The sequence below is a fragment of the Bradyrhizobium sp. USDA 10063 genome (genome assembly GCF_054063735.1).
On record NZ_JBSSGP010000001.1, the window covers coordinates 344306 to 401976 of the forward strand.

General features: G+C 60.5%; 40 protein-coding genes and 14 pseudogenes (1 of these 54 cut by a window edge). 22 read left to right on the forward strand and 32 right to left on the reverse strand.

Annotation, left to right across the window (positions count from 1 at the left end; genetic code table 11):
• Positions 1-452: 452 nt before the first annotated feature.
• The 6 genes from ACVJGD_RS01660 to ACVJGD_RS01685 all read right to left on the reverse strand — a co-directional run bounded on the left by ACVJGD_RS01660 (position 453) and on the right by ACVJGD_RS01685 (position 7462).
• A complete protein-coding gene (locus tag ACVJGD_RS01660) occupies positions 453-2198 on the reverse strand; it encodes an oleate hydratase (RefSeq protein ID WP_456632724.1) in 1746 nt (581 codons plus the stop codon).
• 40 nt (positions 2199-2238) lie between these two features.
• On the reverse strand, positions 2239-2997 hold the full coding sequence (locus tag ACVJGD_RS01665; protein ID WP_456632725.1) for a glucose 1-dehydrogenase: 759 nt from the start codon (positions 2995-2997) through the stop codon (positions 2239-2241).
• Between the two features lie 22 nt (positions 2998-3019).
• Entirely contained in the window at positions 3020-4786 is a 1767-nt protein-coding gene (locus ACVJGD_RS01670) for an oleate hydratase (protein ID WP_456632726.1), read from the reverse strand.
• A gap of 390 nt (positions 4787-5176) precedes the next feature.
• Positions 5177-5932, reverse strand: a complete 756-nt coding sequence (locus ACVJGD_RS01675) for a hypothetical protein (protein WP_456632727.1) — start codon at positions 5930-5932, stop codon at positions 5177-5179.
• Positions 5895-6740 (reverse strand): nodulate formation efficiency C protein, encoded by an 846-nt coding sequence (locus ACVJGD_RS01680; protein ID WP_456632728.1) that lies wholly within the window; start codon positions 6738-6740, stop codon positions 5895-5897. Before ACVJGD_RS01680 ends, ACVJGD_RS01675 begins: the two co-directional genes overlap by 38 nt.
• Before the next feature lie 494 nt (positions 6741-7234).
• Positions 7235-7462, reverse strand: a complete 228-nt coding sequence (locus tag ACVJGD_RS01685; protein ID WP_456632729.1) for a hypothetical protein — start codon at positions 7460-7462, stop codon at positions 7235-7237.
• A gap of 446 nt (positions 7463-7908) precedes the next feature.
• Here ACVJGD_RS01685 and ACVJGD_RS01690 point away from each other — a divergent pair.
• The 7 genes and pseudogenes from ACVJGD_RS01690 to ACVJGD_RS01720 all read left to right on the forward strand — a co-directional run bounded on the left by ACVJGD_RS01690 (position 7909) and on the right by ACVJGD_RS01720 (position 12977).
• Positions 7909-8682 (forward strand): annotated as a pseudogene (locus ACVJGD_RS01690) (outer membrane protein).
• Positions 8683-9181: 499 nt separating this feature from the next.
• Positions 9182-10552: pseudogene (locus tag ACVJGD_RS01695) on the forward strand (IS110 family RNA-guided transposase).
• Between the two features lie 163 nt (positions 10553-10715).
• A pseudogene (locus ACVJGD_RS01700) lies at positions 10716-10862 on the forward strand (IS3 family transposase); the annotation flags it as partial.
• A gap of 54 nt (positions 10863-10916) precedes the next feature.
• Positions 10917-11428: pseudogene (locus tag ACVJGD_RS01705) on the forward strand (IS30 family transposase); the annotation flags it as partial.
• Positions 11429-11468: 40 nt separating this feature from the next.
• Positions 11469-11738 (forward strand): annotated as a pseudogene (locus ACVJGD_RS01710) (IS3 family transposase); the annotation flags it as partial.
• Between the two features lie 24 nt (positions 11739-11762).
• Positions 11763-11879, forward strand: a complete 117-nt coding sequence (locus tag ACVJGD_RS01715; protein ID WP_129964750.1) for a hypothetical protein — start codon at positions 11763-11765, stop codon at positions 11877-11879.
• Positions 11880-12632: 753 nt separating this feature from the next.
• Positions 12633-12977, forward strand: coding sequence for a hypothetical protein (locus ACVJGD_RS01720; protein WP_456632730.1), 345 nt, complete (start codon positions 12633-12635; stop codon positions 12975-12977).
• Between the two features lie 414 nt (positions 12978-13391).
• On the opposite strand, the gene ACVJGD_RS01725 is transcribed toward ACVJGD_RS01720, so the two are convergent.
• From ACVJGD_RS01725 to ACVJGD_RS01740, 4 genes are all read right to left on the reverse strand, one after another.
• Positions 13392-13967: a transposase gene (locus tag ACVJGD_RS01725; RefSeq protein WP_456632731.1), complete on the reverse strand. Its 576-nt coding sequence runs from the start codon at positions 13965-13967 to the stop codon at positions 13392-13394.
• Positions 13968-14097: 130 nt separating this feature from the next.
• Entirely contained in the window at positions 14098-14445 is a 348-nt protein-coding gene (locus ACVJGD_RS01730) for a hypothetical protein (protein WP_456632732.1), read from the reverse strand.
• Complete coding sequence (locus tag ACVJGD_RS01735; RefSeq protein ID WP_456632733.1) at positions 14393-14710, reverse strand: class I tRNA ligase family protein; 318 nt, start codon at positions 14708-14710, stop codon at positions 14393-14395. The genes ACVJGD_RS01730 and ACVJGD_RS01735 overlap by 53 nt, the downstream gene beginning before the upstream one ends.
• Before the next feature lie 240 nt (positions 14711-14950).
• Complete coding sequence (locus ACVJGD_RS01740) at positions 14951-15514, reverse strand: class I tRNA ligase family protein (RefSeq protein WP_456632734.1); 564 nt, start codon at positions 15512-15514, stop codon at positions 14951-14953.
• A gap of 798 nt (positions 15515-16312) precedes the next feature.
• Here ACVJGD_RS01740 and ACVJGD_RS01745 point away from each other — a divergent pair.
• Positions 16313-16579, forward strand: a complete 267-nt coding sequence (locus ACVJGD_RS01745; protein WP_456632735.1) for a hypothetical protein — start codon at positions 16313-16315, stop codon at positions 16577-16579.
• A gap of 869 nt (positions 16580-17448) precedes the next feature.
• Entirely contained in the window at positions 17449-17826 is a 378-nt protein-coding gene (locus ACVJGD_RS01750; RefSeq protein WP_143279146.1) for a hypothetical protein, read from the forward strand.
• A gap of 184 nt (positions 17827-18010) precedes the next feature.
• On the opposite strand, the pseudogene ACVJGD_RS01755 reads toward ACVJGD_RS01750, so the two are convergent.
• The 5 genes and pseudogenes from ACVJGD_RS01755 to ACVJGD_RS01775 all read right to left on the reverse strand — a co-directional run.
• Positions 18011-18250, reverse strand: a pseudogene (locus tag ACVJGD_RS01755) (IS5/IS1182 family transposase); the annotation flags it as partial.
• 109 nt (positions 18251-18359) lie between these two features.
• Entirely contained in the window at positions 18360-19136 is a 777-nt protein-coding gene (gene istB, locus ACVJGD_RS01760) for an IS21-like element helper ATPase IstB (RefSeq protein ID WP_069279867.1), read from the reverse strand.
• Between the two features lie 17 nt (positions 19137-19153).
• A pseudogene (gene istA / locus ACVJGD_RS01765) lies at positions 19154-20346 on the reverse strand (IS21 family transposase); the annotation flags it as partial.
• Positions 20347-20713: 367 nt separating this feature from the next.
• Positions 20714-21919, reverse strand: a complete 1206-nt coding sequence (locus ACVJGD_RS01770; RefSeq protein WP_456632736.1) for an IS91 family transposase — start codon at positions 21917-21919, stop codon at positions 20714-20716.
• Positions 21920-21930: 11 nt separating this feature from the next.
• Positions 21931-22815: a tyrosine-type recombinase/integrase gene (locus ACVJGD_RS01775; protein ID WP_456632779.1), complete on the reverse strand. Its 885-nt coding sequence runs from the start codon at positions 22813-22815 to the stop codon at positions 21931-21933.
• Between the two features lie 321 nt (positions 22816-23136).
• Here ACVJGD_RS01775 and ACVJGD_RS01780 point away from each other — a divergent pair, with 321 nt between their 5' ends.
• Genes ACVJGD_RS01780 through ACVJGD_RS01790 form a run of 3 tightly spaced genes read left to right on the forward strand, consistent with a single transcriptional unit; the run spans position 23137 to position 26286 of the window.
• Complete coding sequence (locus ACVJGD_RS01780; protein WP_456632546.1) at positions 23137-24360, forward strand: tyrosine-type recombinase/integrase; 1224 nt, start codon at positions 23137-23139, stop codon at positions 24358-24360.
• Positions 24357-25301 (forward strand): tyrosine-type recombinase/integrase, encoded by a 945-nt coding sequence (locus ACVJGD_RS01785; protein WP_456632545.1) that lies wholly within the window; start codon positions 24357-24359, stop codon positions 25299-25301. The genes ACVJGD_RS01780 and ACVJGD_RS01785 overlap by 4 nt, the downstream gene beginning before the upstream one ends.
• On the forward strand, positions 25291-26286 hold the full coding sequence (locus tag ACVJGD_RS01790) for a tyrosine-type recombinase/integrase (RefSeq protein ID WP_456632544.1): 996 nt from the start codon (positions 25291-25293) through the stop codon (positions 26284-26286). The genes ACVJGD_RS01785 and ACVJGD_RS01790 overlap by 11 nt, the downstream gene beginning before the upstream one ends.
• Before the next feature lie 96 nt (positions 26287-26382).
• On the opposite strand, the pseudogene ACVJGD_RS01795 reads toward ACVJGD_RS01790, so the two are convergent.
• Both ACVJGD_RS01795 and ACVJGD_RS01800 read right to left on the reverse strand, forming a co-directional pair.
• Positions 26383-26721, reverse strand: a pseudogene (locus ACVJGD_RS01795) (helix-turn-helix domain-containing protein); the annotation flags it as partial.
• 142 nt (positions 26722-26863) lie between these two features.
• Positions 26864-27202: a JmjC domain-containing protein gene (locus tag ACVJGD_RS01800; protein WP_456632780.1), complete on the reverse strand. Its 339-nt coding sequence runs from the start codon at positions 27200-27202 to the stop codon at positions 26864-26866.
• 297 nt (positions 27203-27499) lie between these two features.
• Here ACVJGD_RS01800 and ACVJGD_RS01805 point away from each other — a divergent pair.
• Positions 27500-27715 (forward strand): annotated as a pseudogene (locus ACVJGD_RS01805) (transposase); the annotation flags it as partial.
• A gap of 71 nt (positions 27716-27786) precedes the next feature.
• On the opposite strand, the gene ACVJGD_RS01810 reads toward ACVJGD_RS01805, so the two are convergent.
• The 9 genes and pseudogenes from ACVJGD_RS01810 to ACVJGD_RS01850 all read right to left on the reverse strand — a co-directional run.
• On the reverse strand, positions 27787-29580 hold the full coding sequence (locus ACVJGD_RS01810) for a hypothetical protein (RefSeq protein ID WP_456632737.1): 1794 nt from the start codon (positions 29578-29580) through the stop codon (positions 27787-27789).
• Between the two features lie 813 nt (positions 29581-30393).
• On the reverse strand, positions 30394-31461 hold the full coding sequence (locus ACVJGD_RS01815) for an EscU/YscU/HrcU family type III secretion system export apparatus switch protein (protein WP_456632738.1): 1068 nt from the start codon (positions 31459-31461) through the stop codon (positions 30394-30396).
• Positions 31458-32246 (reverse strand): type III secretion system export apparatus subunit SctT, encoded by a 789-nt coding sequence (sctT, locus tag ACVJGD_RS01820; RefSeq protein WP_456632739.1) that lies wholly within the window; start codon positions 32244-32246, stop codon positions 31458-31460. The genes ACVJGD_RS01815 and sctT overlap by 4 nt, the downstream gene beginning before the upstream one ends.
• Positions 32247-32350: 104 nt before the next feature.
• Positions 32351-32611 carry a type III secretion system export apparatus subunit SctS gene (gene sctS, locus ACVJGD_RS01825; RefSeq protein WP_456632740.1) on the reverse strand — a complete coding sequence of 87 codons (261 nt, stop codon included), beginning with the start codon at positions 32609-32611 and terminating at the stop codon, positions 32351-32353.
• Positions 32608-33270 (reverse strand): type III secretion system export apparatus subunit SctR, encoded by a 663-nt coding sequence (sctR, locus tag ACVJGD_RS01830; RefSeq protein ID WP_456632741.1) that lies wholly within the window; start codon positions 33268-33270, stop codon positions 32608-32610. Before sctR ends, sctS begins: the two co-directional genes overlap by 4 nt.
• Complete coding sequence (locus ACVJGD_RS01835; protein WP_456632742.1) at positions 33267-34253, reverse strand: FliM/FliN family flagellar motor switch protein; 987 nt, start codon at positions 34251-34253, stop codon at positions 33267-33269. Before ACVJGD_RS01835 ends, sctR begins: the two co-directional genes overlap by 4 nt.
• A complete protein-coding gene (locus ACVJGD_RS01840; protein WP_456632743.1) occupies positions 34250-34888 on the reverse strand; it encodes a hypothetical protein in 639 nt (212 codons plus the stop codon). The genes ACVJGD_RS01835 and ACVJGD_RS01840 overlap by 4 nt, the downstream gene beginning before the upstream one ends.
• 715 nt (positions 34889-35603) lie before the next feature.
• Complete coding sequence (locus ACVJGD_RS01845; RefSeq protein WP_456632784.1) at positions 35604-36518, reverse strand: hypothetical protein; 915 nt, start codon at positions 36516-36518, stop codon at positions 35604-35606.
• Between the two features lie 138 nt (positions 36519-36656).
• Positions 36657-36815, reverse strand: a pseudogene (locus ACVJGD_RS01850) (F-box-like domain-containing protein); the annotation flags it as partial.
• Between the two features lie 970 nt (positions 36816-37785).
• Here ACVJGD_RS01850 and ACVJGD_RS01855 point away from each other — a divergent pair.
• Positions 37786-38028: pseudogene (locus tag ACVJGD_RS01855) on the forward strand (IS66 family transposase); the annotation flags it as partial.
• Positions 38029-38170: 142 nt separating this feature from the next.
• Here ACVJGD_RS01855 and ACVJGD_RS01860 read toward each other — a convergent pair.
• From ACVJGD_RS01860 to ACVJGD_RS01885, 6 genes are all read right to left on the reverse strand, one after another.
• A complete protein-coding gene (locus tag ACVJGD_RS01860) occupies positions 38171-40267 on the reverse strand; it encodes a secretin N-terminal domain-containing protein (RefSeq protein ID WP_456632744.1) in 2097 nt (698 codons plus the stop codon).
• A gap of 62 nt (positions 40268-40329) precedes the next feature.
• Positions 40330-40956, reverse strand: coding sequence for a hypothetical protein (locus ACVJGD_RS01865; RefSeq protein WP_456632745.1), 627 nt, complete (start codon positions 40954-40956; stop codon positions 40330-40332).
• A gap of 44 nt (positions 40957-41000) precedes the next feature.
• A complete protein-coding gene (locus ACVJGD_RS01870; protein ID WP_456632746.1) occupies positions 41001-42101 on the reverse strand; it encodes a hypothetical protein in 1101 nt (366 codons plus the stop codon).
• 42 nt (positions 42102-42143) lie between these two features.
• Complete coding sequence (locus ACVJGD_RS01875) at positions 42144-43124, reverse strand: hypothetical protein (protein ID WP_456632747.1); 981 nt, start codon at positions 43122-43124, stop codon at positions 42144-42146.
• 7 nt (positions 43125-43131) lie between these two features.
• Positions 43132-43653: a SycD/LcrH family type III secretion system chaperone gene (locus tag ACVJGD_RS01880; protein ID WP_456632748.1), complete on the reverse strand. Its 522-nt coding sequence runs from the start codon at positions 43651-43653 to the stop codon at positions 43132-43134.
• Complete coding sequence (locus ACVJGD_RS01885) at positions 43650-43928, reverse strand: hypothetical protein (RefSeq protein WP_456632749.1); 279 nt, start codon at positions 43926-43928, stop codon at positions 43650-43652. Before ACVJGD_RS01885 ends, ACVJGD_RS01880 begins: the two co-directional genes overlap by 4 nt.
• Before the next feature lie 2800 nt (positions 43929-46728).
• On the opposite strand from ACVJGD_RS01885, the pseudogene ACVJGD_RS01890 reads away from it, so the two are divergent.
• The 8 genes and pseudogenes from ACVJGD_RS01890 to tnpC form a co-directional block, all read left to right on the forward strand.
• Positions 46729-53425, forward strand: a pseudogene (locus ACVJGD_RS01890) (shikimate kinase); the annotation flags it as partial.
• A 388-nt stretch (positions 53426-53813) separates the two neighbouring features.
• Positions 53814-54260: an IS66-like element accessory protein TnpA gene (tnpA, locus tag ACVJGD_RS01895; protein ID WP_456632542.1), complete on the forward strand. Its 447-nt coding sequence runs from the start codon at positions 53814-53816 to the stop codon at positions 54258-54260.
• Positions 54241-54594, forward strand: a complete 354-nt coding sequence (gene tnpB, locus ACVJGD_RS01900) for an IS66 family insertion sequence element accessory protein TnpB (protein ID WP_259192484.1) — start codon at positions 54241-54243, stop codon at positions 54592-54594. Before tnpA (ACVJGD_RS01895) ends, tnpB (ACVJGD_RS01900) begins: the two co-directional genes overlap by 20 nt.
• 100 nt (positions 54595-54694) lie before the next feature.
• Positions 54695-55462 (forward strand): annotated as a pseudogene (locus ACVJGD_RS01905) (IS66 family transposase); the annotation flags it as partial.
• A gap of 58 nt (positions 55463-55520) precedes the next feature.
• Positions 55521-55856, forward strand: a pseudogene (gene tnpA / locus ACVJGD_RS01910) (IS66-like element accessory protein TnpA); the annotation flags it as partial.
• Positions 55857-55951: 95 nt separating this feature from the next.
• The gene (gene tnpA / locus ACVJGD_RS01915) at positions 55952-56548 is read left to right on the forward strand and encodes an IS66-like element accessory protein TnpA (RefSeq protein ID WP_456632750.1); all 597 of its coding nucleotides are present in this window, start codon (positions 55952-55954) and stop codon (positions 56546-56548) included.
• Positions 56545-56892, forward strand: coding sequence for an IS66 family insertion sequence element accessory protein TnpB (tnpB, locus tag ACVJGD_RS01920; protein ID WP_456632751.1), 348 nt, complete (start codon positions 56545-56547; stop codon positions 56890-56892). The genes tnpA (ACVJGD_RS01915) and tnpB (ACVJGD_RS01920) overlap by 4 nt, the downstream gene beginning before the upstream one ends.
• Positions 56893-56936: 44 nt before the next feature.
• Positions 56937-57671, forward strand: partial view of an IS66 family transposase gene (gene tnpC, locus ACVJGD_RS01925; protein WP_456632752.1) — the beginning only. It continues 1008 nt past the right edge of the window; 735 of the gene's 1743 nt are visible here — the first part of the coding sequence; the start codon lies at positions 56937-56939; the stop codon falls past the right edge of the window.

Here is a 57671-nt window from a genome sequence, read left to right on the forward strand (position 1 = left end):
CACATCACGTCATGCATCGCGGCCCGAAGGAGGACGATTCCGCCCTCCCGATCTCATCGGCCGGCGCCTGAAAAAACTTAACCTTCTCAGAAATCAAAGCTCCCTGCGCTCCCGCTCAGAACCGAGCGTCATGCCGAATTCGGTCACTACCATGCAGCGGCACCTTAAGAGCGTGTTGGCTGGACGTCTGGTAGATGCCCGAGTTGCGCAATCCGAATCGAGACCCATGCGTCCGATCTGTGACGCCTCTAGAACCGGTTCTCATGTCTGATTTGACAGGATGGCAGCTTCGCGTGCGCCGTCATGTGCAATGTCACGAGTGTGCCGCTTTCGACTCTCGAAGGAGTCGCCCCTTGCAATTCACGCTCGTGCGAGCAGTGGAGAACAGAGCTCTCCAGCTGCACCAGACAGACGACCGCAGAAGGCCCCGCTCACTCGGAGATCGATGATGTTCATTGAGCAGTTTTGCCGGGATTTGTAGCGCCGATATTCTTTAGAATTAGCTCACGCAAGAACGCCGGTCCGGGGATTCGGCCTTCCTTGCCGTCGCGCAATCTGCCGATTGCCGCAAGCAGCTTGCGGATATCATAGGTCGAATTGAACACCTCCGGAACAGCGCGTTCGACGTTCAGGAGCGTGTAGACGGCCTCCATCGCCGTGCGAACTGAGTATTCAGTCGTGAAGATGCAATCGCGCTCCGCCGACTCGGCAAACTGGCCGATGAAGGCAAAATTGACAGCGCCTTTGGGCACAACATTTGGTCGATCACCCGCCTGCCGCGGCATGAAGAAGGAGGTGACGTAGGGCATCATCACCGGCACTGTCCTTGCGGCCGTCGCGGCGAGTCCCCGTATGTCATCGACCGGCACGCCGAGGTGATACAGCCATTCCTGCGTGATTTCCTCACCCGTACAATCTTGCATCGGTTTGTTCACGTAATCGCCAGGTCTGTCGACGAAAAGTGAATAGACCCAGACGACGATCTGGTCACTGGGCTGGTGCTTGAAATGCGGCTGGCGGTTTACGGTCCAACTGAGCAGCCAGCTGGAGTCCTTCGCCGTGACGATCCCTCCCGTGACAACCTTTCCGCTGAACGGATCGCGTTTCGCGATCTTGCGGATGTATGCCGGAATGCGCGCGTCTAGAGTCGTGATCGTCGCCGATTCCCATTTGGTTGCAGGGATATTGCCGCCGAAGACGTCCGGGCGGCCGAAAGCCGCGTCCTTGGCCGCAATACGCCGCCACAGATCCCAAGCAGGTGCCGGGCCTTCGTCGAGCCTGGAGGGCGTGTGATGGTCTCCCTTGTCCGAGTTTTCGGTGAGCGACCCGATCGTTATGAATACAAGATCGTCGACGCCAAGGCCGATACCGCCGGCGACGCCATCCTCCAGCCAGTGGATGGCCGTGGCCTGCTTGCATCCGGCCTTTGAGTCGAAATCGACATCGGTGACTTCGACGTCGTAGCGGAAGTTGACGCCCTGCTCCAACAGCCATTTGCACAACGGTAGAACCAGCGATTCATACTGATTGTACCTGGTAAACTTCAGCGCGCTGAAATCCGGCAGGCCCCCGATATGGTGGATGAACCGATGCAGATAAAGCTTCATTTCCAGGGCGGAATGCCATTCCTCAAAGGCGAACATCGTCCGCCAATAGAGCCAAAAATTGCTGCAGAAAAACTCCTTCCCGAACACTTCGTCGATGCGCTTGTTCTCCATCTCCTCACGGGCGGCAAGAAAGACGGCAATCAATTCCTTCTGCGCCTCTTCGCTCAGAGTAAAGAGGCCGTCGGTGCGCGCATCCTGTCCCTGGTTCACTGTCGCCCGCTGTAGCGAGTAGTTCGGATCATCCTTGTTCAACCAGTAGAACTCGTCGAGCACGCTGGCACCTTCGATTTCCAGCGAGGGGATCGACCGGAATAGGTCCCAAAGGCACTCGAAATGATCCTCCATCTCGCGGCCGCCCCGAATCACGAAGCCCCTTCCCAGGTCCTGGTTACCGTCGAGCGCCCCACCGGGGATCTTCAGCCGTTCGAGGATGGTGATGCGGTCGCCACGCATATGGCCATCGCGGATCAGGAAGGCCGCGCCGGAAAGCGCTGCCAGGCCCGCACCGACGAACCACGCCGTCTTGTTGTCCACACCTTCGGGTTTGCGGGGGCGGGCAAAGGCTTCGTAGTTTCCGCTACCGTAATACATGGAACATTCCGTCCGATTGGATCGACAATCCTTGGGCCCATTAAAAGGTGTTCTCGGGCGCCAGGCATTTGCGTGGGACGCCGACCGTCAGACCGCCATCGATCACGATCTCGGAACCGGTAAGGTAGCTGGACTCGTCGCTGAGTAGAAACAAAACTACCTGCGACACTTCCTGAGGCTCGGCTGCCCGCCCGAGTGGAACGGGGAAAAGGGAGGACTGGAAGCTCTCGGTCATCGGGGTGGCAATGAAGCCGGGATGGATCGAGTTGATGCGAACTCCCGAGGCCGCCGCTTCCAGCGCAGCGGACTTCGTTATGCCCCGCACGCCGAACTTGGAAGCGACATAGGCGTGGAGTCCGGCGCTGCCCCGCAGCCCCTCGACGGACGAGACGTTGACGATCGAACCTCCGCCCGCGCGCCTGATGGCCGGCAGGGCCGCCTGCATTCCGAGGAATACACCGGTCAGATTGACGGCGAGGGTCTTGTTCCACTGATCGAGCGGAAACTGCTCGATAGAGGCCATGTTGGCGATCCCCGCATTGTTGACCAGCCCGTGGAGCGCGCCGAAGCGTAGCTCGGCGTTTGCGACTGCCTCGGCCCACTCCTTCGGCTGGGTAACGTCCTGAGGGACATAGACGGCCGATCCGCCAAGTTGAGCCGCGAGAGCCTCTCCTTCTATATGAAGAATATCAGTGACGACGACCCTGGCCCCCTCGGCCACCAGCAGGCGCGCATGAGCCGCACCCATCCCGCGAGCCCCGCCGGTTACCAGGATGACCTTGTCTTTCACACGTCCCATGATCCTTGCCTCGTGCCGTTGTTCAATGGCGGTGCAGCGTCTTCCAGGCGTCGAAGAGGACGCGGGGATCATGCTGGCCCTTATAAAAGGGTGAGACCGGACGCTGCACGTCGAGTAGGCCAAAAACGGCGGTTTGTGCCGCGCGCACGGAATATTCGACGGTAAAGACAACGTCGTCGGGAATCTCGCAGAACTGGCCGATGAAGGCGAGGTTTCGCGAGCCCTTCGGGATGACCTTCGGCCGGTCGGTCTCGACGCGCGGCATGAACTGGGCGGTAATGTAAGGCATCATCGCCGTTACGATGCGCGAAGTCTCGAGAACGTGCGGAATGCTCTTTGTGAACCGCAGGTGCGAAAGCAATTCAATGAGAATTTCACGCCCTGTGCACTCCGACATGGGCTTATGCACGAAGTTGCCCGGCCGGTCCGGAAAGAGCCCATAGCCCCACCACACCCAGACATTCTCTGGCTGTTCGTAAAAATGCGGTTGACGATTAAGGACAACGGTTATGAGCCAATTGGAATCTTTGATCGTTACCAGCCCCCCCTTGCCGGCTCGACTGCCCGAGAAGGTTTCAAGGCGGTCGAAGAAGCTCGAGTCGTCCGCGGTGACTGTGAACGACTCCCATTTGGATTGATCAATCTTGGAAGTGAAGGCGGCGGGGCGACCGAAATCTGGACTCTTGGCAGCCAAGCGCTCCCAAAGTTTCCAAGAGCCTCCGTTTCGCTCGGTATTTAGCCCCGGAACCGTGTCCATCGAACCGTAGCTGGTATCGGATGTCATTGATCCGTTGGTCACGAACACAAGATCCCGGTCAGCCAGACTGATGACGCGATCTTCGCCGTCCTGGCGATAGCGCAAACGCGTCGCCGTCGTCTGTGGGCCTTCGATCGCAACGTCAATATCGGTCACCTCCGCCCCCATCTCGAGCCGCACGCCCCGGGCCTTCAACCAGGCAACGATCGGACGGACCATGGCGTCGAACTGGTTGAACTGGGTACGGTAGATTCCCGCCATGGTGTCGATCGTCGAGAACAGGTGGAGGAAGCGCAGACAGTAGCGCTTGAACTCGACCGCACTGTGCCAAGGCGCAAACGCAAAGGTCGTGGACCAAATGAGCCAGAAATTGCTGCGGAAGAAATGGGGTTTGAACCAGTCCTGGATCGTCCTGACGGCGAGCACCGATTCTGGAGCCGCGCAAAGCGCGATCAGGTCGAGCCGATCTCTCTCACTGAAACCCAGGTCGGACACGTCGACGATCTGACCAGCCGAAACCAAGCGCGCCTTGTCGTTCCAGAAGAACTCCTGATGGAACTCCATCAGTTCGTCCTTCGCCGATATGCGCGGGTCGGCAATCGAGGGAATGAAGGACAACAAGTCGTAGGTGCAGTTGAACTTCTCCTCGAACATGCGCCCGCCGCGCATGACATATCCATCCTTCGGATTGCCATGTGCGTCGAGGCTTCCGCCAAACTGCTCCATCTGCTCAAATAGGACGATATTCGGGCCCGATAGCCCACCCTCCTTGACAAGGTAGGCCGCTGCGGCCAAGGCGGCGATGCCTGTTCCGACCAAATAGGCGTTGCGATGAGCCGCCGGCTTCGGTGGATCTAGGCGGGAAACGAGAGAAGCAGAACACATAAAATTCTCCGGCATGTAGCGGTTGGAAATACTGATTCTATGCAATCGGCGCGCCGATGGCGGCGCGTGCGAAAATACGATCGCGAACCACAGCTCCCGGGACTGCATAATTGGCAAGCGCCGAAGCCCTTCGAAATGCGCCGCCACATGCAGTCGCCGTCGGGCGCCTGACCAGAAGCAGCAATAGCGCCGCGTTGATCGGGATCGATCAAGTCATACCAGCAGCGGCCGCGCAAAGAACTGATTGCGGGCCCTTCCTGAAGACGGAATGCGAGCGGCGTCGTGTCAGGTTTCCAACCATCACCGTCTTCAACCAGACAAGACAGAAAGCAATTGGACAACACGGAACTTGAGATGCTGCCGGTCGTCGCTTTTTCCGAACTCGACCATACGGCAGCACGCAGATGCCAGGGCGACCTTACAAGGTGCTTGGTCACCGACCGCGTCGAGTTCGAGCGCAAGCACGTCCCTTTCCCCGCCGCCTCGCTAAAGTCTTTCGGGATGGCGCGGCAGTCTTCGAATGGAGCCCGTGGGCCTTCATTTCGTTTGCAAGGCGCTCCAAACTCTGAGACTCCGGGCTGTGAGGCTGGCACTGGCCAGCTCTCTCCAAGACTTCCGCACCTCCATCCAACGGCCCTTTCGAGCGGGCAGGGTATCGAGCATTTTCTCGGCAATCGGTGCAAGGCGCGCGGCTTCCGAGTTCGGGACGTCCTTGGCATCTTCGAGAATTTCAAGAGCGGTCGTTTCGGACCGCCTCCACCCCGACTCGGTGAACCTGCTCTCCGCGAAATACTCAAAACAGGTCCGGAACGTCAAAGCGCGGCCGATGATCGTATGGGCTGGCAATCCCGCCTCACTCAGCCACCTCCGAAGACAGTCACACCACTCTCGGCTGCTGAGGTCGAGAAGGTCCGCACCTTCGAAGACCAAAAGCGCCGCCATGCCAGCGATCTCGCATTGCACCTCGTCGTCCTGTTTTTCGAACCAGTCCCGGATTGCATGCAATGGCGTCACCGGCCGATTCACAACCGATACCTGTGCCATGCCGGCGCGATGGAACAGAACCACGTTTTCCAGCGGTGGCATGCGCGGCCACGGCCTCCCCTCCGCGTCCCACAAGACCCAGCGCTCGGCGATCTTCTTTGCCTCTTCGGGCGACCTGCTTCGCCAAAGCTCCTTGAGCGCCTCATTGACATAATATGAGACGTCAGCTTTCAGACCGCATGTACGTGCTATCGCCGCGAGACGACCGGCGTCAATGAGCCGCGCCGCGAAATTGTTCTCCGCGTTCATTTGCCGAGGCCTTTCGCGCCCTTTCTAGCGCGTCCCGTTCATCCGGCTCAATGTGATCAAACCAAGAGCCCGGGGGAAATGTCGCAATACGCTTGGCAAGGAAGGATTGCGGCTCCCACTCTTGTCCCTCGCGCTTCTCGAAGGTGATGCCCCCCTTGCGGGTAAAATAACGGGGTCCCGGAATATTGCAGTTCACCAAAAGCAGCACGCGCCACAGATCACCTTTCGTGGCCTGATTCTCGTCCACCTTCGGCAAGTAATCCACGCTAACAGGTTCAACGATCGTGCAACGGCCGTGCCCGAGGAGATTACCCAGCTTGCCTTGCGCGGTCGTGACGAAGTTGAAATTGGTCGGATCATACAGAAAGCGAAGGTTCACGTTCTTTTCGCCGTCAGCGACTTCACCGGCAATCAATGAGAGCGCGAAGGCCCGCCAGCTCAATTCCATCGGCTTCGCATACGTCGACGCAATCTTAATCGCTCCGTCCGGCCTGACCTTCCAGGTGATAACGTATTCTTCGAGTGATCTGTGGTGGCGGTGCCTAGTCCACGAAAGAAAGACATACTCAGATTGATCAATTGCTCCCGCAACTCCCCACGTTCGTGGGACGAAGTGCGCCACCTTCGCGACCCTGGAAATAATTTGTTCTACTGTCTCGCCGTCTTGTGCTCGCCACATCGACTTGACCTTGTCGACAAGTGGATTGTCGTCGGCGCGAACACTGTTGCTCGTGGCGGCCTCAGCCAGGCAGATCAGCAGCAGGCCGAGACAGAACCAAAGCACGCGTCTTCCAACCATTTTGTTCATAAGTCTGCCCATCCGCTCTTGTCGACACGACAATTCTAAAGCGGACCAACCGCCGAATGCGCTATTCGCGAAAAATAGAAGTTAGCGGCGACGTGACGCAGGTGCCCGCCAGTGTCGCGCACGAGCAGGCGCCGTCCCCCGTCTATGTCACGCGCCGCTAACCTCGGGGGCCAGCCACAGCCTCAACTTGCGATGGTGGCCATGCCCAAGGGAGGGCACCCCGGGCATATCGAGGGTCTGCATTCTTCGTGCCAGGCAATGGCCGGCAGTTCGCACCATGTTTGTGTTGGCCTTGTCTGCTTTCCGACTTGTGCACGTCTTAATGTTTGCACCTAGGGCCTATCCAGAACCGACTTCATGTCGATCGTTGTCGGCCTCGCAATCATCGACAGCGCAAGCGAACGTCTTGCTGCCAGTTCCGACACGGATGAAACGCCCCTAGCTTACCGTCATCGCCGTTGTTTGAGTCGGCGCTGTTGCAGTAAGGTTGATGCTCAAGCCCGGCCGCGCTTTTGCACGCATGCGACCAAGGCTTCCAAGGCGGCGACTTGGCGCTCCTGGAGCCTGAGGGCGGCATCGGCCAGCTGTGCTTGGCACTCTACAGCCGCGACGATGCGGCGCCGCTCTTCAGGGCGAAGCGCTTCGACGTCGCGCGTTCGGACCTCTGCACGCGCAATGGCGCGTATCAGCCTGCCGTCCATCTCCTCGCCTTCGCTATTCATGATTGGAGGCCTGCGCTTCCACGCCATCGCGTCGGTTCTCGAGCGGAGGATGGGCCTCGAGTCGCTCAGCGCCGATCCGTGCTGCTCAACAATTTCGTGAGCATCTGCCTGATGGACTGACTCACAAACGGCCTTACCAGCCACCCGAAGACACCTACCGAAAAGACACGAACCGCAACACGCCGAGCACACCCCAAACAGCCATTTTGATTGTGGGCCTCTCTGCGTTGAGCTGGTTCAGTATGCCTACGTTGGTCCAGTATCGGTAAAAAAGGACCGCGAGGCTCCTACCAGAAATGGCGGGCATCTCAAATCAACGCGCTCGCTCAGCATGCTGCTGGCCCCACAAATGTCTTGCGCCTTAGTCAAATACTTAGCTTGGTTATTGATGGAGAGGACCGACACATGGCAGTCGTCCCCTATGAACCATCGGGGAGTCAATTCGTATGAAGAACGTCCTGCTGGGTGCAGTAGCCCTGATCGCACTGACCGCTCCTGCCTCTTCCGCAGATCTGCCCGCGCGGCCTTACGCGAAAGCCCCTCCAATAGTCATTCCGATCTTTGATTGGACCGGCTTCTACATCGGCATCAATGGCGGCGGCGGCTCCGCGCATCAGTGCTGGGAGGTGATCAACGCCGCCGGCTTGGTCTTCGCTCCACCCCGTAGCATGGGTTGCCACAATGCGACCGGAGGCACGTTCGGCGGCCAAATCGGCTACCGCTGGCAAATAACCAACTCAGTGTTTGGCCTGGAGGCGCAGGGCAACTGGGCCAATTTCAAGGGCTCCAACGCCAATCTCGCCTTCGTCGACGTCCAGGATGAAACCAAGGTCGATGCCTTCGGCCTGTTCACGGGCCAGGTTGGCTACGCCTGGAATAACGTGTTGCTCTACGTGAAAGGTGGCGCTGCGGTCGTCCGCGACAAATACCAGGTCTTCGATTTCGCGACGGGATTGAACATCGATAACGGCAGCGAGACCCGGTGAAGCGGCGCCGTAGGCACGGGCCTTGAATTTGACTTCGCTCCGAATTGGTCAATTGGCTTTGAGTACGATCACTTGTTCATGGGTCATCGGGATGTTGACTTCTTCTTTTCAACCGGATTCGTGGGCGGTCCGCCTGGCGCTCTTGCAGGGACCGCGCGTATTGGTCAGGACGTTGATATCGGTTTGGTCCGCGTGAACTACCGCTGGGGTGGCGCGCCGGCTGCGAGATATTGAGTCGCCAGGACGAACGAATTTTTGAAGTCGTGACCGGCTGAACTGCCGTGTTTTTCGAAGGTAATGACTCAGCGAACTCCCTCCACGCGCAGGTGGATGAGCGCGTCATGCGCATGCTGCCGCACGACCTACCTCCGGGGAGCCGTTGAGGCTAGTCAGAGGCATGTTTCCTGATCGCGTGCGGCCGCGCTGGGTTGACGGCATGCATGTCCGATGGCTTCGAATTTGCGCATGGAGCGCGATATTCTAAAGAACTGTCCAGCACAGCACGCCTGTGCGGCGTAGAAACAGCCTTGTGCTACCCTCGGCGGCTGGGAGGGTAGCGGCCGTTCGATTATTGGAGGCACAATCCCCGTTAAAAAACATGGTCCATGGGTGCATGCGAACTTGAGAGCGGTGACGTCGCCCTGGCGACGATCCCGATTAGGAAGATGACGATAGGAAGATGACGATTGGCATAGCCCAAACCCTCCTGCTCATCATTGAATGGAGGATTGCCATGCTCAAGAAGAGGACGGCCGGCGACCGCCCAGAACTTAGGCGAGTCAACGTCGCGGCCGCCGCCATCGACATCGGATCAAAGATGCACATGGCTGCGGTGAACCCCGCTTGCACTGACGTGCCTGTGCGCTCTTTCGGCACATTCACGCGAGACTTGCATGAGCTGGCGGACTGGTTCAAAACGTGCGGCGTGACGGGTGTCGCAATGGAATCCACCGGGGTCTATTGGATCCCGGTCTACGAGATCCTGCAGCAGCGCGGGTTTGAGGTGATTCTGGTCAATGCGCGGTACGCCAAGAACGTGCTCGGGCGCAAGACCGATGTCAGCGATGCCGCGTGGTTGCGCCAGCTTCACTCCTATGGCCTGTTACGCGGCAGCTTCCGACCTGATGCCGAGATCGCAACCCTGCGCGCGTATCTGCGCCAACGGGAGCGGCTGGTGGAATATGCCGCCGCCCATATCCAGCATATGCAGAAGGCCCTGATGGAGATGAATCTGCAGCTCCATCGTGTGGTCACCGATATCACGGGCGCAACCGGCATGCGGATTATCCGAGCGATTGTTGCAGGCGAGCGGAATCCTGACGTCTTGGCAACCTATCGGGACGTGCGATGCCATTCATCCATCGCGACGATCCGTGCGGCACTGGTGGGCAACGGCCGGCACGAACATGTCTTCGCGCTGACCCAGTCGCTGGAACTCCACGACGTCTACCAGGCGAAGATGCTGGACTGCGACCGCAAGCTCGAGTCCTGACCCTGGCACTGAACAATAAGGGCGCGAAGCCGACCGGAAAGCTATCCAAGCCACGTATCAAGACCAAACAGGTCAACGCGCCTACCTTCGATGTCAGGACCGCGCTGTACGGCGTGCTCGGCGTCGATCTGACTGAGATCCATGGGCTGGGTCCATCACTGGCATTGAAGCTCGTCGGTGAGTGTGGCACCGATCTGCGAGCATGGCCGAGCGCCAAGCACTTTATCTCCTGGCTGTGCCTTGCACCAGGCAACAAAATCTCTGGCGGCAAGGTGTTGTCCTCGCGCACACGTGAGATCGTCCAGTCGGGCAGCCGCACTGTTGCGGTTGGCAGCAACAACCGTCGGGCGGAGCGATACGGCGCTCGGTGCATTCTATCGCCGACTATCCTCGCGTGCGGGTAAGTCAAAGGCGGTGACAGCGACCGCCCGCAAGATCGCCGTTTTATTCTACAACACCCTCCGGCACGGTATACACTACAGAGACCCCGGCGCGGATCACTATGAGCAGCAATATCGCGGCCGTGTCCTCGCTAACCTTCAGCGCCGAGCCAGATCTCTGGGCTTCGTGTTACAGTCCAATCCAGGCGACCCCGATCCGGCTGTTTCTTAGGAAGTCGATCGCGATCTTTGCCGGAACCCGGACATGAGCTTCCGCTTCATTGAAGACCACCGCGATGCCTTTCCGGTACGGCTGATGTGCGCCGTGCTCGAGGTCTCGCCGGCTGGCTACTACGCCTGGCGCGATCGCCCCGTGAGCGAGCGGACAAAATCCAATGCCACGCGCCTGGCTGCGATCCAGCAAGTCCATCAAGCCAGCAGCGGCCCGCTACGGCAGTCCCCGCGTCCACGCCGTCCTGCACAGGCAGGGCCGTGGCGCCAGCCGCGGCCGGATCGAGCGGATGATGCGTCGGCACGGCATCCGCGCCATCATGGCACCGCCGTGCCGTGTGCGCACCACCGACAGCCGTCACGACCTGCCGGGACATTGGGAGGGAGACCTCATCCTCGGTCTTGGCAGCTCGGCGATCGGCACGTTGGTCGAACGCACCACGGGCTTCACAATGCTATTGCACCTTCCCCGGTTAGCGGGGCATGGCGGAAGCTCCGCGCAAGAAGAACGGAGCTGCGCTTGCGGGACACGGGGCGGAAGCCGTGCGTGACGCGATCTCGCGCACCATCATCACTTTGCCCGAAGAACTACGTCGCACGCTGACTTGGGATCAAGGAGCCGAAATGGGCTCAGCACGACCGCCTCAAGATCGATGCGCGCATCCAAGTCTACTTCTGCGACCCGCAAAGCCCTTGGCAGCGCGGCACTAACGAAAACACCAACGGGTTGCTACGGCAGTACTTTCCGCAAGGCACAGACCTGAGCATCCACAGCGCCGACGAGATATCCGCTGTAGCAGCGGCCCTCGACGCCCGACCGAGAAAGACACTGGGCTGGAAAACGCCGGCAGAAGCGCTTGACGAATTACTGTCGTGAGTGAAAACAATTGGTGTTGCGACGACCGTTTGAATCCGCCCAGTATGCCTCACACGCCTATCGCAACGCTCTCACCGGCGCCGGCATCACCACATCGATGAGCCGCAAGGCCGATTGCTACGACAATGCCCCGATGGAGAGCTTCTTCCATACCTTGAAGACCGAGCTCGTTCATCATCGCAACTACAAGAGCCGCGCCGAAGCCCAACGCGATATCTTCGCCTTCATCGAGGGCTTCTACAACCGAACAAGGCTCCATTTCGCCGCGGGATACATCGCCCCGATCGAGATGGAGCTAAAGGCCGCCTAAACCAGTCCACTTTTTCGGGGGAAGATCACTCGAGCCCCCGAACAAGTCGTTGAGGATACGCGCGAGCGTCTCGCTGAAACCGAAGGCGCCAAAAACAAGCTTGAGGCCGCGCTCGCCCGCCTGCTGGACGTCATCCGGTGATCGTGGGCAAGTCATCCCGCGCGCAGGGAACGACGATGCCGAGAGAGCTGCAACGGACCGCTAGACAGAGCAAGCGATCCCGCAACGCCTCCGGCGCGTGCAGGTGTGGTGCCGAGTGCAAATGATTGCGCGCCATTTGCCGAAATCGGCCAGCACAAACGTTCGATGTCGCTCGTCGCGGAAGCCGCCATCGCCAAGCGCTCGACCAAATCGACCGCCGGATCGCCCGCCTTGCGCCGGATGTCGGGATTTCGGTCGAGACCATCGCTCTCTTCATCCGCTTCTGGCTCACGACGACACCGCCACTTCCCGAACCGGTCGCCAAGACCGCGAGGGCACGAGCCGGAGCGTGTTACGATAACTTCGTCGCCGCTCCGGGCCGCTGGCAGGAAATCCCGGAGGATTTTCAGCAGTTTGGCTCGATTCAGGGTGACTAGCCGCGCATCCTGACCGAAGTCTGCAGGAAACTTGCGTGGTACCGCGCAAAAGATCCATCAATACGTAGTAAAGAGCGAATATGAAGTGGTTCGTGTTCACGGCTAAAAGAATCTGCTCGGGATTCTCCTTAAGGAAGGGTATTCGCCGAAGAGTGCCGTGATCCGCAGACCCACGCATGACCGGACACCGGAAAAATCGCAAACCGGACAAGGCTCATCTGGAGTCACTTCTCATGACGCTCGAGGGCGATATTTCCTTCAGGGTCGCTCGCCGCGAAGACGGTTTTCAACATCACGAAGGCGTCGATCCACAGCCTTGCACGCGCATCCTATCCCGCGTGAAGACGACGCCATTGCGGTGCTCTTCATCGGCACCGACGGGCTGCCCGGCAATCCGCACAACCTCGTGTCGAGATGGGGGCCGGGCGAACCCGTCTGGCGGGGCACGATCGATGGCAACTTCATCGCCGAGCAGGTGAGGGCGATCAACAACGGCTTCCGCCTGGCGCATCATGGTTTTGCGATACCGGTCTATGTTTTCACCGAAAGCGAGGCGACGTCAGCGCGGCTGATGCCGGTGACCTCGGGCGCCGACACAGGCAAGAAGCTGCTGTGCCCGATGCCCGGTCTCGCCTGCGTTATCGTTCTGGCGGTAGCCTAGGTGTCGGCTTGCTTGCCTCAAGCTTTGTAAGCGCGATGCTGGTTGCGATCTTCTCTTGAGACTATTTCTTAAGCGCCTCTATGGCATAGTCCAAAGCCTTTTCACGCATGATGGAATAATCTCCGCGGACCGGCGACGAAAAAGCGCGCGGGCGGCTGGAGGGCCACCCGCGCGAGTTTGCGCATGAAGAGGCTTTGCTGTCTCATGGGGGGGGTGCGTGAACATATGAGCAGCCGAGCCATACATGTCTCAGCAACCAGCGTGTCAAACGATCGCACCGCCTCTCCGCTTAAACAGATGCAGAACGCTGCGCCTTAAGCGCGACCTCGAATAGCTACTCGCACTTCGATGGCGACTTCCGGACATGCGCGTCATCAACCGGGACGCGACTGAACGAGATCGGACCTGCAGCGCTTAGTGACGCCGGGCCCGCGCGGTGATTGGATCGATCTCGTCATCGTGTATGGCGATCAGCTTGCCGGGCTGCAAGCCTGGCCTTTGCAACTGTTCTTCCTCGATCTGGCAGTTTAGCATTCCGGCCTTGGCGCCGCAGTCTTTCAGGCTCAGCTTCACGGCTTCTGCTGGATCGTTGACGGCAGCCACGTACGTTGCGTGCCTGAGCTCTTTGTCCTCATCGCTGTCATCCTTGAAGATGGCGACCGTCACTATCCAACCACCCATCTTTCTGCGCATCGGGAGTAGCCGTCGCCATGAGGTCGGCTCGTACCGATGATCCTGCAGACGTTCGTTCTCCTGGCGCAACCGGACGATCTCCGAAGCCTGGTCCGCCGACATCGACGTCGCCTGCGTGGTGGGGCGCCACGCCGCCGATGCCGGCTCCTGCCGGAACTTGTCGACCCAGCGCCGCAGCACCGAGTCGCGCAGACCGAGCTCCTTGGCAACCGACATGACCGAGCGAGGGCTCGACACCACCAGCTCGACGGCCTGGCGCTTGTACTCCTCGGTAAACGACCGACGTTGACGTTCCATTGACACCTCCGGGCTCAATGAGCCTACTACAGGTGTCCACTCATTCAGAGGAGGTTCACGCGCGACAAAGTCCGCATTGCCGAGCTTCCTAGAAAGTCTGTCGGCCTCTACGTCAAGGCTGGCGAGTTCCCTAGCGAGGCGCGTTGCGCTCGGCCGTCAGCTCTATGAATTCTGCGACCGGGAATGCCAGCGTAGCGCCGGCGATCACATAGGAGATCGCGCCTGCGGGCACCGCACTGACGAACCGCACATCAGAGATGCGGAGCAGCTGCGCGATAAGCGGCGCGCTGACCTTCAACGCCTTGCGTTGCGTCTCGGAGGCCTCGACCACCAGAAGCGGTGGGCGCGCTGAGGGAGGAACATTCAGCTCTTGTCGAACCGACCGGCCTTCGGAGATGGCATCAATGATCAGCCTGATTTCCGCATCAGCGGCCGGATCGATCAGGCTCTCCGCGAACTGTGGCCAGGACGCGGTCATGAGGAAGCCCTGGTGCTCGCGTGATGCGCCAATCGCTCGTCTGGGCCCAAAGCTTTTCAGTCAGGAATGGCATGACCGGGTGCAGCAGTTTGAAGGTGACGTCCAACGCCCACGCGGTGACCGCGCGGGTCTCGTCGCGCGCCGCAATGTCGGCACCGTTCAGCGTCGGCTTGATCAGTTCGATGTACCAATCGTAGAACAAGTTCCAAATGAAGCGGTAGAGCGTCTCCGCAGCTTCACCGAAGCCGCACTCCGCCAATGCCACGGGTCACGGTTTTCGCCGTACGGACCGTCTCGCCAATAATCCAGCGGTTCAGCGGCATCGTCGCCCGAACCGGCGAAAATCCCGCTTGTCGCGCAGCCGTTCAACTGGGCGAAACGCGAGGCCTTTCAGAGCTTGGTATCGAGATTGCGATAGCCTTCAACGCGCTGCCACGAGAGCTTGATATCGCGTGCAGCGCCGGACATGGCGGTCAGCGTGAAGCCCAGGGCGTCGGCTCAGAGCTCATCGACGAGCGCGAGAGCGTCTAAGACGTTCCGCGCCGCTCGCATCGCGCACCAGGGCATTGATGAACACTCGCTTGAACGGAACCTCGCCCGTCAGCTGCAGGCCCTGCATCATCATCCGAGCGGCCCAGAACGGAATAATATCGAAACCTGTGATGAGAGTGTCCGTTGGATAGAAGCGCTCAAGATCGGTTGTTTGCTCGGGCCAGCCGAGGGTCGAGAATGGCCACAGCGCCGAGGAGAACCAGGTGTTGAGCACGTCCTCGTCCTGAGTCAGCGGCTTGTCGTGGCCATAGTGTAACCGGGCCTGAGCCTTCGCTTTCTCGTCGGTCTCCTCGACAAAGATGGTGCCATCCGGGCCGAACCAGGCCGGGATGCGATGACCCCACCAGAGCTGACGCGAAATGGTCCAGGGCTGAATGTTGCGCATCCAGTCGAGGTTGGTCTTCTCCCACTGCTTGGGCAGGAAGACGGTATCGCCCTCAACCACGGCCTTGATTGCAGGCTGCGCCAGCACTTCGACGTTCACGAACCACTGGTCGGTCAGAAAAGGCTCGACCACGAACCCGAACGGTCCCCGTGGAGCACCATGTGGCGAATTTTCTCGGTTCCGCGCAGCAGACCGAGGTCCTGACACGACGGTTCAGGCCTGTTCGGCGGCAGCGGACTGGAACACCCCGGCGCCAATCAGCGCGGTTGCCGTCCTCGAATCTGGCCGCTTCTTCCGAACAGGCCCAACTCCATTCTCTAGATCGACTCCGGCGCAGAGCGGCGGGTTCGCCCGCCAGCCGAATTGACGTCACGCATCGACACAAACGCGGTCGCGGGGCGTTGAAAGCATTCGCACGAGCAGCTTATCGTACACTCTGCACGGCTCGATGGATCGCCTCCGCGTAAGAGTTGGAGTTGCCACTGGGCTGCAGCCGCTAGCGTTCGCGCTTCGCCGGGTGATACCTGAACGGATCGCCGCTCCATCCCTTTCCTTGGCGCACCAACAGGGCCTGTTCTACCAGCTTCCGGCATGTCGGATTGACGCGCTGGATTGCTGCGTTCTCCCCGAAGAGACGGTCGGCGAGTTGGCGTTCTGTCAAACCTGGTTGTTCGCGGACGGCGCGGACGATCTTCTCTGCAACTGTCCTGGTCATCCAAATTGATCAATCATCAAACCTGCCGTAACGCGCTACGTCAATGTCCTAATTCACCGCCGCATCGGCGCGCTGTTCGCATACGGCAGCCCGCCAATCCCAGCAACGATCGCACCAGCCGCGCTGGGTTTATGGTAGCATATCCGATGGCCCCGAAATTGCCGGCTCATCGTGGATCGGTGGCTCACAGACGATGGCTTCCGGAGCGCAGCAAGATGGACGGTTGGTTGGTGACGGTCGCCATCTTCAAGGAAGACAGCGACGATGACGAAGAATTCAGGCACGTAACTTACGCCGTTGCGGTCGCGGATCCAGCTGAAGCCGTGAAGCTGACGATTAGCAACAGCGGCGTCAAGGCTGCAATGCTGAACTGCCCTCTCGAAGCTGGGATGTTGCAAAGTCTCGGCTTAGAGCCCGGCGAGCTCATAGTCGTATACGATGACGCGATCGATCCAATCATCACGAGATCCCGGCGCCACTAAGGACGGGCACGTCTGATTTCGTTCAGCCGCGTTCGGTTCATGACACTGTGGTCCGAAAGCCGCCACAAAGGTTCGGATGGTCAGCCTGTACAAGGTGTGAAAGCGCTCCGTTTGCTTGTCTGCGACACGTGACAGTCTGGCACGTGGATTGCTGAGCCGTGTACGGCTTGGTCGCTTATGATTGACCCTCTTGAGGGCCAAGCCACGCATCGCAACTCGTGCGGGCGGTCCGTCAGCAGCCGCCCGCACGCTTTTTATGTGCCGTGCACTGTTCCGCCTGTCCTGCATTGTGAATGGCACGCGAGTTGCTGAGTGACATTTGGCTTGGCTACTCATAGTTTCGCGCGCCCCCATGAGATGGCCAAGCCTCTTTGTTGGCGCAACTCGCGCGGTGGTTCTTCCAACTGCCTGCGCGTTTGTCGCATAATGTCGCGGAGGTCGCAGCTATTCGCTCTGCCGATCCCGAGAAGCTCGCCGCACTTCGCGTGGCCATCGGCGAGCGCGGGGGCCCCGAAGAGTTTACAGTGACGAGCACAGAACTCATCCGCAAACATCCGCTTACGCTCTTTAGGTTGCTTAAGATCATCTCCGACGCGGCACATCAGGAAAGACGCTCATGAGCATCACCCCAGCTTCTCGAGGCCATAGCAAGCTCATCGCAGAGGCGGCTGTGTCTGTCGTTATTGCGGTTTGCGCATCATGGCGGCGACTGTATGTGCGGACCGACAGAGAAGGCGCGAGTGATCGGGCCAGAACGGTAAAGAGATCGGGCAAGAACGAAGGGCCAGCGCAATGGCCGGCTCCATCAATCTTCGATGGCTGGATGCGCTTAACGGAATTACCCGGTAACGATTTCGAGGTCAACCGACATGTCACCGCTCATCATCATTGTCGCTTCGACGCACCTCAGCATTTTAGCCACCATCCACATCGCCGCTCGGCCGTCAGAGACCTTAGATGAGTGTCGGAGGATTGGAGAGTCGGCGATCAAGGCCGCGACTTTGAAGCCCGGTTATTCTGCGTCCTATGTCTGCCACGACACCACCCGAAAACGGGGTTCATCGCGCGTATTAGGTGTCGTTGCCTACTTGCAGCAAGAGGATAGCAAAATAACGATCCTTGAAGGTTACATGGCGACGATGTCAGACTGCAATGTTGCCGGTATGGCAGCAGCCGCGAGCAAAGCCATTCCCGGCGCCAAGTCTCGGGCCTGGTCTTGCTACGACCTTGGCAGCTTTGGACGGTGATCCAACGGCGCTGGTACCATACACGGCAGGCACTAGATATCACCACGCATCACGATATATAATCCGAGGCTTGGAAACCAGCCTTGTTACTGGCCGGCGATGCCGCGCCTAAAGTCGAAAACGGGCCTGCACGATATGTACAGGCCCGTTTTTCTTGATCAGCTTCCGGCTATTCAGTCGACCGTTAAGAAGCCGGATTGAGCTGAGCTGGACAGTTGCGCGAGAGCGAGACGAGCAGCAGGCGCAAAAGGTCTCTGAACCAGGCGAGGATGCGTCGGAAGTTGTGGCCAGCGGCTGAGAGGACGACGTTGGCGGCATCGCCGGCGCGGCCTTTGAGATAGCAGCGGCCGAGGTGCCCTTCGGCCTTCAGGTGTCCGATGATGGGCTCGATGGCGGAGCGGCGGCGCAGCTCGCGCTTGATGACTGCGTATTTCGCAAAAACGGGACAGCGGTTTCGCTAACTGACGGACAGCAGTTTCGCTAAATCGCGGACAGCGTGGCGGCGCTGGCTTTTGGTTGCCTGGTTGTTGAAGTCAGTTGGTATTCGTTTCGCTATTTTCGACGTCGGTCAAGGGGCGCGCGGCTTTTTTCCTTCGCATGCTGTCGCCTTCGAGGGCGATACGGTGGGAGTTGTGGATGATCCGGTCGAGGATAGCATCTGCGATGGTTGGCTCGCCGATCATGTCGTGCCATTGGGCAACGGGCAGCTGAGCGGTAATCAAGGTCGATTTGCGCCTGTAGCGCTCTTCGAAGATTTCGAGGAGATCAAGGCGCTGCTGGTCATTGAGGGTGTGGGTGCCCCAATCGTCGAGGATGAGCAACTGGACACGTGCGAGCTTATCGATGAGGCGCGGGAAGCGACCATCGAGACGGGCCATGGCGAGGTCTTCGAACAGGCGCGGCATACGCAAATAAAGGACGGAATGATCGAGCCTGGCCGCCTGGCGTCCGAAGGCACATGCCAACCAGGTTTTGCCAGTCCCGGTCAGGCCGGTGATGATGAAGTTCTCATGGGCTTTCAGCCAGGCGCCTTGCGCCAGCTGCAGGGTGTTGCGCCGGTCAAGACCGCGGCGGGACGCGAAGTCGACGTCTTCGATACAGGCGTCGACGAAGCGCAGCTTGGCTGCGGCCAGCCGATTGGTCAGGCGCCGGTCGGCGCGCATGGCGGCTTCGCGATCGAGCATCAGGCCGAGCCACTCGTCGCGGCTGAGATCGGCGGCATTGTCCTGTTCGGCCAATTGCCGGTAGGCGGCCGCCATTCCGGCAAGGCCGAGCGCCTGCATCTGCTCGAGGGTCGGGTGGGTCAGCATCGCGATGTTCCTTTCCTTCATTGATAATAGCCCCCACCACGGATGTTGGCGTGCGAGGGGGTGGCTTTGACGGAGGCGGCAGCAGGGCTCGCGCGGTCGAGCCCGGATTTGAGGATCGCGCTCACCGAGGAGTAGCTGATCGCGTTGATCACGAGTGCCCGCTCGCAGGCCGCCTCGAGCCGATCGCGCTCGTAGCGCCGCGCCAGGGCGATGATCCCCATGGCGGAGCGATAACCCTGCTCGGGATGTGGGCGCTCACGCATCATCCGCTCGACCAGAGTGGCGGCGTTGACGCCGATCCGCGCAGCCATCTTGATCAAGCTCGCCGGCGTCATATTGGCATAACGCTGATGGGCCTTGGGCATGTGCTCGTTCACGGTGACATGGCCGCTGCGCTGAGAGCGGCGCACATGGCTGGCAACACGCGTGTGATCCTGGAAGATCTCGATGGCTCGATAGGTGAGCCGGATGTCCACCCGACGGCCGATCAGCGGGTGCGGCACCGAGTAAAAGGTCTTGTCGACTTCGACGTGATAATCGGGGTGGACCTTCGCCGTTTTCCACTCGGCGTATTCGAACGGCTCGCCCGGCAGCGGCGTCAACGCAGCGCGCTCGATCTCCTCGAACAGCTGCCGGCGGGATTTGCCGATATGGCGCATCGGCCGATGGTTCAACTCCTCCAGCAGACCGGCGATCGCAGTATTGAGATCGGTCAGGTTGAAGAACCGCCGATGGCGCAGCCGTGCCAAAATCCAGCGCTCAACAATCAGCACCGCGCCTTCAACCTTGCCCTTGTCGCGCGGCTTGCGGCTGCGGGTCGGCAAAATCGTCGTGTCGTAGTGCTCGGCCATGGCGGCAAAGGTTTGGTTGAGCGTCGGCTCGAACCACAACGCCTTGACGACCCCGGCCTTCAGATTGTCGCAGACGATCTGCCTTGGGAACTCCGCCGAAGTACGACAAGGCTCGGGTCTGGCCTTCGATCCAATCTGGTAGTCGCTGACCGAAGCTCCCCATAGCGAAGGTCAGCGACGAGGCCCCGAGCACCGCGACAAATATCTGCGCCTGACGGATCTCGCCGGTTTGCGGATCGATCACCTCCACCGTCGGACCGGCATAGTCGGTCTGCATCACTGCACCCGCCGCGTGGCGATGACGGAAGGTCGGGGTTCGCCCGGCGCCGATAGGCGTCAAACTTCTCGCAGAACCACGAAATATGTTCACGATTACATATTAGAGAGCGTTTTTAGATTGGCGGCGCGGTACTGAATCTTCAAAGTGCGCAGCCGCGTGTGCGCCGGTAATCTAAAAACGTGTTGGACGAAGCCGCCTAGCGCGCCGGTGCCGTTATGGAAATTGAATGCTACTTCCCAGCGCACGGTGCCGTCGCTGAGGCCTCGGGGACATGTTGGATGCGGTCTTGGTGGCGAAACATTCCAACGAGACATGGTCTCCCGGACCGAAAGATCGGCAACGCTCGCGCCTGGAGGGCTCGATGTCGCAGGCGTGACAATAGGATGCCTGCTGTCTACCTTGGCAGATAGAAAGAACGATGATCAACGATTGGCAAACCCCGACCGTTATGAAGTGTCCAGAAAAGGTGGGTCTTGTGACGCAACGGGCGCGAGCACCTCGATGCACACCATCTGCCCTTGACGGCAAGAGGGACATTCCCGCAGGGAAATTCCGGTCAGCTCCTCGACCTTGTCGCGATAATCGCACCCTTGCTTCGGTTTTACCGGCGTATCGGACTGCTGCATTCCGAGCAGTTCGCGGCAGCGGGCGAGCTTTTGCTTGCGGTAGCGGTTGCCCATGAAACCGTAATAACGGATGCGCTGAAATCCCTCGGGCAAGACATGGACGAGGAAACGCCGGATGAACTCCCCGGCCTCGAGCGTCATCACCTTTTGTCGGTTCTCGTTGCGATAGTCTTTCCATCGGAAGCGTACCTTGCCATGTTCGATATCGACGATCCGGTTGTTGGCGATTGCCACCCGGTGTGTGTAGCGTCCGACATATTCCAGAACCTGCTCAGCGCCGGCAAAGGGTGGCTTGGCATAGACCACCCAGTTGACCTGGCGGGCGGGATCCAGATAGCGCCGGAATGCGATGAGACCGCGCAGCCGTTCCAATGACGAAAAGAATCGCAACTCACCGGCATCGAATGCCCTTTGCAGGCCTTCGAGAAATAATCGCCGGAAGAGTCGGGAGAGCACGGCGACGGGTAGGAAGAAGCCGGGACGGCACGCGATCCAGCGGCTCCCGTCCGGCGACAGCCCGCCGCCAGGCACGACGCAGTGGAGATGGGGATGATGGCTAAGATTCTGACCCCAGGTGTGAAGCACCGCGAAAAACCCGATCTCCGCGCCGAGGTGTCGCCGATCGGCAGCGATGGTGCGCAACGTCTCGGCGGCCGCGTGGAACAGGATTTTGTAGACCGTGCTGGCATTCTGGAAGGCAATCGCGGCGATCTCGTCGGGAACGGTGAAGACGACGTGGAAATACTGCGTATCGAGAAGCTCCTCCCGCCGAGCCTCGATCCATTCCGCTCGGGCGAGCCACTGGCACTTGGGACAACTGCGGGAACGGCAGCTGTTGTAAGCGATCCGTCGTTCACCACAGTGGTCGCACTGTTCGACATGGCCTCCGAGCGCTGAAGTTCGGCAGCGCTCGATGGCAGTCATAGCTGCGCGTCGTTCGGTCGATAGCGAGGCCCAGTGCTGCTCTCGCCAGGCAGCACCGTAGCGACGGAATATATCTGCGACCTCCGGACCTGAGCGGCCCATGAGGCTGGCCGTCAGAAATGTTCGGGCGTTGGTGGAGAGGAAGCCTTGGGGATCGGACGCGGCAGCAGTTCAAGCGGGCTCGTCGCTGCGCAAACCTTGTTGGTGGCGATCCGCAGATATTGAGCGGTCGTTGACAGGCTGCGATGGCCGAGCAGGAGCTGGATGGTGCGGAGATCGGTTCCGGCTTCGAGGAGGTGCACCGCAAATGCGTGCCGCAGCGAATGCGGCGTCACCGGCTTGGAGAGTTTCGACACCCGATGTGCCTTACGGCAGGTGGCATCCACGGCGCTTGTCGATATCGGTTCTCCAACAACTGCGCCGGGAAACAGCCATATCCCTGTGGGCCGCACGGCGCGCCAATAGTTCGTCAGCACCTCCAGCAGCTTGGCCGACAGCATGACGTAGCGGTCTTTCTGTCCCTTGCCCTGCTCGACGCGCAGCACCATGCGCTGGCGGTCGATAGCCTCGGGCTTCAGGCGGGTGGCTTCAGAAATACGCAGGCCGGCGGCATAGCATGTCGTCAGAACCGCCTGGTGTTTGAGGCTCTCGATACTGCCGAGGAAGTGCAGCACCTCCTCGGGGCTGAGAATGACGGCTAGTGTCTTTGGCGCCTTTGGGCACGGAATGATCTGGTCGAAATCCCAATCGAGGCCGAGCGTGACGCGGTAGAGGAATCGAAGCGCTGCGACGGTCACGTGCACCGAACGTGGCGCCAGCTTCTTCTCGTTCGTCAAATAGACCTGGTAGGCGCGGATATCCTCCGGACCGAGCAAAGCCGGCGATTTAGCGAAATGCCGGGCGAATTGCGAAACCTGCAGCAAATACGAATCCTGCGTGTGTTGCGACAGGTTGCGGACCTGCATGTCTTCCATCATGCGTAACCGAAGCGAGGTCATAGCGAACTCCTTAACAAGAGGGACGCTGCGCGCGGGCAGCAGCACCATCTTGCCAAGGGCAAGCGCTTCTGAAATGCGGTGGATTACGTTGCTGTGCGGGTGGTGCCGGGGCCAGAGACACGTACTGGCTTCAAGGGGGATACCCGCGCTCAACGCGGATACCCTCCCGCGGAGCGGGTTCGTCCAACAGCCGTTATGTTGCGGCCAAATTTATGTTGTGCAAGGAGCCATAATTGCGGGGAGCCTGAACACTGGGGGCATTGTTCACGCAACATAATTCGACGTCTGAGTAGCGAACCATTTGTCCAATGGAGCCTCGCTATGGATCAGACGATTTATTCCGTCCCCTTGACCGTGCCCCACCGTGATGACGCGCCATTCACCGACGAGCGGCACCGATACCTTCGCCACTGTGCAGAAGCCGGCGCGACCGCAGCTTCTCTCAGAGTCAAGCGGAACGAACTGTTGCGGATTGCCGCATATCTCGGTCCAGATGCTTCGGAGGGCATCGATATCGAGGCGCTCCAACGGATCGCGACCGAGCGTCTGCGCCTGACGGGGGCTGTCACCGCAGCACGAAGAGTGGTCGACATCGGACGACCTTGGCTTCGATTTCTCGGTTGGTGGCGTGAACAAACCGTCGTGTTTCAGTACCAGAGCCAACTCGACCAGTATGTGACATGGATGCGCAATGAGCGCGGTTTTACGCCATCGACGGTGGAGCAATGGAGCCGGATCATCGGTAGGTTCCTACGCTGGTGTGATCAGACAAGCCGGCAACTTAGGGACCTTCAGCCTGGGGACGTTGACGCCTATTTCGTTACCCAGGCGACGGGACGATGGTCCCGCGTTTCGGTAGCCAGCACAGCCTCTGCCTTGCGGGGATTTCTGCGCTACGCGGCAAAGCGGGGAATGTGTACGGATCGCTTAGCGGCCTCGATTTGCCGGCCTCGGCTCTATCGACAGGAGTCGCTGCCGTATGCCCCAGATTGGTGCGACGTGCAGCGCATGTTGGCCGACGCCGAGACTGACACCCCCCGGGACATCCGTGATCGTGCGATCCTGCTGTTGCTCGCGGTCTACGGGATGCGCAGCGGCGAAGTGGCGGCATTGCGCCTCGATCAGATCGACTGGCCGGGTGGGACGCTACGGCTTTTCCGCCTGAAGCGCCGTCAGCCGCAGATCTACCCGCTGGTTCCCTCTGCGGCTGAGGCGCTCGCCCGCTACATCGACACGATGCGGCCGCTATCATCGTGCCCGGAAGTGTTTCTCTGCATGCACGCGCCCCGTCGGCCGTTGAAGGCAGGGAGCATCTATGATGTCGCTAACCGCAGATTTGTTGCACTTGGAATCGACGCCGCCCACCGCGGTGGCCATGCGTTGCGCCACGCCTGCGCCTCCCGGCTTCTTGCCGAAGGTCTGTCGATAAAGGAGATCGGGGACCATTTGGGACATCGCAGCGCGGCGTCAACCAGCATCTACGCCAAGGTGAACATGCAGGCGCTTCGCGACGTCGGAGCGTTCGACCTGGGAGGCCTCCAATGATGCTGACCCATGTTGTCGACGCCTATCTGGCCAAGCAACGGTCACTGGGGCCGCGTTTCGAGTCCGCTGAGGTCCTGCTCCGCAGGTTCTGCCGAGCGATGGGCAATCGAGATATCGGCGAAGTCACCCCAGAGGCGGTAGCCGAGTTCCTCCAAGGCAAAGGATCGCTCAGTGCCACCTGGATGCTGCGATATAGAGTTTTGAGCGGCCTTTATAGATTCGCCATCAGTCGCGGGTACGCGGCATCCTCCCCACTGCCGACAACGTTTCCAAAGCTGCCGCCGCAACAAACGCCCTATGTTTATTCCACGGAAGAACTGCGCCGCCTGTTGGACGCGACCTCGATCCTGAAGATTGGGCATCGCCCTCACGTGCCAGCTATGTACCGTACGCTCCTCTTGTTGCTGTACGGAAGCGGCATGCGCATTGGCGAGGCGCTTCGTTTGGTCTTGCAAGACGTGGATCTGACTGATCAGGTCATCACCGTCCGTGACACGAAGTTCTTCAAAACGCGCCTCGTGCCAATCGGACCCAAGCTCAACCAGGAACTGGTCGAGTACGTCGAGCGCCGTCGCCGGCTCCCTCTGCCGCGCGGGCAAGAATCTCCATTATTCACTACGCGCGGCAGTCGACCATGGCACTATGTGCGGGTCATCTCCTGGTTTCAGCATGTCCGCCGAGCGGCCGGAATCAGTTGCCCTGTCGGTGAGCCTCGATCTCCACGGCTGCACGATATTCGCCACACAGCCGCGGTGCACCGGGTGATCGCATGGTATCGCTCCGGTCAAGACGTGCAGCGACTGCTTCCGCAACTGGCAACCTACCTTGGCCACATCGATATCCGTTCAACCCAGCGCTATTTGCAGATGACGCCGGATCTCCTCCAGGCAGCCAGCGAGCGCTTCGCTCTGTACGCGATGGAGGCCGACCATGAAGGATAAGAACCTGCTTGGTCCGTGGATCCGGCGGTTCTTGCTGGAACATCTGGTTGCCGAGCGCAATCTTTCCCGCAACACCCAAGCCAGCTACCGCGACACGCTGACATTGTTGCTGCCGTTTGCCAGCAAGCAGGGAGGCTGCGCCATCGATCGCATGACCGTGGAAGAGCTGACGCCGGAAGTCGTCCGCAAGTTCCTGGACCACCTGGAGCGCGATCGCCGGTGCAGCGAGGTCACCCGCAACCAACGGCTGGCGACCATCCATTCACTGGCGCGCTTTATCGGGACGAGTTCGCCGGTTCACCTGGCCTGGTGTTCCGAGATACGGGCAGTGCCGTTCAAAAAGACGGCCAGGTCCGCGATCGGATACCTCGAAAAGGCCGAGATGGACGCGTTGCTAAACCAACCTGACAGACGCACGAGTCTTGGGGTGCGCGACCATGTTCTGCTGCTTTTCCTATACAACAGCGGTGCTCGCGCCGATGAGGCAGCAAAATTGACGGTCGGCAATCTCCAACTGGGTGCGTCCCCGTCAGTGCGACTTCACGGCAAGGGAAACAAGATTAGAATCTGTCCATTGTGGTCAACGACGGCAACCTCATTGACTCGTCTTGTGGCCGACCGGAACGAAAGTGAAGCGGTCTTTCTCGGGCGGACGAACCAGCCTTTGACCCGCTTCGGAATACACCGTCTCGTGACGCAATATGCCGCAATGGCGAGCGAAACAGTGCCGACGTTGGCGGCGAAGCGTGTGAGCCCACATACGGTTCGGCACACAACGGCCGTGCACCTGCTGCGCGCCGGCGTCGACATCAACACAATCCGTGCTTGGCTGGGTCACGTGTCATTAAACACCACGCACATCTATGCTGAAGTCGACCTGGAGATGAAAGCAGAGGCGTTAGCCAGGGTCGATATCAGTAGCCTGAGGCCGCCGCCTCGGCAATCCTCTCTCCCGTCGTTGATGGCATTCCTGAAGGCCCTGTAGGCCGAAAGGTCACACTCTTATGTTGCGGAGCGAGCCGAGGAGGTTGGCGAAATCCTTGGCTCACTCCAGCAGCGACAACATAAATCTGGCCGCAACATAACGGCTGTATCGGTACCCGTCCGGATGCTCCGCAATGTACTCGTCCCACAGCACCTGCAAGGTCACATGCTTGCGCTTGAGCTCGCGGGCAACAACCGACCAGTCAGGCTCGGCCACCTTGCGGCGCCCCGGCTTCACGCCAGGCACCCCGTACAGCAGTTGCTCCAGCTCGGCATCGCTTATCGCGTCCGGGACCGGCCATGCCAGACCCGCGCGCGCAAACCGCTTCAGCGTGTCACGTACCGTCGTCGGCCCGACGCCGACACGCTCGCCAACCACGCGCGTCGAGAGCCCAGTCTCAAGGCTCAACCTCACAATCTCGCGCACCTGGCGCATGATAACCCTCCTCGTCGGCATCCAATTCTCCAAGCTGGTTCCAGCCGGAGAAATGGACCAACGATCAGGCTTCACACCATCCGAAACTGCGCGCGATCAAGTCGGAATGCTGCGCGGAGAATGCTCGGAATGCTGCGCGCGATCATTTCGGAACCCTGCGCGCCATCAACTCGGTACGGTGCGCGCGATGACCTCGGAATCGGCACAATGTGCTCAGCGAAACGGTAAGATGCAGCGAGACTGAAGCTTCAGTTGCCGCCTCGTGGAAGACTCCACGCGGCAGGTACAAAAGATCTCCAGGCAATAGTTCGTACATGTCGTAAGGCGATTCTCGGTTTAAGACATCGACGTACGCCATCTTTGCTATTGGGAGTTCGACGCGATCCCGATAGATCTTCCAAGTTTTCTTGCCCTTTAACCTTGCGGACCACCTTCCGCGACACGCCGAGTTCTCGGCAGATCGCCTTAATCGGGCGACCATCAACAAAATAGGCGCGACGGAGCTTGGCAATCGTCTCCACCACCAGCATCCCAACCTCGGCTTCCATGACTCAATGGAAGCCACTGTGGACCCTTGCCCCGGGGTCCCGATTGGATGCCGATCACCCCGAATACGGGGTCCTTATTCCACGCCGAAACACACGTCTTATGTCGTCCGAATGGTCGTCCATTGTGAGCACCCTTGCAGAAGATGACTCTTCTAACGGTGCTCCCAAGACCGCGCACAAACAATCTGAACGGCCGCGGCGCTACGCTTACCAACTGGCTGCGCGCCAACCTCAATGAACGCGGCACCGCAGCGGTCATTCCGTCCAAAGCCGACCGCGCCGGGCGCATCCCCCATGACGCCGAAATGTACAAATGGCGCTATTTGGTCGAGAACTTCTTCTGTTCCCTCAAGGCATTCCGGCGCATCGCGACCCGCTACGAAAAAACCGATGCCAGCTTTGCCGGCCTTCTCAATCTCGTCGCGAGCTTCCTCGCAAGCCGCTAATTGTAAACAGGCCTTAGTGAGCGAAACGACGGTCCCGTCTTTGCGGAATACGCATCAGTTCGTCTCGCCTCCTACGGCCAGAGTGCGGTTAAGGCTTGAGCCTGATAGCCAGGCTGGGCAAGGCCTTCGGCGAGTGCAGCCAGGCGCCGCTGGAGGTCGCGCGAGAGGCCTCCCATGCCTGGGCCGAGGCGTTGCAGCGCCGAGACGCGATGCTCAGGGTCGTTGAGCCCCTCCGCGAGGGCAACAAGGCGCTCCTGAACTTCGGGCGTAACCCGTGCCAAGCTCCCGCCGAGGCCCTGTAGCGCCGAAACACGATGCGCGGGGTCGTCCAGCGCCTCGGCCAGGGCGACGAGGCGCGTCTGCAGCTCGGGTGAAAACTCCGCCAGGCGCTCTCCGAGGCCTTGCAAGGCCGCGACACGATGCCCGGAGCTGTTGAACAGTTCGGCAAGGCCGACGAGGCGTTCCTGGGCCGGGACGGCTTGCCGGCCTACACCCGCCCTTAGGGCCCATAGCGCCGAGATGCGATCCACGGGCTGAGCGAGTTGCTCGGCGAGGGCAACAAGGCGCAGCTGGAAGTCAAGCGGAAGCCCTCCTAAATGCATTCCAAGAGCCGACAGGACCGAGACGCGATGCTCGGGCTCGTTAAGCCGCTCGGCGAGGGTGAGCAGGCGTCCCTGGAACTCGGGCGCAAGCCCTTCCACACCCACTGCGAGGCTTCGCAGAGCCGAGACACGATGCTCGGGCTCGTCAAGGTGCTTGGCGAGGGTAACGAGGCGATCTTGCAGCGGGCGTGCAACCCCTCCTATGCGCAGGCCAAGGCTCTCCAAGGCTTGAGCACGATACCCGGACTGGTTTAGCCCTTCGGCGAGGGCGACGAGGCGGCGTTGGGATGCGGGCGCAAAGTCTGCCAGACGCACTCCGAGGCCTTCCATGGCCGAGGCCCGATGCGCGGAGTCGTTAAGTCCTTCTGCGAGAGTGATGAGGCGTTCCTGGAGTGCGGACGTAAGCTCTCCGACGCCCGTGAGGCTCTCCAGGGCTCGGGCGCGATGCTCGGGGTCGTTAAGCTCCTCGGCGAGGGCGACGAGGCGCTCATGGAGGGCGGGCGAAAGCCTTGCCACGCCTGATCCGAGGCCCCACACGGCCGAGACGCGATGCTCGGGATCGTTAAGTCCTTCGGCGAGGACAAAGAGGCGCTCTTGCGGCGTGGGCGCAAAGTCTCCTATGTGTTCCCCGAGGCCCTCGATGACGGCGACGCGATGCTCGGGATCGGCGAGCTTCTCGGCGAGGGCAACAAGGTGCTCTTGCTGCGCCCGCGTAAGCTCTCCTGCGCGCGCTCCGAGGCCCGTGATGACGGAGATGCGATGCTCCGGGTCATCAAGCCCGTCGGCGAGGATGAAGAGGCGCGCTTGGAGCGCGGGCAAAAGCCTTGCCACGTGCGCTGCGAGGGCCAACAAGGCCGAGACGCGATGCTCGGGGGCGTTTAGCTGCTCGGCGAGCGCAACGAGGCGCCCTTGGAGCCCGGGCGCAAACTCTCCCAAGCGCGCCCCGAGGTCCTCTATGACGGAGAGGCGCTGCTCGGGGTCGTTAAGCCCTTCGGCGAGTGCGACGAGGTGCCCCTGCTGTGCCCTCGTCAGGCAATTGACGTTGGGCGCGAGCGTTCGGATCGTACCGGAATGCATCAGCGCACCAAAGCGATCCGCGATGCCCGGGCGAGGCGCCGTCACCCTGTCCCAGATCGACTGAACCCGGATAGCTCTTTGGCGCGTTTCGCGAAGCTCCGGCGATAGCTGGGCGGCGTCACGCAGCTGACGACCTGCACGCGACGTCATCAACAGATCGATCGGGCTGAGCTGCTCAGCAATCACACCGAGTACGTCCAGCGTCAGATGAGGGCCGCGTCCCTCAACAGGCAGTGCACCAGCACCTGATCCGTGAGGGTCAGAACGTGTCTGCTCCACGACAGAACGGGATGGGCCGGCTCCGTCGAGGTCAATCGGTGGCCCAGTGGGAGAATCATCCGCGCGGTCAGCCTCGTCGGTGTCATATGCTACCATCGGTGCCTTACCGCGTTCGTCAATACCCCTCATGGTCCACCTCCTGCAAAGCGACGAACTGGATGAGGTCTTCGTATTGCGGCACAACGATCATCATCGCCGACAAAACGCGCAAGTTACTTTTTTTCGAACGATCGCCTGTCGGTCACTGAGGCATCCGGTCGACGAACGCCTCTGTGCGCAGAGTCACCTCATCGAATCCTGTCTAGTCAAACTGAAGTCGTTTCGTCGCGCGACAACCCGCAATGCCAGGCTTCCGCAACCATCTCGCTACCGTCACCATCACAGCTACGCTGCTATCGCCAATAAAAGTCCAAGCGACCGGCGAAGAGCGTCCATTATTCCGGCGGCCTAAGCCGACATGCATGAGTCGAGGGGCTCCAAGAGAGCCCACTCGCGTCAACGTGCGTCCTGGCGGCAGACGTCGAGGCCGATGGGACCCTCGCATTCGGTGGTGCCCATTTCCTCTCCCATGTACGTGAAGATAGACGCTCGCGATCTCCGGAACAAATAGATGTTCGTTATGAAGCAATATCTTGTGCCGATGGCTGCCGTGAGACCGCAGACCGGTCGGCATGTTTTCCGGCCGTTGAAAACTGCGAATACCGATCAACATCACGGACGTCAGGACCGATAAGCGGTCTCAGCCACCAGTTTTCCAAGCGCCCGCAGAACCGTCGCGAGAGGTACAATCAGGTGCGATGGAACATACTCATCCACCAGACCGTCCTCCAGGAGCGCGCGCGCCAGCGGAATGTTGCGCATCACCGGCACTCTGGCCGCGGCGGCGGCATCAATCATTTGCTGCGCCAAGTGATCGGTGCCGATGGCATCGATCATGGGCAGGAGGGTGCGCTGCCGATCGTAATAGATCGCCACCGCAATATGTGTGGGATTGGTGATCAAGACCGTCGCTTTACGCGACTGCTCAATCGCGCCCTTGGCCAACAATTGCGAATGCAGGTGCCTGCGTCGGCCTTTGATCAGGGGGTCGCCTTCATTTTCCTTGGCTTCTCGTCTCACTTCGTCCAGCGACATCAAATTCTTGTTGGTGAACTGCCATCGCTGGAACGCAAGGTCCGCAATTGCCACCAGAAGGTTGCTTGCCCCCACATAACTAGCGATCCCAAGCAGTAGGTTACCCGTCACCGCACTTAGGCACGATATGCCACAGCTCGGTGTCCACACGAGCGCATGTACACCCTCGCGCAGCACGAGCATTATGACGAGGCCAAGTATCAGCACTTTCACGATCGTCTTACCCAGATCGACGAGATTCTGCAGCGAGACTATCCTTCTGACGTTTTCACCGGGGTTCAGCTTCTTGAGCGACGGCGAGACAGCCTGGGGCGAGAAAATCGCCCCGTTCTGCAGCAGGTTGGCGCCCACGCCGATCACCAGGACCACGCCGAGGAAAGGTGCGACCATACTTTGGACTTCACCGATATAAAATTCCAGGAGCCGTCGGCTGACAACCAGGAAGTCCTCTTCCAGAAACGATACGGGCAACAGGATCGCTGCCTCAAGTCGCTCTATCAAGCCAGGCAAAGAGCCGAAGAACAGCGCGAAGAATCCCATCGTCACTGCCGCCGACACGACTTCTTTGCTGTGCGGGACCTGTCCCCTCTTGCGCAGATCCCGCAGCCTTGTGGGGGTCGGCTTTTCGGTCTTTCTACCGGCCACGACGGTCACCTGGCGATGCGATTGAGGATCGCGACAGGCGACGGCATATGCTTGTCGGCGCTGGTCAAAACAATCGTGAGCGAGAGAATCAGCAGCAGGAGGGCGACTGCGCTCTTGACCGACATGGCGAGAAAGAAGACCTCCAGTTGCGGCGCGAACCGGCTGACCAGTGCCAAGCCCAATTCGCTGAGAAACATCGCAACGATGGCTGGACCGGCGAGAAGCAATGTCAGCAGCATCACGAGGTCTGCAAGACCTAACACACCGGTGACGAAGGCAGGACCAAATTCAGGAAGAAAGCTCCACAGCGGCCAGATCTCGTGGGAACGATAGAGCGCCTCTAACAGTTTGGAGAAGCCGCCGCTGACGAATAGCCATGTAGCGTAAAGCTGAGCCAGGAAGGTCCCAAGCGGCGAGTCCAGATTGACGCTTGCCGGGCTCAAGAGGCTTGTCATCGTAGCCCCCCTCTGGTGATCAATAAACGTGCCTGCGGTTTCCACGCCCCACATAGTCGCGGCAACCGGCATGCCCAGGACGCACCCGAGCAGCAGTTCCTTGAGCCCCAGGCCCAGGACAGACGCCAGACGTGTGATATCGAGGTCCGCAGGCCTCGTTGCCCAAGCAAACACCATTACCGGGAGCGCCAATGCCATGATCACACCATTGCGCGCCAGCGCCGTCACCATGCCTCGTCCCAGAAGGGGCATGACCAGCATGATCCCTGTCACACGCGCCATCGCAAGCGCAAGAACAACAAGGAAAGTATGCAGGTGAGCTGGATCGAGTGGCGACATGGCATGGATTGGTCGGGCGCATGGACAGCCAGCTGGCGACGGTCGCTCCTGTTGCGTGCCGCGCGGTGAGGAGAGGCAATCGAGCTGGTCCCTGGAGCCTCAGCCTACATCCCGGCGATCTGGTCGAAGATGTTCACCGTATACCGGCTGAGTTCGCCGAACCAATTCGCGGTAGCGACCAGTATCAGGCTCACGCATATCAGCTTTACCGCGAAGGAGAGCGTCTGCTCCTGAACTTGGGTCAGAGCTTGCACAATGCTGACGATCAGTCCGACGCCGGTCGCGACGAGGACCGTGGGCATCGACAGGACAAGTGTCAGTTTGAGCGCGCCAATGGCGCTGTCGGTGAGTCTGGCGGTATTCATGGTGCTGCTCCCGCATAGGAAAAGATGAGGCCATGAATGAGGCGCTGCCACCCGTTCACGGCGACGAACAGGAACAGCTTGAACGGCAAAGATATGGTCATTGGCGAAACCATCATCATGCCCATTGCCAGAAGGATGTTCGAAACGACGAGATCGATGACGATAAAGGGCAGAAACAACAAGAAGCCGATCTTGAACGCGCTTTCCAGTTCGGAAGTGATGAAGGCCGGAATCAAGATTATGAATTCGCTGCCCGTTATGGCGGCGGCGTCCTCCTTGCTCCACAATCCGCGAGTCGCATTGACGAAGAATTGCCGTTCCCGTTGCGACGTGTTCTTCAGGAGAAAGTTGCGAACCGGCTCAGCAGCTAGCATTATCGTTGTCTCCAGTTCACGGAGATCTTGGGATGCGATTGGCCTGTCGCGCACTGCTTCATACGCACCTTTGGCCACTGGTTGCATGATGTAGACCGAGAGCAGGATGGCGATCGCATTCAGCGCCATGTTCGGCGGAATGTTCTGAACGCCGAGAGCATTGCGAATAAGCCCAAAGACGACGACGAGCTTCACGTAAGAGGTGACGGTTATCGCAACAAAGGGGGTGATCGCGATGGCCGCGATGAGGACGATCAGCGTCGCAGGATCTGGCAGCGCCGTCATCGTTCTGCTCGTGCTAACCGCAAGTCCAGCACGCGCACACCTGTTCGCTCGGCGATGCGCACCAGTTCACCGGTCGCGACCACCTGACCATTGACGCGCAAACTGATATTGGTCGTGGCATCAAAACCAAGATCCAGCACCTGGCCGATAGCCAATTCGCGAAGCCGCCTGAGCGGCATGGTCAGGCGTCCAGCATCCACATCAACGGGTAGATCGATGCTGTCGAAGGTTTCCGGTGGGAGCGGATCCGGTCTATCCATCATACAGTCCACAGCTGAAAGAACGGTAAGGCAGCCATTGAAGATCGAGGCGCGAAAGCGAGGACCGCCAGGGAGGCATAGAAGAACAGTCATGACGCCGTCACAGCCGACCGGGGTGGTATCCAGCAGGATGACGTCACCTGCAGCGAGTTGATGCAGATCCGTCAAGATAAGGCTGATGCGTGCGACCAGCAGATCGAGAGACAGAGACAGATCATCGAGCGCGGCGCATACGACCGGAAGCGCGGAGCAGCAGTCGACGATCCATTGCAGTCCGCGGTCATCGAATTCTGCCAGCCCGAGGATGTCGTTTGGACGCTCCAAGCGAAGAATCTCAAGTGCGTGGGGAAACGCTACGGCGCTCTCGGCCGAAGACCATGTCGGCCGATGCCCGCACCACTGCTCCAACTGGATCGCGAGATCTCGGAGGACGATGTCGAACAGGATTTCTCGCAGACCGTCGCCCGGAGGCAGCGCAGAAATTTCCGGCCAGTGTTTCACAGCCACCGCCGGAAGGAGCGTCGAGTCAAGCGCGACCCGAATCCTGTGGCCGCGTGGGCGCATCACGGCCCGGCAGTAATCGGCCGGAAGACGCGGAGGTGTCGAACCAGGCATGACAGCTTTCACGTCGATGCCAGCGATGTTGAAGGGAACTGGCAGACGCGTAGCAAGACTGGAAACGGCGGCAGCCTCACGTAGGCCATAGCACGGCAGATCGATCACGCGCCCTTCTCAGCTTTGTAGTAGAGCAGTGTCTCAAATCCGCGAGATCGCCGGTTGCTGCCTTGTTCGTCCAACGTTGAGCTGTAGGCGAAGACCGCCATCACGATGCGCATTTCAAGCCGGTCGGACAAATCGCGCGCAAATGCATGGCCATGTACCTGCAGGATAGGCCAAAGTTGCTCGGATTCGATGCAAACCCCTAGGGTATCATGCTGAAAACTGACGATCACACGCGCATTGCCGAACAATTCGCGGTTCAGCATGATGTGCACTCCGGTATTGCCGGCATAGTCTCGGCTGACCAAAGTGCGCTCGGTAATCCTCCTGGTCAGCTCCGCGAGTTCAACCGATCGTGACAGCTCTTCGGGCGCTCGCCGACGCTGAACAGGGGGTGGCATGGCACCGATGATCGAACTCGTAATCAAGGCAGATGACGTGGCGCTTTCGCTGTCGGCGAGATGATGCGGATCATTGCCGAAATCCTTGCGATCGGGTGCGGGATCGAATCCTTCGCAGCCGTCTGGATTCGTCTCTTCGATTATTTGTGAGAACCAAGCGATATCCCCGGTACGCTCACGGTTCGGCGCCGGGGCCACCATCGCAATTGAGCGGTCACGTAGCGTAACGCCCGACATCGCAGCACTTCTCGCTAGTTGCATCTAACTCCCTCCGCTGAGGTTGACCGCTAGGGGAATGGGTTACCTGGCTAAGCCGTGTTGAAATGCTCGACAGGGCACCCCATTCGCCATTGTGCCGACTTACCGAACCACAACGATATCCTTCACTAGGCCTACGCCTCCAGTACGCCTCAAGACATCGCATTCTAGGCACCTAGCTAAGATGAAGAGCAGGCAGCCGCTCAACAGCCTCCACCTCTCCATCTACTCACGGTCGACCAGAAGCCAATACAATCTCGATATTGGGTCAGCTGTTGACGTTATGCCTTTCAGGAGCGACATGCGCTGCATTCGATGGCCAGCTTGAATGGGCAGAGGCCGGTGCCGTTGTCGGAGACCACCACACATACGGTTGATCAGCAGGACGTACCTGACTGGAAGGGCCTTCGCGGTGTGCTTGTCAGATGAGACGCGGGCCGTGTTTTGTTTGGAGTGCGGCCTACTAAGATGGACCTCCGATCAATAGTCTTGACTGGAAGCGGGCGCGCCGTTTGATAGATGGGGCGGTTTGTTTCCTGGCGTCTCGTGTGCGCGAACAGCGATGATGCGCGCACGCGAATCACTATGATCAGGCTACGCAGGGATTGCAGTGCGACCGCGCGAGTCGGTAGGTTGGCAACGGCAAGCCCCTGTTCTTTGATCAGACTTTCACACATGGCTCTCGATGTCCGCCTCAGCCATTCCAGAGGCCGTTGAAGCCGACCGGCAAATCATCCCGCACCTCCTCCGACCCCAATGCCGCCAAGGCTCGAGCCCGATACGCAGGCTGAGCAAGACCCTCGGCGAGCGCAGCCAGCCGTCGCTGGAGCTCACGCGGAAGCGCTGCCACGGCTACTCCGAGGCTTCGCAGGGCCAAGACGCGATTTGCGGGATTGGCGAGCCCCTCGGCGATGGCGACGAGACGTTCCTGGAACTCGCGTGAGACCGCTGCCACGTGCACTCCCAGGCTTCCCAACGCCAAAACGTGATGCGCGGGATCCGCGAGATTCTCGGCGAGGGTGACAAGACGCTCCTGGAGCTCGCGCGAAAGCCCTGCCACTCCCAATCCGAGACCCTCCAGAGCCACGACGCGATCCGGGGGCTCGTCAAGTTTCTCGGTGAGGGCGACGAGGCGCTCCTGAAGCTCGCGCGAAAGCCCTGCCATGCCCACTCCCAGGCTTCGCAGCGCCGCGGCGCGATCCCTGGGGTCGCTAAGTCGCTCAGCGAGGCTGACCAGGCGCTCCTGGAGCTCAGGTTCAAGCGCTGTCACGCCCAATCCGAGGTTCTGTGCGGCCCAGACGGTTTGCCAGGGCGGCGCGAGCCCCTCGGCGAGGTCGACGAGGCGCTGCTGAAGTGAGGGTGCAAACCGTCCTATGTGCGCTCCAAGGCCCTCCAAAGCCGTCACGCGATGCGCGGGATGGCAGAGTTTCTCGGCGAGGGAGACGAGGCGCCGCTGGAGCGCGGGCGCCAGCCCTGCCACGCCTGTTCCCAGGCTTTCCAGGCAGCGGACACGATGCTCGGAATCAGCGAGCCTTCCGGCGCGGTCGACGAGGTGCTTCTGCTGCCCGTTGGTCAGGCAATTGAAGTTGGGCGCAAGTGACCGGATCACGGCGGGATCTGTCAGCGCTGCAAAGCGATCCGCAACGCCTGGGTGGGGGGAGGTCAGCCTGTGCCAGACGGATTGAACCCGAATAGCTCTCTGGCGCTTTGCGCGAAGCGCCGGATCGTAAAGCTGCACCGCATTCCGCAGCCTGCGATTTGTCTGCGACAGTCTCAGCAGATCAATCGGGCTGAGCGCCTCGGCAATCCTAATGAATAAGTCCGGCGGCAGCAGATCAAGGTTCTGGGACGGAACGGAATTCCTCAGGATCCATCTTCTACAGAACGACAAAGTGGATGAGACCATTGTACTGAGCTGGCCGGCAATCCTATTGAATAACTCAGGCCGCGGTCGATAAAGGCGATCACTGTCGCTGTGGTTGTTGCGAGACGAGGTTGCCTCTTGCGGCCCAGAGCGCGTCTGCTCCACGACACAGAGGGATGATGGGCCGGCTTTTTCAAGGCCGACAGCCGGTCTGGCCGGAAATTCCTCCACGCTGTCCGCGTCGTCGGTGATAAATCCCAAGATCGGCGATTTGCAACAGTTGCCAATGGCCCACACCACGTATCTCCTACGGAGCGAAAAACCGCATAGGCCATCGTATCGTCGTGCAGCGCGGCGTCAGCTACCGCAAGCCGCTGTAAGCGGGGCGCGCATATGACGTCAAGCGAGGCCTAGATTTCGACGGCCGAGAAAATGGACACGAGCCACTGCAAGCCGCCTCTGGATCGAAAAGCTTTGTTCGAGTCGAGATGCGAAGAGGTTGGTTCGGGTATTGCTTCTTTATGGTGCATTGCCTCGTCTCGACTGGAGGAGCATCGATCGCCTTGGACTTGAGCCGCCAAGTATGGCATGTCTCGGAGGGAGCCCAATCGCGTCGAGATGGATCATGGCGGCAAGACATCGAGGCGGAGACGACCGCCGCGGGGGTACGGGGGGGGGGCGGCCATTCTTTCTCACTCATGTTTGTGACGGATAGAGCTTCCCTGTGATGAGATCAAATAGCTGCTCGTTATGAAGCAATATCTGGTGCCTATGGCTGCTAAGAGTGAGATGCCGGTTCTCCTCGGATCGGAGGCCCGTCCTCTGCAGTTGAACCGCAAGGTCGTATTTTGGGAATGTTCTGAACGCCGTGGCATTTGCGGATCAGCCCGACTTTGATGACGGGGTTCACGCAACGTGTTGCGGCAACGTTCCAAAACAGAAATCTTTGCCCGCTGTAGCGCGACGGAGCGAACCTGATCAATGCGTCGGGGTTGATACGACGACCATGGAATACCCTGGGCTTGCCGAACGTGGCGAGGTCGAGCTCGCATTCTGTTGAGTGCACATGCGGCGCAACGTCTACGAACTCACGGCCCCGCTGATCGCAAGCCAGGCGCTGACGCAAATTGCCGCATTCTGCGCGATCGAGGAGGGAGATCCGCGACCGCCGCGTGGAGACCGCCGCCTTGTGCGGCAGCGGACGAGCCGGCCGCTGGTCGACGCCTCCGAGGCGTCGCTTGCGCGCCAAGCTCGCCCTCGTGAGCCAGAAGATCAGAAGATCGAGCTCGCCAAAGCCATCCGCTTCGCCCTCTCCGACGTCCTGAGCAAGATCGCCAGCGGACATCCCAACCGCGACATCGTACAGTTTCTGTCCTGGGCCTACCGCGCCCAAGCCCTCAGAGCTGGCTCCGAGAACGACGCCTACGTTGGGGCGTCAGGTGGCCGCCGAGATCGGGGGCCAGCGATTCGAACTTTTCCCGCAGCTCCTCAGTCAAAGCCCGCGCATCGGCGCCACTCTCAACCACACGAGGATTCAGTAACACCAAGAGCTCGGTTCGGTCCTTGGCGTGCTCCGTGTTGCCGAACAGAGGCCCCAACAATGGAATGTCCTTCAGCACGGGAGCCCCGGAATCCACCCTGTTGTTGCTATCCTGCATCAAACCGCCGATCGCAATCGTATCACCGTTTCGTGTCGATACGGTGCTTTGGAGCCGGCGTACCGAAATGACAGGGGATTGGACGTTGGTCAGTGTGTTCTTGTTCGCGGTACTGACCTCCTGAAAGGTGTCGAGCGTCACGCCGCCCCCGGCGCCGATGCGGGGTGTCACAGCCAAAATGACCCCCGTGTCGCGCAGTTCGACGTCGCTCACGATTGAACTCTGGCCTAGCGTGGATTGTGAGGATCGCGCAAGGACCGGGACCTGATCTCCCACCGCAATTGTCGCGGTTTGATTGTCGACTGTGAGAATACGTGGCGCCGATACAACCTTAACGTCCCCGACGCCACTTAGCGCGTGTAGCACAACGTTGACGCTCGTATTTGGGAACACATAGGACAAACCACCTTGTGGAACGGCACCCAAATCCAGGGAGGAAAGAAGATAGTCGACACCGTATCGCAGATGATCGCTCAACCGCACCTCCGCGACAATGGCCTGGATCAGGACCTGCCGCGGCTTGACGTCAAGCCGATGAACTGCGGCTTCGATGATTTTGTCGTCGTGCGGCGTTGCCAAGATCACGAGTGCATTTTGGCTGGGATCCGCCTGGATCCGCACCGGCGCCGACAGGCCGAGACTGACTGCGGAGACCACCGCATCGTCCTTTGCTTGCGTTGTCGACGCGGCCGCATCTGATCTTTCGTCCGTCAGGCCAGGAACGTTCAGGGGCAGACTCGATCGATCGGACGCGCTTCCGATTGACAACTTTCCAAACTCTCCCGCGGGCTGCGCACGAGATACCGCGCTGGGTGGCTGAGCGCCAAAGATTCGTGCCAGCACCTGCGCCACTTCCATCGCCCTTCGGTACCGAAGTGGACGCACATGAATGTTTGCCGCCGCCTCCGAGGTCCTATCCAGCTTGGCGATGACGCGACGGACTTGCTGAAGTACCGCAGGGTCGTCCGCTACCACAAGAATGCCGTTCAACCGCTCGAGCGGCGCAAGCCGAACGCGCACTCTGCCCTCGCCATTCTGGTTGAACAAAAAACTGAGTTCTTTCTCTACGGCGGACGGACTCGCCTGAGCCAGCGTATACAGCGCAAACGATTTGTGAACCATTGCATCGGTGTCAAGTAAGCCGATGAGTTCACGCACAGAACCGACCGAGCCCGGCGGCCCACTGATCGCAATCCCTTGTTCCCCCGGCGCCGGTGTCAGGCGCACGCTCTCCTCGACGTTTGGTCGGATCACATTAATGACATCGGCTGGATTGACGTAGCGAACGGGAATCACCTGGACGTCGGTTCGTACTCCGCCGGCGAGGTCGACCAGGCGCCCCACTCGAACTCCGCGGTCAATCACGGCCAGCCCGTAGTCGTGCGTTGCCAGTGCTTGGTCGAGCAGTCGCGGAACATCGCTCACGGGAACTTGGCCGGAGGTCCGAAGTGTCATTTTGCCCCCAACGCCCGGATCGATGATGACAGGCATGCTCATAATCTCGCCTACGACGTCATTCACAACTCGCCGGATATCGGCATTGGCGTAGTCGAGGCTCACGCGAGTGCCATCAGAGGTGACCGGCAGCCGCCGCTCCACCGAGGCGGTGACCGGCCGGGCTGGCGGCTGTGCCAGCAGTTCAAAGCTAGGTGCTTGCGGTTTCCCCGCCGGGAAGGAGGGCTCCGGCGCAGGCCAGCCGATGCTTGGCGAAGCCAGCAGAACACCGCGTTCAGCAATCGAGTCGGAGCCGGCACATCGGGTAAGCAGTAGACAAAGGAGCGTCAGCAAGGTCCTGCTAAACATTGAGGAAGCGGCGTTCCCGCGGAGAATACGCATCCATTCAGCTTTCCGTTTACCGCCGCACCTGCACTCATTGCAATACTCATTGTTGCCGTCTCTCAACGAGAGTTGCCGATAATCATCTCCTTGATCTTTTGATCTTTCGAAAGAAGGTTAGACATTAGTTCAGCAACCTGATTGAGCTTATCCAGGAGCCCCTGCAGATAAATCAACGCCATCTGTCCTTCGCTGTTGGCACCATCAATCGATGCCTTAAGATTGTTGATGGCAGCATCGAACTGTGACTGCACACCTCGCATGCCGCCCTTTTTCGCCTCGGTGGACATAGGTTCGTACAGTCCGTACTTGTGGGTTTGACGGTCAAAGCCGAAGACTTTTTTTTTCCGCTCTTCGCGCCCCTCGATGGGGATGCCTTTTTGGTGTATCCATACAAACACATCTTGAGTCGTGCCTTGCGAATCGACGAAAGTGCCGTAGTCTTTAGCCGTCTTTTCATCGGTTGGCCGATTGGCCCGCAAGGCCGCCAATGCCTTGTTCATATCTTTCAGCAAGTTGTTTCGCGCTTGCATGTCGTCGTATTCAGATCGGATTTGATTCTGGTAGATGTCATGCCGTTCCATCAGAACCAGCATCATAATCGAGCACAAAGACAGGCCGCCCGGGAGAACATTTCCTGCGCTGCTGGCCGACACATAGGGCTGGTATCCAGATGTTGCATTGATCATCTTACGCCATTCTCAAACTCAGACGTTTTCGTCCGACGATGCACTCAAGCCATATAGACGATCTTGCTTCTCGCCTCGGCATCGGCACGACGAATTTCAGCAAGCTTGCCCAGAAAGTCCTGTATCACCGTCTCATAGCTTGCCATGAATTCACTCTCGTCCTCCACCTGCGCCCGCGCCTTGATGCTGTCCGCTTCCCGCTTCGCTTTCTCCTCCTGGTAGTGCGTCGCGCCCATGTTCAGGCCGGCTCCCGGAAGCTTAAAGGCCTCTGTTACGATCGTGCCCATGCCATTCCATCTCATCGCCGCCTGCTGGGCTGCGGTCTGTGCCTGGGCAACGCGCGTAAACTCAAGAGGGTCCGTCGCGCTATCGGACGCGTCCAGCCTAAGCGGATCGCCTGTATTGCTTCTGCTCGATGATGTGCTCCTGTCCAGGCCTGTCATCTCGATGTTATCCTCCGAGGGCTGTGCCTCGCGCTCCGGCGCTGGAGTAAGTTGCGCTTTACCGTGAGGCTTGTCGGAGAGCTTCGGCTCGCCTTCCGGCTTGTCAAAGCGTTGCGCTTGACCTGAAGGCCTGGTCGGGGCTGGCGTCTCCAAACCAGAATTAGGAAGCGGCGTGTGGATCTTGGCCTTGTACGCCTCATCGAAGCGCGCTTGAATCTGGCGAGCGCCCTTGAGGTTTACAGCGGCGCCTGACATCGCGCCGCCAGAGGTGGCTATCGCGCCAAACAACTGGCATAGCCCTGAATTGCGAAGCGCCTTCGCCGCAGCTTCCTGCGCAGCAATCTCGATGTTAAGCGCAGCCGACCGGTCCGACCTCGCCGCCTTGCGGAACTCCGCATTGAGCCGAACGATAAGCGCGGCGACCGCTGATATGTCATTCCCCGCAGTAAAGTCCTTCAGCTTGGCCTGGACGTTCGAAAGCTTCTCGTGGATCTCAACGTCCGCGAGATCCGGTACACCAACTGATCCAAAACCCCGCGCTCTTTCAACGGGATCCGCAAGAGGGAGTGTGATCTCGCGTTCTGGCGCGTTCCTGCTGGCGACCGTAGCAGAGATCGGCACCCACGGAAGTTGCTGATGCGCGGCAGCATCCAACAGGTCGTGCCCGCCAACGGTCGTTCCACGTTCGATCGCAACTGCCATCGCTACATTCCTTAAGTTCGACAAGTGATCCCGGGCCCCCTGTCAGCCGAAGTGCCTGATGACATTGGCGTTGGAGGCACTCTGGCTCTCAATCGCCTCGGCAACCATCTGCGTGGTTATCGTCCTGTCGAGAAGCAACTGCTTGATGAAGTCCATTTCGTCGCTTTGCAGGAGTCTCAGTCTTGCAATGAATTTGCCAATGTCCAACGTTTCTGCCTGGGCGTCCGTTGCCTCCTTCTGCTGGACGCCAGTCGCGATGCCAGCGCTAGCTGCGCCCAGCGATGCCACTGCCTCGCCGACCCGAGCCGTCGTCGAAACCCTCTGGCCGATCTGAACAGCCTTGACAGAGTTCGACGCTATCAAGGCGGCGCGCGATCCGTTCGCAGCTCCACTAGCAAAGCCAGCGCCGACCGTTAGCACCGAGATGGCGAACATGATGCCAATCGTAATAGCCACGCCCAAGGTTTTGGCCTCGCCGCTTTCGATTCCGTCTTTCTCGAGACTCTTCACAATTGCCGCGGTCATCTTATCGATGACCCCCGTCTCGATAAGAGTCGCTACTCCAACGCTCACTGCCGCCGCCATGACAGCAAGAGTTCCGCCAGTGGCAACGGCAGCCAGGACCGTCAATCCGACCGCCAGCCATCCGAAGAACTTCATGATGCCCGAGCTCTTCTTCGCCTCTGCCATTCTTCTTGCCGCTTCAATGATGCTTTTGGAGAGTTTCTCGTGCAACTGCCTTTGCTGCTCTCCCCAGTGTCGCGCGTCCTCTATTCCGGCTGCGACCTGTCCATCCGTCATCTTGGTCTTCAGAGTCAGAAACGTGGTAAGGAGGTCAATCGCATCGAACGCACGTGGTGCCGCTAAGCTTGGAATCGCACCTGACGCGACAGCCTCTCCGGAAACCGATTGCGGCAAGAGGTTGGCGTCGGTCTTGCGGGCATTGCTCGAAAGACCGATGGCGGAGACACTGAAAGGCAGCGTCCTGACTTGGTGGAGTGTTTTGCTCGTCAACGCCCTCATGTTCACTCTATCCATGGTTGGACCCTACCTGGGATTTGAGGCGGTTAAGCATCATCAGCCCACGCCCGGCCAAGGCCTTGTGGTCGGGCCTTCCGACACTCAGCGCCAAGGCATTCTCGAGCGCGGCGATCGCCGCTGCGGGATGACCGAGCTTGATGAAGCATTCTGCAGCACGAAGCGGTATCTGCGGATCCTCGCTATTCAGGAGCCCGGCCAACCGATAGGCGTGCACGGCGTTCTCTGGGTCCCCAAGCATCTGACTACTGGCAGCCAGACCAAACCAGAATCGTGCGTCAATGTGCCGGTGTTGGCACAAGAAGCGAAAGAAATTCCGCGCCTCTTCGTACTTGCCGCAAGAATAGTAGCGATGCCCAAGCACATACAGGGCTTCAAGCTCATCGTCCGTGATCCCAATGACGCTAGCCAAGTCAGCGCGCCCTGCCACGAAGTCGATGGCGAGCTGTGCCACCCGCTCGGCGTCCGTCGCATCATCACCATTCAACGGCTCACCGTCCGCCATCCTGATCATGTCACACTCTCGGTGGAGACGGCTTGGGTGGGTGGAACATGCGACATTGATTGGGGGGCTGGCAGGATGTGACTGAGGGCCGCCAGCTCGTCCGCATACGCCTTTTGAAACGCTTTATCCTGATCGCCGACAAATGCAGAAATTGCAGCGGCACTCATCGCGCTGTCGCCCAAAGGATGGGCACAACGGCCAAGTTGTTCGCGAGCCCGCGTCAAGAGACTATCCATCAGTGCAATGGTCTGTCGCGCAGTCTCCATCGTATCATCGAGACTCATTGACCCTCCCGGACGATCTTCCCGTCGACGCGCCGTTGCGCCAGCGGGATTCGAGGCCGCTTGCGCCAGCAGCCCCACTCAAGGGGCAACGACCTGCTTTCGGGAACGACGGCTCAAGGCCACCGACAGGCATCGTCTGCCGATGACAAGGTATGCCAGAGTTCCTTTCCTCCTCACGGCGAGAAGGTTCCCGCAATTGGCCTAATGGCATTCCCCCGTGTCCCGGTTGGATCAACACCTCCGCACGTCACTACTAGAGGCGGCGCAGGGCGTAAAATACTTGATCGCTATGAAGGCATAGGCGCCCGTGATGGATCGGTGCGCCTTTGTGCGGCGCCTTCAGACGGCAGCGCTAACCCAGAAGCACGTGTCGTTGCGTCAAACGAAGCGTTCGGTATGAGATTGTCGCCGAGCCGCCCGCATTCTCGGCCTTAAGCAGGTAACGATACGGATCGCATAAGCGGCCGATTGGGTTCTGCAGTCGCCCTGGACGAAACGCCAGCAAGCAGCGCCTTTGTGCCGCACCGAGCGGTCGACGGAGGGCGCGCCCGCTATCCATAGGCAACCGTTATGACTCCATGCTCGTAATGTATTGGCGCCAGGCGGAAGGCCGAACTAGATGACTGTGCGAAATCATCGCTTGCAGCCTTCAATGCTGCTCGGCAGACGGTCTTGTTGAATGCTACTGGCCGTCGTCAGCGGCATTGGATGTGGTGGCGAGATGGGTCCCTGGCCGCGGGGCGCGAGCGTGCCCCCTCTCGGGGGCCTGCCGCGATGTTTTCCCGGCCAAGGTCGGTGGCGGGATATGATATGGATGATCAGCAAACGACGCCTGACTCGATCAGGGACAGGGATTCGGTATGTATGTCTTGGTTGTCGACTTGTGCGACACCCGACAGTCGCTCCGGCCTCCTGCGACGTCTCACCGAGGCAGCGTTCTTGGCTTGTGTCACGAACGACGTGGTGAGGGCGAAGCGGATCGCGAAGGGGCTTGACGTCATTGCGCCGGGCAGTCGGGAGTGTGTCATTGCTTATGCGGTCGCAGATCGTAGGAGAGAAGTACAGGAGATTCGAGTGCGACGGATGGCCGATCGCTCTTCGAGCATTGGGACGTGTCATCGAAAAGCATGTGCTGTCGTTTGTGCTCAAGCATTTATTCCTCGAAGAGATAGCGCAAGCCGCGAAAATCCCTTGGGTGCGCCTCGCGCGCTTACGATGGGGTAGTAGCGCGCTCAAGGGCGCCATTATGCTTCGAAGATCACAACCAGCGCATTCGCGGTTGTATTGGAGGCGCGTTATGACCGGCATTAGCGGACTTGGGATTCGCGTTTGGCGATCTGCAGACGATGGCGCTGAAGGCGCGGCCAAGTCTCACACAGATGGCGTTTCTGGCGAGGGCGGTCAAACGAACAGTTCTGTCCTTGGACGGATGGGCTCTGAGCCTCAAGATTTGGAGACTTGTTCCTCTCGCGTCCCTATCGACGATATAGCTGCGCAGCGCGGGCATGGTGGAAGCTCGAATATTCCGTATAGATCTTATCGTCAGGCACCAAGTCGGGCGGAAAGCTCGTCGCGTTGTGGCGGCGAGCACTGGCGAAGCGATCGAGCAGCCGGAAGCTCACGAACAGAGGGGCTCCGACCACATAGGTATTCCGCGTCCGCCCCGAGTGCCAGGTCAGGACAACGGCGCGTCGATGATGTCGCCGCGCAGAGCCGCCAGGTTGCAAGCTCTGAACAATCGTACAGGCCTTATCGTGGCGCACCAAGTCGGGCAGAGAGTTCGTCGCGTTGTGGCGGCGAGTACTGGCGGAGCGATCGAGCAGTCGGCAGCTCGCGAACAGAGGCGCTCTCGCCACATAGGTATTCCGCGCCCGACCTGAGTGCCAGGCCAGGAAAGCGGCGCGTCGACGATGTCGCCGCGCAGAGCATCCATGGTGCAAGCTTAGAGCGCCCCTATAGCTCTTCGAGCGCACTTAGTTCGAGCAGGCTTAATATGGCGCTAAGGGACATTGATCGGGCTCGCGACGTCTATGGATTCTCAGGTGCAGTGGTGAACTATGCCAGGCAGTTGCGAATGCCAGACAAGGCAACGTTCCTGCAAAAGGCGGCCGCTGATTTCCGATACAGGTTTGTCGCGCGCTTGGAAGAAAATATCCGCGCTGGTGAATCATGGAGCTGCGCCAAGATATGCAACGCGGTGAGCGGGGAGGCTGGCGGTCGGGAAGGCATGGAAGCTTGCAAGGCCCTCGCAGCTCGCGTATCGAGGCTCGACGACGCGCTTATGGACGAAGTCGAGGACCGAGCCCTTGCGCTTCTCGCCGTATCATTCGGTCGGCACTCCCGGGCGCCGGAATGCCGCGGGGGGGCGATCAGAATCGCGGAATTTTGTTGCGGTGAAAGCCGCCGACTTCGGAGGCAGGATAATCAAGGCCTATCCTTACTGGTGAATGGCTTCAGCAAATGGCCGGACGCGGCAGGCTGTCGCGCGGCGGCCGTCGCAATCGCCGCTGTGCTGCCTTCCCGGCTCTCCCGTTTTGATCCGCTGGGGCTGGCCAACCTGGTGAACGGTTTCAGCAAGTGGCCGGACGCGGCGGGCTGTCGCGCGGCGGCCGTCGCAATCGCCGGTGAGGTGCCTTCCCGGCTCTCCCGTTTTGACCCGCAGGCGCTGGCCAACCTGGTGAACGGTTTCAGCAAATGGCCGGGCGCGGCGGGCTGTCGCGCGGCGGCCGTCGCCATCGCCGGTGAGGTGCCTTCCCGGCTCTCCAATTTTAAGCCCCAGGAACTGGCGAACCTGGTGAACGGTTTCAGCAAATGGCCGGACGCGGAGGGCTGTCGCGCGGCGACCGTCGCCATCGCTGGTGAGGTGCCTTCCCAGCTCTCCAATTTTAAGCCCCAGGAACTGGCGAACCTGGTGAACGGTTTCAGCAAATGGCCGGACGCGGCGGGCTGTCGCGCGGCGGCCGTCGCAATCGCCGGTGAGGTGCCTTCCCGGCTCTCCCGTTTTGACCCGCAGGCGCTGGCGAACCTGGTGAACGGTTTCAGCAAATGGCCGGACGCGGCGGGCTGTCGCGAAGCCACCGTCGCCATCGCCGGTGAGGTCTGTCGTCGTGCCGTCCGCACCGCCCGGCTTTCTGATCTTCCTCCGCAAGCGCTGGCGAACCTGGTGAACGGTTTCAGCAAATGGCCGGACGCGGAGGGCTGTCGCGAAGCCACCGTCGCCATCGCCGGTGAGGTGTCTTCCCGGCTCTCCCGTTTCGACCCGCAGGGGCTGGCGAACCTTGTGAACGGTTTCAGCAAATGGCCGGACGCAGCGGGCTGTCGCGCGGCCGCCGTCGCCATCGCCGGTGAGATCCGTCGCCGCGCCGTCCGCACCGCCCGGCTTTCTGATTTTCCTCCGCAAGAGCTGGCGAACCTTGTGAACGGTTTCAGCAAATGGCCGGACGCGGCGGGCTGTTGCGAGGCCGCCGTCGCCATCGCCGGTGAGGTGCCTTCCCGGCTCTCCAATTTTCAGCCCCAGGCGCTGGCGAGCCTTGTGAACGGTTTCAGCAAATGGCCGGACGCGGCGGGCTGTCGCGAGGCTGCCCTCGCCATCGCCGGTGAGGTGCCTTCCCGGCTCTCCAATTTTCAGCCCCAGCAGCTGGCGAACCTTGTGAACGGTTTCAGCAAATGGCCGGACGCGGCGGGCTGTCGCGAGGCTGCCGTCGCCATCGCCGGTGAGGTGCCTTCCCGGCTCTCCCGTTTTGATCCGCAGGGGCTGGCGAACCTGGTGAACGGTTTCAGCAAATGGCCGGACGCGGAGGGCTGTCGCGAGGCTGCCGCCGCCATCGCCGGTGAGGTGCCTTCCCGGCTCTCCAATTTTTTGCCCCAGCAACTGGCGAACCTGGTGAACGGCTTCAGCAAATGGCCGGACGCGGCGGGCTGTCGCGCGGCGGCCGTCGCCATCGCCGGTGAGGTGCCTTTCCAGCTCTCCCGTTTTGATTCGCAGGCGCTCGCGAGCCTGGTGAACGGTTTCAGCAAATGGCCGGGCGCGGCGGGCTGTCGCGAGGCCACCGTCGCAATCGCTGGGGAGGTGCCTTCCCAGTTCTCCAATTTTAAGCCCCATGAGCTGGCGAACCTGGTGAACGGTTTCAGCAAATGGCCGGAGGCGGCGGACTGTCGCGAGGCCACCGTCGCCATCGCCGGTGAGGTGCCTTCCCGGCTCTCCCGCTTTGACCCGCAGGCGCTGGCGAACCTGGTGAACGGTTTCAGCAAATGGCCGGACGCGGCGGGCTGTCGCGAGGCCACCGTCGCGATTGCCGGTGAGGTGCCTTCCCGGCTCTCCCATTTTGACGCGCAAGAGCTGGCGAACCTGGTGAACGGCTTCAGCAAATGGCCGGACGCGGAGGGCTGTCGCGAGGCCACCGTCGCGATTGCCGGTGAGGTGCCTTCCCGGCTCTCCCGGTTTGACCCGCAGGCGCTGGCGAGCCTGGTGAACGGTTTCAGCAAATGGCCGCACGCGGAGGGCTGTCGCAAGGCGGCCATCGCAATCGCCGCTGAGGTGCCTTCCCGGCTCTCCCGGTTTGACCCGCAGGCGCTGGCGAACCTGGTGAACGGTTTCAGCAAATGGCCGGAGGCGGCGGACTGTCGCGAGGCCACCGTCGCGATCGCCGCTGAGGTGCCTTCCCGGCTCTCCAATTTTAAGCCCCATGAGCTGGCGAATCTGGTGAACGGCTTCAGCAAATGGCCGGAGGCGGCGGACTGTCGCGAGGCCGCCCGTCGCCATCGCCGGTGAGGTGCCTTCCCGGCTCTCCCATTTTGACCCGCAGGGGCTGGCGAACCTGGTGAACGGTTTCAGCAAATGGCCGGACGCGGCGGGCTGTCGCGAGGCCGCCGCCGCGATCGCCGGTGAGGTGCCTTCCCAGCTCTCCAATTTTAAGCCCCAGGGGCTGGCGAACCTGGTGAACGGTTTCAGCAAATGGCCGGAAGATGCGGCATGCCACCAGGCGGTAATGGACATCGCGCGCGACCTCGGCGGACCTGGCCGACGCTTTGGTTCGTTCGCGACGCTTGAACTCGCCACGATCGCCAATGCTCTGGGACGCAGTGCCATAAGGGGCGAGGACGGTGGAGACGTTGCGGAGACGGCCCTGCTGAAGAATAGCCTACATCAGCTGGCTCATTACCTGCACTATGCCGATGATCGGCTGGAGCAGGCCGATGTTCTGAGCATTGCTACGATTTTCAAGGCGCTGGCGAAGGTCAGGCTGTTTGAGGACCTCGGTTTGCTCGCACCGATTGGGTTAAATCGGCTCACCGAACTACACCGCTTCCCTGATTTTGCCACGGAGAATGACCTCGAAACCACGGGCAATCTTTGCGCCGCGCTGCTGCCGCTGGCGCGCAGCCCGCACCTGCGCCGGCACCGCAGGCAGGCTCTGAACCTGCTGAACGACATCCAACCGGTCGTGGAGCGCAAGATCGAGGCGTATCTCAACGCAAGCGAGGCCGAGCGGACCCGTGGGCCGTTCGCGAGCCGCTGCCCGGCGTTGTCGATCTATCAAGTGCTGAAAGCCCGTGCGGTCCTGGAGACGTTGTTCAAGCGGCCGTATGTCGACAAGTCCGATTTGCTCGCACGGCGGGACGAGCTGCAGCGCAAGACCAAGGAGATCCTGGACGACACGCGCGACCTCATCGAAAGCGATCTTTCCAACATGAGCTGGAACCTGATCGCGCAAATCGAGTCGGACAATCCGGTCGATGCGCTGGACGCGTTCATGGCGCAGGATGCGGCGAGAATCCAGGCGCAACATCCGGCATCCGTCTTCGACATGCATGAGGTGTTGCGATCGATGGACCATGAGCCCAGACCGCCGCAGGGTGATGCGGGACTGATGCAGCTGCCGGTGGTGGACCTGCAGGGACGGCGAGTGGCGACGGAGCCTGAGACACGCTATTCGATTTTCCATCGCCTGACCTTGGGGGCATTCCCGGTGGTCGCGGTGCAGCTGCCGGCACAGCTGAGCGCCTTCATGCTGGCGCGGACGATCACCGTCGATGATGTGCCATACCGCATGGACCTGTTCGGCGGCAGCAAGTTGAGACCCCCAAAGCCGACCCTGTCGCAGATCGCCGCCCTCGTTCCTGGCGAGCAGCCAACGACTTCCGGAGGTAAGCTGCTGGCCATTCCCTATGCCGAAACCGCTCCGGGGACAGCATTCGAGCATCTGTCGCGGGCCTGGGCGCCGTTCAAAGAAGCCTATTGGTACACCCAACGCAGGGGGTTTGCGGCGCCACCGGCGATCAAAGATCTAGGGCCTCACGACTACGCGCTGGAAGGCGCCTTCAGGCTGTTGCTGCTGCCGGACCGACCTGCCAACGAGCATCACCCGTTCAGGCTGATTGGGCCACAGGGCCCGATCGCCTTACGACCGCATGACGGCTGCGGCTTCATCAAGGCCTCGCTGGCCGAGCAGATGCCAGCTGTTCACCGGGTTGGTCACCAGGAAGGTCCCGATCGGCTGCCGGCCTTTGGTGAGGGAAGGAGATCGTCCGTCCCTCCCTCGGCGCTGCAACATTATCCGCGCAGCGAGCAGGTGGCGGAAGAAGCGAGCGAGAAGGCCAAGACCTGGCTTGAGAGCCGAGACGGACGAGAGCTGACGTCCGAAGAGTTGTTTCGCACCGTGACGGCCGGACACATCGACGGTCCTGGTGCCGTCGCGGTACCATCCGATGACGACGATCTCCACGTGCCGACGCTTAAGAGCGGCACGTTGACTGGAACAAATGGCGTGCTGGTCGGCCGGTCCCCCTACGACAAGCCCAACCTGCGCCCGCTCGCCGCCGAGCGGGTCAAGTCGGCAGCTGATGGGGATCCGACTGCGGCATTCCTCGATAGATGCGTAGCTATGCAATACAGTTTCAGTGTCGCCCAGAAGTCGCGGGAGGTGCTGGCGGACGACGATCCGAGCTTCTTTGCCAAAGGGATTCTGATCGTGGTGCCGGATGAGATGTGGCCGGCCGACTACGCCGACCGTGGGCTGGTGATGTCGGCCGAGGACGTCAAGTGCCATTCGAGCTGGACCGAGCGCAAGGACCGCGCAACCGTGGATACGCCGGTCGACTGCGTGGGCATCCTGCAGGCGACGGAGCTGTTCGCTCCTGGGTCATTGGTTGCCGTGCCGCCCGGTGAACAGAAGAAGCTCGACGGCGACTTCGACGGGGACGCCGTCGTCATCATCGGCGACCGGCCGCAGCTTTATCAGCATGTCTGGCAGTTCGATCAAAAGGAGCAAGCTCGCGGCGTTCGTTCGCTCAAGCCGCCAAAGTCGCATACGCCGGCGATTGAGGATGGTAACTATCAGTTCAGTCGTGCCAGCCAGATCCTCGCGGCCACGAAGAATGTTTTGGAAATCTATAGCAGCCTGCAGCGTAGCTTTCTGGCGCAGTCCCATCAAGCACGACACTGGTTTGCCGAGCGGGCCATCTTTGGCACTTACGAGGGCGTTCACCACAAGCTCAGGCGAGATATCCGTGACCTGTTGGACCAGGAAGAGGTGAGCGGCCAGAATATCCAGGACAAGCTCGAGCGGGCGAGGCGCGAGATCGAGCTCGCAGACCATCCCGTCGCCCGCGAAGCAGCTGAGTTGCTCGTCACCGACCTCGAGGCGTGGGCCGCGACGGCGGATGAGCAGGTCCTGCCTGAAACAGTCGAACGCGTGAGGGAGGCAAAGCTGACGGTGAGCCCGGCGCTCGTCGAGCTTTTCCCGGAACTGGCGGAGGCCTATTCGGCCGCTCCTCAGCCCCGCGACCGCATCCAGGTCTTGCTTGACCACTATCCTGCGCGCATCGAGCCCCGACCGGATGGCTACAATCTGGACGATCTCGTCCAAAGCGCAAAGAACCTCCTGAGTCTTGGCATCAAGGTCGGGACCGACGGGTATAAATCCGACACCGGGGTCCGCCTCTTCATGAAGAAAAGCCAAGGGCTGCAGCGGCTGCTGCACCAGACTCCGGGCCTGACCTCCATACCCTTCAGCAAGAGCCTCGCGGCGACGCTCAGCCAGGGCCGGTTCGACGTCGATGCGGCCTTGGAGGATCTGAAGGATAATCCCACGCTGGCGGCGTCAGTCATGGAAGCCTCAATCAAGCTTGCTGCGGAGAAGCACATTCTGCCCGAACCCTCTGGCCGACTGCTTACGGCTGAGGATGCCGCCATGACGGTCACGCTGACCCGCGAGGAGGCTGCGGAGCGTGCTCAAATGGAGGCTACCCGCGCGCAAGTTGAAGAGATAGACATCACTGCAACGGCACTCGGGGTTGCCGAGACGCTCAGGCAGGCGGGTATCGAGGTGCATATGCCCCATCTCGATCGCCGCTTGAGATCGGAAGCCTCCATGAGGTCCCAACTCACCGGGATGAGCGTCACGTCTGACGACGACTCGCAGCTGATCAGCAGCGCTGTTCGCCACGTCTTCGAAGTCCCTGACAAGGATTTTGCAAGCACCTTCAAGAAAGCCATGCTGGCCTTCTACGAGCGTGACTACGCCGAGATCAGCACAACCAACTGGTTCAAGATGCGCAATCCGACCATCGTCGGCATCAAGACCGTGCTCGCCACTCCGCGAGGTTACCGCTTCGAGGTGGAGTTCCACACGCCAGACAGTTACGAGGCCAAGATTGCCAATCACGATACCTACAAGGAGCTGGAGAAGCTTCAGCAGCAAGCGAGCGGAGACGCTCTGGAGCAATCTGAGGCCGAAGAACTGGCTCGGCGCGCGCTGGAGGTCTGCAGAACGGTGGCGATTCCCCCTGGTGCCAGGAACATCCCCCACTGGGGAGTCGAACAGGCTCGTAGAAGGCAGGCCGGTGCGGCCTTTACGGCGCGAGCTGCCGAGCCAGGAAGGCGGGAAATCGGAGAGATTACGACCGCCCTCGGCGATCGGCCGATCGTGCTCGTCGGCATGCCGGGTGCCGGCAAATCTGCCATCGGCCGGCGTCTTGCGAAGCGGCTGCGGCTGAACTTCATCGATTCCGATGCCGAGATCAGGAAAGAAGCCGGCACGTCGATAAGGCAACTCTGCCAGACCTATGGCGAACAGTATTTTAGGGATCTTGAGGCTAAGGTAATCGCGCATGCGCTCAAGCAAGGGTCCGCGGTGCTCGCGACTGGTTCCGATTCGTTGATCCACGATCAGACCCGTAGCCTGATCCATGACAAGGCAGTCTCGATCTGGCTCAAGGCCGACGCCGACGTGATAATGCGGCGCAACAAGGGCCGGTCCGGCCGCCGGCTGCTGCAGACCCCCGACCCCGAGGCGACCGTCACGCAATGGATCAGGGAGCGCGAGCCGGTCTATCAAACCGCCGATCTCACGATCGCCTCGGACGAGAGGTCGCATACAAATCAGGTGGATGAATGCGTGGCGGCGCTGCATGCCCACCTCCGTGGCGAGGGCGCTCCGGACCGGGGACCTATGGGTGATCAAGAAGGGCTGCCGGGGCTCCGTCGGGACGTCTAGCGAGGTCTGGGCCCGCTGGTTGATTTATCGTCCACACCGCAGTTGCTGCGTAGTAGAGCTCAATGCGCTGTCTGCGCGCACACTATCCGATTCTCACATCGAGACTTCGATCCGACGGCCTCGCTCCACCGCTGCAGCGGGCGAGTGCTTGGCACCGGGAGCTACGCGGGGATTTTGGGGGCGCCCTGAAGGCGAACATCATCGGTGGAGAGAGATTCCACGTTGTCGGTCGTTGCCGATCTGCCCGTGCGCGTTGCGTGGCATTGCAACAATTGAGCGTGTTGGTGTCAATTAGCAGGTTGAACGTAAGCGCTTTTTTCTACGCACCTGTGCAATTGAGAACCCGGATGGGATGAGGTGTCCACCATGAACAAGGTGGACACCATCGATGATCACTGCAGAAGAACCTTTTAAGCTTGAGACGCTCGGCATGTTGCGGAATGGCCGGCGTCGCTATGATCCAGCGAGCAAACAGCGGCTGGTCGAGGCCTGTCTGCAGCCTGGCGTGTCGCTGGCGGGGCTGGCGTTGCAACACGGCGTGAACGCGAACCTGCTGCGGAAGTGGGTTGCCAAGCGACAACTTCAGAACGGGAATGGCCAGCCGGAGGCGCGGGCGGCGATTGCGCCGGCGTTTATTCCGGTGAGCGCGCCGTCGCGGTCGCCAACCCGATCTGCCGGCGCTATCGCCCTTTGCGCTACGGAGCGATCCTCTGCTGGGCGGCTGACGGCATCGATGCCCAACGGCGTGACGCTTTCGCTGGAAGGCGGCGACGCGCAGTTGTTGTCGGCGGTGATTGAAGCGCTGGGGCGTTGCGATGTTCCGGCTGGCGTCTGATCTTCGAGTCTACCTTCACCGCGCGCCGATTGACTTCCGGGCGGGGATCAACAGCCTGGCGATCGTGGTCGAGCAGTCGATGGGGCTGGATCCGTTCCAGCGCGCCGTGTTCGCGTTCTGCAATCGCCGTCGCGACCGGGTCAAGCTGCTGATTTATGATCGGTCGGGATTTTGGATGCTGCTGAAGCGGCTGGAGGCGGACCGATTCCACTGGCCCCGAAGCCAGGAGGCGGTGCTGACGCTGACGACGGAGGAGCTGCACTGGCTGCTTGACGGCATCGACATCGCGGCGGTGCGGCGCCATCCGGTGCGGCAATATCAGAGCGTGGGCTGACAGTGTTCGATGCGCGCGGCGTCATCGGCGCGATCGGATGACGCCGCCAACTACATGGAACCCGGTTGACGCGGCGGCATGACTTCGATTCAAGACTACGATGAGTCGCAAGCCCACGACGCACGAGCTGGAAGCCCTGATCGCGGCGCACGCGGCCGAGATCGCGGCGCTGAAGGCGGAGAACGAGAAACTCGCGCAACGCGTCCTGCATCTTGAGGAGCAGTTGCGCCTGGAGCGCTTGCACCGCTACGCGCCGAAGAGCGAAAAGCTCAAGGAGCGCATCTTCAACGAAGCCGAGCAGGCCGCCGCTGAAAGCCGGGACGACGGCGATGTCGAGGCGGTCGCCGTGCCGGACACGGGATTGCCGGAGGCTCCAAAGCCGGCGCCGAAGACACGCGGCCGCAAGCCGCTGCCTGACGATCTGCCGCGCCAACGCGTCGAATATGATCTGGGTGAGGATCAAAAGAACTGTCCGTGCTGCCAAAATCGGATGCATCGGATGGGCGAGACCGTCACCGAGCAGTTGCACGTCGAGGTGAAGGCGTCGGTGCTGCAACATGTGCGGTTCAAATATGCCTGCCGTCACTGCGAGCGCACCGCGCTGAACACCCCGATTGTGACCGCGCCGATGCCGGCGCAGCCGCTGCCGGGTAGCGTCGCCACGCCATCGACGCTGGCGCTGGTGCTCGCCAACAAATACGTCGACGGCACGCCGCTGTACCGTGTGGCGGACGCGCTGGGGCGCGCCGACGTCAGCATCGGCCGCGGGACGCTGGGCAGCTGGGTGATCCGGGCGAGCGAGTTGCATCTGCATCGGGTCTATGACGCGCTACAGCAAAAGCTCAGGGCACAGCCCCTGGTCCACGGTAAGCTTCCGAGGAAAGACGCCTTGCGACGGGCCGGTCTGATGGTTGAGAACTGTACGTATGGACAGCCATACGATCAGTGCGCTGAATCGACTGGAAGTGGTAGAGACAGGCCGGCGGCGGCGTTGGTCTGAGGAGGAGAAGGCGCGGATTGTTTTGGAGAGCCTGTCCGAGCCGCGCCTGGTTGCGGCGACAGCGCGGCGATACGGCTTGTCGCGTTCTCTCCTGGTGACTTGGCGAAGAGCCTTCGCGGCGAGCCGGACCAAATCCGAGGCCGGCTTTGTCAGGGCAGTTGTGGCCGAGGATGGGCTTATGGCGTCGGTGGCGAATTCATCGGAGAGCGCGACAGCCCGTTTGACGGAGCGTCGGATTGAGATCGAGCTGACCGGCGGGCGGCGCGTCATTGTCGATACGGGCGTTGACGTTGAGGCGCTTCGCCGGATCATCGAGGTTCTAGATCCGCGACGATTCCGGTTCCTATGGGAGTTCGGGTGTGGCTGGCGACGGGCCACACTGACATGCGCAAAGGCTTCGCCTCATTATCGTTGCAGGTGCAAGACAAGTTGGAATACCATCGCGAAGAATGTTCGCGCATGGAAAGAAATTGGTACTCATCCGAGGGCGGCCGCCTTGCAGAGGTTGGCTATCGCATGATTACAGGCAGTATGGACACCATATCGACTGCCAATAATGCGAAAGTTATGGAGATCGTCGACACAGGACGGCGCCGACGGTTCAGCATTGAAGCGAAGCAGCGGATTGTGGAGGAGAGTTATTGCTGTGGCGATCCTGTTTCTGTCGTTGCTCGCCGCCACGGACTTTTTCCTGGTCAACTGTTCGGGTGGCGACGCCTGGCGCGGCAGGGCACTCTTGCAGCGCTGAACGCCAAAGATGGCGATTACGGGTTTGTCGCGGCGCTGATTGAGCCGGAGCCAACGAGAAGCGAAGGGAGCCGTGACGACGCTCGCTGCGAGCAGACTGTTGGACGGATGGAGATCGTGCTCGGCAGCGGTGTTCGTCTGATCGTTGGCGTGGATGTCGATACCGCCGCTTTGTCGCGCGTCTTGAGAGTGCTGGAGGGGCGATGATCCCGATTCCGACGGGCGTTCGTGTCTGGCTTGCCACCGGCTACACCGACATGCGGTGCGGCTTTCCGAGTTTGGCTCTCCGCGTGCAGGAAGTGCTCAAGCAAAATCCGCTCGGCGGGAATCTTTTTTGCTTCAGGGGGAAGCGCGGCGATCTTTTGAAGGTCATTTGGCACGATGGCCAGGGGGCATGTCTGTTTACAAAAAGACTCGAGAGAGGAAGGTTCGTCTGGCCTTCGGTGGCAGGCGAAGCAGTGACGATCTCTCCGGCGCAATTGAGCTATCTCTTGTCCGGAATCGACTGGCGCAATCCTCAAGAAACGTGGCGTCCAACGCGAGTTGGATAGCGATTTGCGGTTGAACTTGCCAGCAAATATGATTCATTGGCTTCATGAGTCTGAAGCCGGATGATCTTCCCTTGGACCTTGCCAGCGCCCAGGCCGCACTGCTGGTCGAACGTGAATCGTTGCGGGCTGAACGCGAAGCGCGGCTGAAGGTTGAGGTTGAGCGCGATGCGGCCGTGGCCCAAGCCGCCAAGGTACAGGTCGAGGCCATCAATTGGCAGGTCGAAGCCGCCAGTGCGCAGGCGAAGCTGTCCGACACCGAAGCGTTGATCGCGCATCTGCAGCTCACGATCGAGAAGCTGAAACGAGAGTTGCACGGGCCGCGCTCCGAACGCACGGCACGGCTGATCGAGCAGCTGGAGCTGCAGCTGGAAGACCTGGTGACGTCAGCGACCGAGGATGAGCTCGCAGCACAGGCCGCGGCGGCGAAAACCCAGACCGTGCGCGCCTTCACGCGCAAGCGACCGATCCGCAAGCCCTGGCCGGATGACATCGAACGCGAGCGCGTCGTCATCGATCCCCCGGCCGCCTGCGCCTGCTGCGGCGGATCGCGGCTGTCGAAGCTGGGCGAGGATGTGACCCGGACATTGGAAGCGATCCCGCGCCGTTACAAGCTGATCGAGACGGTGCGCGAGAAGTTCACCTGTCGGGATTGCGAGGCGATCACGCAGCCGCCGGCGCCGTTCCACGCCACGCCGCGCGGCTTCATCGGTCCCAGTCTGTTGGCGATGATCCTCGTCGATAAATTTAACCAGCATCTGCCACTCAATCGTCAGAGCACG

Excerpts from the sequence above, each read along its gene's own strand:
- sctT (WP_456632739.1), bottom strand. The coding sequence starts at position 32,246 with ATGTCGCCACTCGATCCAGCTCACCTGCATACTTTCCTTGTTGTTCTT.
- ACVJGD_RS01725 (WP_456632731.1), bottom strand. The coding sequence starts at position 13,967 with ATGGAACGTCAACGTCGGTCGTTTACCGAGGAGTACAAGCGCCAGGCC.
- ACVJGD_RS01860 (WP_456632744.1), bottom strand. The coding sequence starts at position 40,267 with ATGCGTATTCTCCGCGGGAACGCCGCTTCCTCAATGTTTAGCAGGACC.
- tnpB (WP_456632751.1), top strand. The coding sequence starts at position 56,545 with ATGATCCCGATTCCGACGGGCGTTCGTGTCTGGCTTGCCACCGGCTAC.
- ACVJGD_RS01870 (WP_456632746.1), bottom strand. The coding sequence starts at position 42,101 with ATGGCAGTTGCGATCGAACGTGGAACGACCGTTGGCGGGCACGACCTG.
- ACVJGD_RS01790 (WP_456632544.1), top strand. The coding sequence starts at position 25,291 with ATGAAGGATAAGAACCTGCTTGGTCCGTGGATCCGGCGGTTCTTGCTG.
- ACVJGD_RS01660 (WP_456632724.1), bottom strand. The coding sequence starts at position 2,198 with ATGTATTACGGTAGCGGAAACTACGAAGCCTTTGCCCGCCCCCGCAAA.
- ACVJGD_RS01750 (WP_143279146.1), top strand. The coding sequence starts at position 17,449 with ATGTCACCGCTCATCATCATTGTCGCTTCGACGCACCTCAGCATTTTA.
- ACVJGD_RS01875 (WP_456632747.1), bottom strand. The coding sequence starts at position 43,124 with ATGAGGGCGTTGACGAGCAAAACACTCCACCAAGTCAGGACGCTGCCT.
- ACVJGD_RS01780 (WP_456632546.1), top strand. The coding sequence starts at position 23,137 with ATGGATCAGACGATTTATTCCGTCCCCTTGACCGTGCCCCACCGTGAT.
- ACVJGD_RS01685 (WP_456632729.1), bottom strand. The coding sequence starts at position 7,462 with ATGAATAGCGAAGGCGAGGAGATGGACGGCAGGCTGATACGCGCCATT.
- ACVJGD_RS01730 (WP_456632732.1), bottom strand. The coding sequence starts at position 14,445 with ATGACCGCGTCCTGGCCACAGTTCGCGGAGAGCCTGATCGATCCGGCC.
- ACVJGD_RS01865 (WP_456632745.1), bottom strand. The coding sequence starts at position 40,956 with ATGATCAATGCAACATCTGGATACCAGCCCTATGTGTCGGCCAGCAGC.
- ACVJGD_RS01785 (WP_456632545.1), top strand. The coding sequence starts at position 24,357 with ATGATGCTGACCCATGTTGTCGACGCCTATCTGGCCAAGCAACGGTCA.
- ACVJGD_RS01665 (WP_456632725.1), bottom strand. The coding sequence starts at position 2,997 with ATGGGACGTGTGAAAGACAAGGTCATCCTGGTAACCGGCGGGGCTCGC.
- ACVJGD_RS01745 (WP_456632735.1), top strand. The coding sequence starts at position 16,313 with ATGGACGGTTGGTTGGTGACGGTCGCCATCTTCAAGGAAGACAGCGAC.
- ACVJGD_RS01885 (WP_456632749.1), bottom strand. The coding sequence starts at position 43,928 with ATGAGTCTCGATGATACGATGGAGACTGCGCGACAGACCATTGCACTG.
- ACVJGD_RS01775 (WP_456632779.1), bottom strand. The coding sequence starts at position 22,815 with ATGACCTCGCTTCGGTTACGCATGATGGAAGACATGCAGGTCCGCAAC.
- ACVJGD_RS01770 (WP_456632736.1), bottom strand. The coding sequence starts at position 21,919 with ATGGGCCGCTCAGGTCCGGAGGTCGCAGATATATTCCGTCGCTACGGT.
- tnpA (WP_456632542.1), top strand. The coding sequence starts at position 53,814 with ATGATCACTGCAGAAGAACCTTTTAAGCTTGAGACGCTCGGCATGTTG.
- istB (WP_069279867.1), bottom strand. The coding sequence starts at position 19,136 with ATGCTGACCCACCCGACCCTCGAGCAGATGCAGGCGCTCGGCCTTGCC.
- ACVJGD_RS01675 (WP_456632727.1), bottom strand. The coding sequence starts at position 5,932 with ATGAACGCGGAGAACAATTTCGCGGCGCGGCTCATTGACGCCGGTCGT.
- sctS (WP_456632740.1), bottom strand. The coding sequence starts at position 32,611 with ATGAATACCGCCAGACTCACCGACAGCGCCATTGGCGCGCTCAAACTG.
- tnpB (WP_259192484.1), top strand. The coding sequence starts at position 54,241 with ATGTTCCGGCTGGCGTCTGATCTTCGAGTCTACCTTCACCGCGCGCCG.
- ACVJGD_RS01800 (WP_456632780.1), bottom strand. The coding sequence starts at position 27,202 with ATGGTCGCCCGATTAAGGCGATCTGCCGAGAACTCGGCGTGTCGCGGA.
- sctR (WP_456632741.1), bottom strand. The coding sequence starts at position 33,270 with ATGACGGCGCTGCCAGATCCTGCGACGCTGATCGTCCTCATCGCGGCC.
- ACVJGD_RS01840 (WP_456632743.1), bottom strand. The coding sequence starts at position 34,888 with ATGTCGGGCGTTACGCTACGTGACCGCTCAATTGCGATGGTGGCCCCG.
- ACVJGD_RS01680 (WP_456632728.1), bottom strand. The coding sequence starts at position 6,740 with ATGAACAAAATGGTTGGAAGACGCGTGCTTTGGTTCTGTCTCGGCCTG.
- ACVJGD_RS01880 (WP_456632748.1), bottom strand. The coding sequence starts at position 43,653 with ATGATCAGGATGGCGGACGGTGAGCCGTTGAATGGTGATGATGCGACG.